Annotated in this window: 64 protein-coding genes; 8 read left to right on the forward strand and 56 right to left on the reverse strand. The window is 37.5% G+C overall.

All coding sequences use genetic code 11. The features are described 5' to 3' along the window. Nucleotides 1–108: 108 nt before the first annotated feature. Nucleotides 109–1,335 carry a 3-phosphoshikimate 1-carboxyvinyltransferase gene (locus E1140_RS18345; RefSeq protein WP_185153669.1) on the forward strand — a complete coding sequence of 409 codons (1,227 nt, stop codon included), beginning with the start codon at nt 109–111 and terminating at the stop codon, nt 1,333–1,335. On the opposite strand, the gene E1140_RS18350 is transcribed toward E1140_RS18345, so the two are convergent. From E1140_RS18350 to E1140_RS18385, 8 genes are all read right to left on the reverse strand, one after another. Next, nucleotides 1,287–2,099, reverse strand: coding sequence for an ABC transporter substrate-binding protein (locus E1140_RS18350; protein ID WP_155187498.1), 813 nt, complete (start codon nt 2,097–2,099; stop codon nt 1,287–1,289). The two genes, E1140_RS18345 and E1140_RS18350, sit on opposite strands and share 49 nt — an antisense overlap. A 37-nt stretch (nt 2,100–2,136) precedes the next feature. Continuing rightward, nucleotides 2,137–3,282 (reverse strand): PAS domain-containing sensor histidine kinase, encoded by a 1,146-nt coding sequence (locus E1140_RS18355; protein ID WP_185153670.1) that lies wholly within the window; start codon nt 3,280–3,282, stop codon nt 2,137–2,139. Between the two features lie 41 nt (nt 3,283–3,323). Beyond that, on the reverse strand, nt 3,324–3,839 hold the full coding sequence (locus E1140_RS18360) for a YfiR family protein (protein ID WP_246203028.1): 516 nt from the start codon (nt 3,837–3,839) through the stop codon (nt 3,324–3,326). A gap of 182 nt (nt 3,840–4,021) precedes the next feature. Then, on the reverse strand, nt 4,022–7,312 hold the full coding sequence (locus E1140_RS18365) for a sigma 54-interacting transcriptional regulator (RefSeq protein ID WP_155187505.1): 3,291 nt from the start codon (nt 7,310–7,312) through the stop codon (nt 4,022–4,024). 131 nt (nt 7,313–7,443) lie between these two features. Beyond that, the gene (locus tag E1140_RS18370; RefSeq protein ID WP_246203030.1) at nt 7,444–7,965 is read right to left on the reverse strand and encodes a YfiR family protein; all 522 of its coding nucleotides are present in this window, start codon (nt 7,963–7,965) and stop codon (nt 7,444–7,446) included. A gap of 117 nt (nt 7,966–8,082) precedes the next feature. Further along, the gene (locus E1140_RS18375; RefSeq protein WP_155187508.1) at nt 8,083–9,153 is read right to left on the reverse strand and encodes a M42 family metallopeptidase; all 1,071 of its coding nucleotides are present in this window, start codon (nt 9,151–9,153) and stop codon (nt 8,083–8,085) included. Nucleotides 9,154–9,157: 4 nt separating this feature from the next. Next, nucleotides 9,158–9,856 carry an SDR family oxidoreductase gene (locus E1140_RS18380; protein ID WP_155187511.1) on the reverse strand — a complete coding sequence of 233 codons (699 nt, stop codon included), beginning with the start codon at nt 9,854–9,856 and terminating at the stop codon, nt 9,158–9,160. Then, complete coding sequence (locus E1140_RS18385; RefSeq protein ID WP_155187674.1) at nt 9,856–11,442, reverse strand: acyl-CoA carboxylase subunit beta; 1,587 nt, start codon at nt 11,440–11,442, stop codon at nt 9,856–9,858. The genes E1140_RS18380 and E1140_RS18385 overlap by 1 nt, the downstream gene beginning before the upstream one ends. 106 nt (nt 11,443–11,548) lie before the next feature. Here E1140_RS18385 and E1140_RS18390 point away from each other — a divergent pair, with 106 nt between their 5' ends. Both E1140_RS18390 and E1140_RS18395 read left to right on the forward strand, forming a co-directional pair. Continuing rightward, nucleotides 11,549–12,484, forward strand: coding sequence for a Ppx/GppA phosphatase family protein (locus E1140_RS18390; protein ID WP_155187514.1), 936 nt, complete (start codon nt 11,549–11,551; stop codon nt 12,482–12,484). Beyond that, on the forward strand, nt 12,484–13,557 hold the full coding sequence (locus tag E1140_RS18395; RefSeq protein ID WP_155187517.1) for an Ldh family oxidoreductase: 1,074 nt from the start codon (nt 12,484–12,486) through the stop codon (nt 13,555–13,557). Before E1140_RS18390 ends, E1140_RS18395 begins: the two co-directional genes overlap by 1 nt. On the opposite strand, the gene E1140_RS18400 is transcribed toward E1140_RS18395, so the two are convergent. The 37 genes from E1140_RS18400 to E1140_RS18580 form a co-directional block, all read right to left on the reverse strand. Next, complete coding sequence (locus tag E1140_RS18400) at nt 13,554–14,093, reverse strand: hypothetical protein (protein WP_155187520.1); 540 nt, start codon at nt 14,091–14,093, stop codon at nt 13,554–13,556. The genes E1140_RS18395 and E1140_RS18400 overlap by 4 nt on opposite strands. Then, nucleotides 14,090–14,377, reverse strand: coding sequence for a septum formation initiator family protein (locus E1140_RS18405; protein ID WP_155187523.1), 288 nt, complete (start codon nt 14,375–14,377; stop codon nt 14,090–14,092). The genes E1140_RS18400 and E1140_RS18405 overlap by 4 nt, the downstream gene beginning before the upstream one ends. A gap of 80 nt (nt 14,378–14,457) precedes the next feature. Beyond that, nucleotides 14,458–15,741 carry a phosphopyruvate hydratase gene (eno, locus tag E1140_RS18410; protein ID WP_155187526.1) on the reverse strand — a complete coding sequence of 428 codons (1,284 nt, stop codon included), beginning with the start codon at nt 15,739–15,741 and terminating at the stop codon, nt 14,458–14,460. A 3-nt stretch (nt 15,742–15,744) separates the two neighbouring features. Next, the gene (gene carA, locus E1140_RS18415) at nt 15,745–16,851 is read right to left on the reverse strand and encodes a glutamine-hydrolyzing carbamoyl-phosphate synthase small subunit (protein WP_155187529.1); all 1,107 of its coding nucleotides are present in this window, start codon (nt 16,849–16,851) and stop codon (nt 15,745–15,747) included. A gap of 79 nt (nt 16,852–16,930) precedes the next feature. After that, nucleotides 16,931–17,548, reverse strand: coding sequence for a 50S ribosomal protein L17 (gene rplQ / locus E1140_RS18420; protein ID WP_155187532.1), 618 nt, complete (start codon nt 17,546–17,548; stop codon nt 16,931–16,933). Nucleotides 17,549–17,553: 5 nt separating this feature from the next. Then, on the reverse strand, nt 17,554–18,543 hold the full coding sequence (locus tag E1140_RS18425; RefSeq protein ID WP_155187535.1) for a DNA-directed RNA polymerase subunit alpha: 990 nt from the start codon (nt 18,541–18,543) through the stop codon (nt 17,554–17,556). A 63-nt stretch (nt 18,544–18,606) separates the two neighbouring features. Beyond that, nucleotides 18,607–19,212: a 30S ribosomal protein S4 gene (rpsD, locus tag E1140_RS18430; RefSeq protein WP_155187538.1), complete on the reverse strand. Its 606-nt coding sequence runs from the start codon at nt 19,210–19,212 to the stop codon at nt 18,607–18,609. A gap of 24 nt (nt 19,213–19,236) precedes the next feature. Next, a complete protein-coding gene (gene rpsK, locus E1140_RS18435) occupies nt 19,237–19,629 on the reverse strand; it encodes a 30S ribosomal protein S11 (protein ID WP_155187541.1) in 393 nt (130 codons plus the stop codon). A gap of 14 nt (nt 19,630–19,643) precedes the next feature. Further along, nucleotides 19,644–20,021, reverse strand: coding sequence for a 30S ribosomal protein S13 (gene rpsM / locus E1140_RS18440; RefSeq protein ID WP_155187544.1), 378 nt, complete (start codon nt 20,019–20,021; stop codon nt 19,644–19,646). 3 nt (nt 20,022–20,024) lie between these two features. Next, a complete protein-coding gene (gene ykgO, locus E1140_RS18445; protein ID WP_155187547.1) occupies nt 20,025–20,141 on the reverse strand; it encodes a type B 50S ribosomal protein L36 in 117 nt (38 codons plus the stop codon). A 5-nt stretch (nt 20,142–20,146) separates the two neighbouring features. Next, nucleotides 20,147–20,365 (reverse strand): translation initiation factor IF-1, encoded by a 219-nt coding sequence (infA, locus tag E1140_RS18450; protein ID WP_155187550.1) that lies wholly within the window; start codon nt 20,363–20,365, stop codon nt 20,147–20,149. 1 nt (nt 20,366) lies between these two features. Beyond that, nucleotides 20,367–21,140, reverse strand: a complete 774-nt coding sequence (gene map, locus E1140_RS18455; protein ID WP_155187553.1) for a type I methionyl aminopeptidase — start codon at nt 21,138–21,140, stop codon at nt 20,367–20,369. Nucleotides 21,141–21,147: 7 nt separating this feature from the next. Continuing rightward, nucleotides 21,148–22,461 (reverse strand): preprotein translocase subunit SecY, encoded by a 1,314-nt coding sequence (gene secY / locus E1140_RS18460; protein ID WP_155187556.1) that lies wholly within the window; start codon nt 22,459–22,461, stop codon nt 21,148–21,150. A gap of 2 nt (nt 22,462–22,463) precedes the next feature. Next, nucleotides 22,464–22,910, reverse strand: coding sequence for a 50S ribosomal protein L15 (gene rplO, locus E1140_RS18465; protein ID WP_155187559.1), 447 nt, complete (start codon nt 22,908–22,910; stop codon nt 22,464–22,466). A gap of 2 nt (nt 22,911–22,912) precedes the next feature. After that, a complete protein-coding gene (gene rpmD, locus E1140_RS18470) occupies nt 22,913–23,092 on the reverse strand; it encodes a 50S ribosomal protein L30 (protein ID WP_155187563.1) in 180 nt (59 codons plus the stop codon). Between the two features lie 4 nt (nt 23,093–23,096). Further along, nucleotides 23,097–23,615, reverse strand: coding sequence for a 30S ribosomal protein S5 (gene rpsE, locus E1140_RS18475; protein ID WP_155187566.1), 519 nt, complete (start codon nt 23,613–23,615; stop codon nt 23,097–23,099). A 6-nt stretch (nt 23,616–23,621) separates the two neighbouring features. Next, nucleotides 23,622–23,966 (reverse strand): 50S ribosomal protein L18, encoded by a 345-nt coding sequence (gene rplR, locus E1140_RS18480; protein ID WP_155187569.1) that lies wholly within the window; start codon nt 23,964–23,966, stop codon nt 23,622–23,624. An 8-nt stretch (nt 23,967–23,974) separates the two neighbouring features. Then, nucleotides 23,975–24,532, reverse strand: a complete 558-nt coding sequence (gene rplF / locus E1140_RS18485; RefSeq protein ID WP_155187572.1) for a 50S ribosomal protein L6 — start codon at nt 24,530–24,532, stop codon at nt 23,975–23,977. 13 nt (nt 24,533–24,545) lie between these two features. Beyond that, complete coding sequence (gene rpsH / locus E1140_RS18490; RefSeq protein WP_155187574.1) at nt 24,546–24,944, reverse strand: 30S ribosomal protein S8; 399 nt, start codon at nt 24,942–24,944, stop codon at nt 24,546–24,548. A 93-nt stretch (nt 24,945–25,037) separates the two neighbouring features. After that, nucleotides 25,038–25,307, reverse strand: coding sequence for a 30S ribosomal protein S14 (gene rpsN / locus E1140_RS18495; RefSeq protein WP_155187576.1), 270 nt, complete (start codon nt 25,305–25,307; stop codon nt 25,038–25,040). Between the two features lie 5 nt (nt 25,308–25,312). Continuing rightward, nucleotides 25,313–25,864, reverse strand: coding sequence for a 50S ribosomal protein L5 (gene rplE / locus E1140_RS18500; RefSeq protein WP_155187578.1), 552 nt, complete (start codon nt 25,862–25,864; stop codon nt 25,313–25,315). Next, nucleotides 25,857–26,195 carry a 50S ribosomal protein L24 gene (gene rplX / locus E1140_RS18505; protein ID WP_155187580.1) on the reverse strand — a complete coding sequence of 113 codons (339 nt, stop codon included), beginning with the start codon at nt 26,193–26,195 and terminating at the stop codon, nt 25,857–25,859. Before rplX ends, rplE begins: the two co-directional genes overlap by 8 nt. A 2-nt stretch (nt 26,196–26,197) precedes the next feature. Beyond that, on the reverse strand, nt 26,198–26,566 hold the full coding sequence (gene rplN / locus E1140_RS18510; protein WP_155187582.1) for a 50S ribosomal protein L14: 369 nt from the start codon (nt 26,564–26,566) through the stop codon (nt 26,198–26,200). A gap of 1 nt (nt 26,567) precedes the next feature. After that, complete coding sequence (gene rpsQ / locus E1140_RS18515; RefSeq protein WP_155187584.1) at nt 26,568–26,825, reverse strand: 30S ribosomal protein S17; 258 nt, start codon at nt 26,823–26,825, stop codon at nt 26,568–26,570. 7 nt (nt 26,826–26,832) lie between these two features. Beyond that, complete coding sequence (rpmC, locus tag E1140_RS18520; protein ID WP_155187587.1) at nt 26,833–27,027, reverse strand: 50S ribosomal protein L29; 195 nt, start codon at nt 27,025–27,027, stop codon at nt 26,833–26,835. Between the two features lie 5 nt (nt 27,028–27,032). Then, on the reverse strand, nt 27,033–27,455 hold the full coding sequence (gene rplP, locus E1140_RS18525; protein WP_155187591.1) for a 50S ribosomal protein L16: 423 nt from the start codon (nt 27,453–27,455) through the stop codon (nt 27,033–27,035). Nucleotides 27,456–27,506: 51 nt separating this feature from the next. Then, complete coding sequence (rpsC, locus tag E1140_RS18530) at nt 27,507–28,235, reverse strand: 30S ribosomal protein S3 (RefSeq protein ID WP_155187594.1); 729 nt, start codon at nt 28,233–28,235, stop codon at nt 27,507–27,509. Further along, nucleotides 28,235–28,624, reverse strand: coding sequence for a 50S ribosomal protein L22 (gene rplV / locus E1140_RS18535; protein WP_155187597.1), 390 nt, complete (start codon nt 28,622–28,624; stop codon nt 28,235–28,237). The genes rpsC and rplV overlap by 1 nt, the downstream gene beginning before the upstream one ends. A gap of 2 nt (nt 28,625–28,626) precedes the next feature. Further along, the gene (gene rpsS / locus E1140_RS18540; protein WP_155187601.1) at nt 28,627–28,905 is read right to left on the reverse strand and encodes a 30S ribosomal protein S19; all 279 of its coding nucleotides are present in this window, start codon (nt 28,903–28,905) and stop codon (nt 28,627–28,629) included. Then, on the reverse strand, nt 28,905–29,729 hold the full coding sequence (gene rplB, locus E1140_RS18545) for a 50S ribosomal protein L2 (RefSeq protein ID WP_155187604.1): 825 nt from the start codon (nt 29,727–29,729) through the stop codon (nt 28,905–28,907). Before rplB ends, rpsS begins: the two co-directional genes overlap by 1 nt. A gap of 11 nt (nt 29,730–29,740) precedes the next feature. Then, nucleotides 29,741–30,028: a 50S ribosomal protein L23 gene (gene rplW, locus E1140_RS18550; protein WP_155187607.1), complete on the reverse strand. Its 288-nt coding sequence runs from the start codon at nt 30,026–30,028 to the stop codon at nt 29,741–29,743. Between the two features lie 4 nt (nt 30,029–30,032). Beyond that, a complete protein-coding gene (gene rplD, locus E1140_RS18555; RefSeq protein ID WP_155187610.1) occupies nt 30,033–30,662 on the reverse strand; it encodes a 50S ribosomal protein L4 in 630 nt (209 codons plus the stop codon). Next, nucleotides 30,662–31,294, reverse strand: a complete 633-nt coding sequence (rplC, locus tag E1140_RS18560) for a 50S ribosomal protein L3 (protein WP_155187613.1) — start codon at nt 31,292–31,294, stop codon at nt 30,662–30,664. Before rplC ends, rplD begins: the two co-directional genes overlap by 1 nt. 195 nt (nt 31,295–31,489) lie before the next feature. Next, nucleotides 31,490–32,164: a DNA repair protein RecO gene (gene recO, locus E1140_RS18565; protein ID WP_155187617.1), complete on the reverse strand. Its 675-nt coding sequence runs from the start codon at nt 32,162–32,164 to the stop codon at nt 31,490–31,492. Further along, nucleotides 32,164–34,392, reverse strand: coding sequence for a type IX secretion system anionic LPS delivery protein PorZ (porZ, locus tag E1140_RS18570; protein WP_155187620.1), 2,229 nt, complete (start codon nt 34,390–34,392; stop codon nt 32,164–32,166). Before porZ ends, recO begins: the two co-directional genes overlap by 1 nt. After that, nucleotides 34,389–34,979, reverse strand: coding sequence for a thymidine kinase (locus E1140_RS18575; RefSeq protein ID WP_155187623.1), 591 nt, complete (start codon nt 34,977–34,979; stop codon nt 34,389–34,391). Before E1140_RS18575 ends, porZ begins: the two co-directional genes overlap by 4 nt. A 39-nt stretch (nt 34,980–35,018) precedes the next feature. After that, the gene (locus E1140_RS18580; RefSeq protein WP_246203032.1) at nt 35,019–35,357 is read right to left on the reverse strand and encodes a 2Fe-2S iron-sulfur cluster-binding protein; all 339 of its coding nucleotides are present in this window, start codon (nt 35,355–35,357) and stop codon (nt 35,019–35,021) included. Between the two features lie 29 nt (nt 35,358–35,386). On the opposite strand from E1140_RS18580, the gene E1140_RS18585 reads away from it, so the two are divergent. Then, nucleotides 35,387–36,439, forward strand: a complete 1,053-nt coding sequence (locus tag E1140_RS18585; RefSeq protein ID WP_155187626.1) for a hypothetical protein — start codon at nt 35,387–35,389, stop codon at nt 36,437–36,439. A gap of 1 nt (nt 36,440) precedes the next feature. On the opposite strand, the gene rodA is transcribed toward E1140_RS18585, so the two are convergent. The 9 genes from rodA to E1140_RS18630 all read right to left on the reverse strand — a co-directional run bounded on the left by rodA (nt 36,441) and on the right by E1140_RS18630 (nt 47,547). Beyond that, complete coding sequence (rodA, locus tag E1140_RS18590) at nt 36,441–37,670, reverse strand: rod shape-determining protein RodA (RefSeq protein ID WP_343034269.1); 1,230 nt, start codon at nt 37,668–37,670, stop codon at nt 36,441–36,443. 41 nt (nt 37,671–37,711) lie between these two features. Next, a complete protein-coding gene (gene mrdA / locus E1140_RS18595; protein WP_185153671.1) occupies nt 37,712–39,517 on the reverse strand; it encodes a penicillin-binding protein 2 in 1,806 nt (601 codons plus the stop codon). Beyond that, entirely contained in the window at nt 39,517–39,972 is a 456-nt protein-coding gene (locus tag E1140_RS18600) for a Rod shape-determining protein MreD (protein WP_246203036.1), read from the reverse strand. Before E1140_RS18600 ends, mrdA begins: the two co-directional genes overlap by 1 nt. A 62-nt stretch (nt 39,973–40,034) precedes the next feature. Then, nucleotides 40,035–40,865, reverse strand: a complete 831-nt coding sequence (gene mreC, locus E1140_RS18605; protein ID WP_155187632.1) for a rod shape-determining protein MreC — start codon at nt 40,863–40,865, stop codon at nt 40,035–40,037. 41 nt (nt 40,866–40,906) lie between these two features. Further along, nucleotides 40,907–41,932, reverse strand: a complete 1,026-nt coding sequence (locus tag E1140_RS18610; RefSeq protein WP_155187635.1) for a rod shape-determining protein — start codon at nt 41,930–41,932, stop codon at nt 40,907–40,909. Nucleotides 41,933–42,016: 84 nt separating this feature from the next. Then, nucleotides 42,017–43,540, reverse strand: a complete 1,524-nt coding sequence (purH, locus tag E1140_RS18615) for a bifunctional phosphoribosylaminoimidazolecarboxamide formyltransferase/IMP cyclohydrolase (protein ID WP_155187638.1) — start codon at nt 43,538–43,540, stop codon at nt 42,017–42,019. 52 nt (nt 43,541–43,592) lie between these two features. Continuing rightward, complete coding sequence (gene purN, locus E1140_RS18620; protein ID WP_155187641.1) at nt 43,593–44,174, reverse strand: phosphoribosylglycinamide formyltransferase; 582 nt, start codon at nt 44,172–44,174, stop codon at nt 43,593–43,595. Between the two features lie 10 nt (nt 44,175–44,184). After that, complete coding sequence (locus E1140_RS18625; RefSeq protein WP_155187644.1) at nt 44,185–45,051, reverse strand: geranylgeranylglycerol-phosphate geranylgeranyltransferase; 867 nt, start codon at nt 45,049–45,051, stop codon at nt 44,185–44,187. 51 nt (nt 45,052–45,102) lie between these two features. Next, nucleotides 45,103–47,547 (reverse strand): TonB-dependent receptor, encoded by a 2,445-nt coding sequence (locus E1140_RS18630; protein WP_155187647.1) that lies wholly within the window; start codon nt 47,545–47,547, stop codon nt 45,103–45,105. A gap of 267 nt (nt 47,548–47,814) precedes the next feature. Here E1140_RS18630 and E1140_RS18635 point away from each other — a divergent pair, with 267 nt between their 5' ends. The 4 genes from E1140_RS18635 to E1140_RS18650 are packed head-to-tail and all read left to right on the forward strand — an operon-like array spanning nt 47,815 to nt 49,905. After that, on the forward strand, nt 47,815–48,309 hold the full coding sequence (locus E1140_RS18635; protein ID WP_155187650.1) for an acyl-CoA carboxylase biotin carboxyl carrier protein subunit: 495 nt from the start codon (nt 47,815–47,817) through the stop codon (nt 48,307–48,309). Between the two features lie 58 nt (nt 48,310–48,367). Then, complete coding sequence (gene pyrH / locus E1140_RS18640) at nt 48,368–49,072, forward strand: UMP kinase (RefSeq protein WP_155187653.1); 705 nt, start codon at nt 48,368–48,370, stop codon at nt 49,070–49,072. 23 nt (nt 49,073–49,095) lie between these two features. Continuing rightward, complete coding sequence (gene frr / locus E1140_RS18645) at nt 49,096–49,656, forward strand: ribosome recycling factor (RefSeq protein ID WP_155187656.1); 561 nt, start codon at nt 49,096–49,098, stop codon at nt 49,654–49,656. Between the two features lie 9 nt (nt 49,657–49,665). Further along, complete coding sequence (locus E1140_RS18650) at nt 49,666–49,905, forward strand: CBU_0592 family membrane protein (RefSeq protein ID WP_155187659.1); 240 nt, start codon at nt 49,666–49,668, stop codon at nt 49,903–49,905. A 43-nt stretch (nt 49,906–49,948) separates the two neighbouring features. Here E1140_RS18650 and E1140_RS18655 read toward each other — a convergent pair whose 3' ends face one another. Together E1140_RS18655 and E1140_RS18660 are read right to left on the reverse strand one after the other, a co-directional pair. Further along, nucleotides 49,949–50,863 carry a PorP/SprF family type IX secretion system membrane protein gene (locus E1140_RS18655; RefSeq protein WP_185153673.1) on the reverse strand — a complete coding sequence of 305 codons (915 nt, stop codon included), beginning with the start codon at nt 50,861–50,863 and terminating at the stop codon, nt 49,949–49,951. 34 nt (nt 50,864–50,897) lie between these two features. Next, nucleotides 50,898–56,702 (reverse strand): BspA family leucine-rich repeat surface protein, encoded by a 5,805-nt coding sequence (locus E1140_RS18660; RefSeq protein WP_221412723.1) that lies wholly within the window; start codon nt 56,700–56,702, stop codon nt 50,898–50,900. Between the last annotated feature and the right edge of the window lie 47 nt (nt 56,703–56,749).

Raw genomic sequence — 56,749 nt, forward strand, 5'->3', positions numbered from 1 at the left:
TTTCATCTTTTAATTTTCTATTGCTAACTATAAACACAAATTGTACCAACGTAATATATATACGATATTTGAGCCATTATAGTTTACATAGATGCTAAAAAAATATAAGTGAATAGTACAATATTTATAAAAAAACAGTCCGACTTTAACAAAGTTCAACTAAGCTTACCTGCATCTAAGAGTATTTCTAACAGAGCTCTTATTATAGACGCATTGGCCGGTGGAAATTCTGCAATAGATAACCTCTCAGAGGCCCGTGATACCCAGACGATGATAAGGCTATTGGCTAGTGATGAAGATATTTTGGATGTCTTAGATGCTGGTACAACCATGAGATTCTTAACGGCATATCTGTCTGTCACAAATCGGAAGAATATATTAACCGGTTCTGATCGAATGCAGAATCGCCCAATTGGAATTCTTGTAAACGCGCTAAGAGAACTAGGCGCTGAAATAGAATACCAAAAGAAAGATGGCTACCCTCCTATCAAACTCAATGGTTTTAAGGATAGTGAAAAGAAACAGTTGGATATACCTGGTGATATAAGTAGTCAGTATATATCTGCACTTTTGATGATAGCCCCATTATTAAAAAATGGACTTGAACTAAACCTAACCGGAAAAATTGGAAGTCGTCCTTACATTACAATGACACTGGCTGTAATGAAATCATATGGGGTTAACGCTAATTTTGAAGGTAGTACCGTAAAGGTTAGTCCACAAAAATATACAGTAGCAAATTACAGCGTAGAACCAGATTGGTCAGCCGCAAGCTATTGGTACAGTATGGTAGCATTAAGTAGCAACTCAAGTGTGGAGATTAAAGGCATAAAATTACCCGCCCTACAAGGTGATAGTATCTTGACTAAAATGATGACAAGCCTTGGAGTAGAAACAGTTTTTAATCAATCAGGTGCGACCTTAAAAAAGATTAATCATCAAAATGAATTTAGTTTCGACTTTACTGACTGCCCAGATTTAGCGCAAACTGTAGCCGTTATTTGTGCTGCTAAAGGTATTAAAGGTAATTTCACAGGACTCGAAAGTTTAAGAATAAAAGAAACAGACAGAATACTTGCACTACAAACAGAATTAAATAAAATAGGCGCTGTCCTTGGTGAAAGTGAAAACACCTGGACATTGACCCCCAGCTCAGTGCTTCCTGCAAAACAAGTTACTTTTGATACCTATGAAGATCACAGAATGGCCATGGCTTTTGCACCACTATGCATGCTAATGGATATTGCTATTGAAGATCCTGAAGTAGTGAATAAATCATACCCTAGCTATTGGGAAGATTTTGAAAAAGTTGGAATTAACCTTTCTCGAAGTTGAATTAAATAATCAGGAGTTGATAAAAGCCTGCTGCCATACCAGGAAAACATTTCTCCGTCTACAATAAGAATCTGAGACTTAGGAAATATTTCTTCAAACTGCTCAATATGCTTTTCTGCAAATGGAAATGGTTCGCTTGAAAGTAAAATAACTTCAGGACTCAGGCATTTTAAGTCATCATCATTCAGAATTGGGTACCGATCTACTGAAATCATATTTTCAAAACCTCCAAGATTCATTATTTCATTGATGAATGTGCCTGAACCTGCAACCATCTTAGGATTGTTCCAGATGAAATATAAAGCACTCAATGATTTGAATTTTGGGAGCAAATTAAAATTAACTCGAATCGAATCAGCTAAAATATTAGCTCTATCTTCTTTACCAAAAATAGCGCCTATCTGTTGAATCATATCCAATGATGAGCCTAGCGAATCAATATCGCTCATCCAAACAGGATATTGCCTTTTCAGTTGCTCAATGCCCTCTTGGTAGTTCTCTTCCTTGTTACCAATAATCAAGTCGGGGTTGAGGCTTTCTATAATGTCAAAATTAAAATGTTTTGTTCCTCCTACTTTTGTTTTGCCTTTAACACCATCATCAGGATGTATGCAAAACTTGGTTATTCCCACAATAGAGTCCTGAAGACCCAAATGGTAAAGTAGTTCTGTTTGAGAAGGGACTAGTGAGATGACCCTCGTGGGTATATGAGGCACCCCTACCTCATATCCCATCTGGTCAATAAAAATACTTCCTGCACCCATCTGCACAAATCTAGAACACGCAGGAAGATTTAAAAAATTAGCTTTTAGTGACTAGGCTTAAATTACCGGGAGCCACATTCAAAAAATTAGGTACGGATATGGTAAAGGTTGTCCCTTTACCATATTCAGAAAATACCTGGACATGTCCACCAAGTTTATCAATCGTATCTTTTACTATATACAAACCCAAACCAGAACCTTTCGCGTTCTCATCCGCCCTGTAAAAGATATCGAAGATATTGCCCATGTATTGCTGCCTGATTCCGATACCATTATCTTCAACTTTTATCAAACACTCATCTGGTGTCACTTGAATGTTTATATTGATAAAAGATTCATCTTTACCTTTATCACTATACTTCAATGCGTTTGAAATCACATTAGTAAGTATTGTTCTTATTCTCACAGAATCAGAGTATAAATCTGATATCCTGTTAAGGTTATAATTGACCTTAACATTATCTGTATTATAGAAATTGGTCAGTTGATTCAATTCATCCTTCACAATTTCATCAAAATTTATCCTTTCATTTCTGATAGCCAGCTTCTCATTACGATAGAAACTATTAATATCTTCAATGAAATTATCGAGCTTATTAAGGCTCATTTTAATCATCCGCAGATAATTATGGCTCTCCTTTTCAGGATCTCTTTCTGCCAACTCCACTAGTCCAAGAGCAGATAGTAATGGGGCCCTTAAGTCATGTGAAGTTTTGTAGATAAATTGATCTAACTCGTGATTAGCCTTTTGAAGCTTTTCTTCAGCAAGCTTTCTGGCAGTGATATCATGAAGGTTAATTACAAGCCCTTCAATTTTGTTATGATCCAATAAGTTGGATATTGTTACATCAAAAAAGACAGTTTTTCCTTTCTTAGCCTGAAGGCAAACTTCTGTAAGTTTATCTTTTAAGCTGTCATTATTAGATTTTACAAATTCCTTTAATGATGTTTCCTTTGCAGGATCAATGAAATCAAATAGACTTTTTCCCTGTACCTCTTCAGGCTCCATGCCTAACAACATTTTAACAGAAGGGGTGATATACTTTATGAGATAATCACCCCCTGTTATTATGATAATGTCATTAGATCTTTCAATTATAGATCTGAACATTTTTTCCTCCTCATTCAACGCAATTCCTTCTTCTCCTGTGGCTGAAAACTTGATTAGATCAAATTCAGTCATATTTTCAATCATTGCGATTGATGATAGCTAAACAAGATACCTTATATCATTATAGCCATTGCTGCTAACTGACCGCTAACTTTCAAATTAGCCTTATCAATTGCTTTTTGGTTCAATTCAAAAGCAAGTTTATCATCTACCGTTTTGAAATTGATTGAGCTACCTTTAACTCCTAATCCTGGAGTATCAGTGATAGTTAATGTAGGGTAACCTGTAACTTTTCTGTTGATTGCATCAAATGCATTACCTTGTTTTTTACCTACATATATAATGTGGCAACCTGTAATATCATTTGCTGAATTGAATTTCTTAACTAAGAATTTTTTGTCTCCTCTAACTTTTCCATTATACCAAGTATTTAAGGTATTGAAAACATCATCTTCTCCGATAACTCCGATAACAAAGTCTTGAGAAGAGTCATAACCTGGCCACTGGATGTATTTGATGAAGTTATAAATCATCATAGAGTGGATTTCGTGAATGGGTCTGTCACTTCCAGCATTGATTGATGTGAAAAGTAACATTGAAAGAGCGAAAGTCGAAATTAATTTTTTCATTTTAAATTGTTTTTAATAAACTAGTTGGACAATGCTCTCCACATTACAAATGCAGTGCCAAAAATAATATACAGGCTAAAAACGTCATTTAAAGCTGATAAATGCCGCTTTATCGATAAATCACAAGTTAACAGAAATGAAATTAATTCACGAAATATCGTGAATTCACGAAATATCGTGAATTAAGGCTTGGTAATTCCTAGCTTTTTAATTCGGCTCTCAAGTGTGGTGGGTTTCAAGTCTAAAATCTCAGCGGCACCGCCTGGTCCGCTAATTTTCCAGTTAGTTTTAGACAATACTTTAGTAATATACGCCTTTTCCGTTTTTTCAAGACTTTCAAATTTATCTGAATTTGTTGTGCTGCTTGATTTGGCATTAGACAAGAACCAATCTCCCAATTTGAGTTGGGAAGAAGGACTAATAATAACGGCTCGTTCTATTATGTTTTCGAGCTCCCTGACGTTGCCAGGCCAGTTGTATTTTTCAAGTTGACTAATGATGTTCTGAGGTATCTTGTTAATCTGCTTGCCAAGCTTAGCATTGTATTTCTGAACAAAATGATTCACCAATAACCTAATATCATCCTTTCGATCTCTTAGAGGTGGAATGTTTATAGGAAACACATTCAATCTGTAAAATAAGTCAGACCTAAAGGTTCCGTCTTCTACCCCTTTTTCTAAATCTTTATTGGTAGCTGCAATCAATCTTACGTCTACCTTTATTGTTTTCGTACCTCCCAGCCTCTCTATTTCTCCTTCTTGAAGTGCCCTTAGTAGTTTTGGCTGCAATTCAATTGGCATTTCACCTACTTCATCTAAAAATAAAGTTCCTCCACTGGCTAGTTCAAATCTTCCTTGTTTAACATTTGCAGCACCTGTAAAAGCTCCCTTTTCATGACCAAAAAGCTCGCTCTCTATTAATGTTGCTGGCAACGCTGCACAATTAATCTTTATGAGAGGTTTATCTTTTCTGTCGCTTAAGTTGTGTAGTGCCTTTGAAATAACTTCCTTCCCTGTCCCTGTTTCTCCTAAAATAAGAACGGTAGAAGTCGTCTTAGCCACATACTCCATTTCTAACAAGACCTTTTTAAAGTCCTTATCCTGACTTATGATATTTTCAAAATTATTGCCTGATTCAATTTCCTCTTTCAGGTAAATATTTTCAGCCTCAAGCTTATCTCTAAGGTCCTTAACCTCATTTAAAGCACTTTCAAGTTCCTCATTGGCATTGGATAATTCCTGAGTTCTGTCTTTAACTTCTTGCTCAAGGGTGTCATTCATCTTCTTCAGACTCTCCTCAAAAGTTACTCTCTCAATAGTGTTTACAATAACTTCAGCGACAAGCTTCAGCAGTACAATATCATTAATAGACCAATTTTTTATTTCTTCAGAGTCAAAGCCGAGAAAACCGTAAATCTTATTTTGAACTACCATAGGCACGTTAAGCATAGACTTTATACCATACTGATGAAATACCTCTTTAAAAGCTCCAAGGTCTTCTCCTGTATCATCAATGTCTTGAATTAGTAAAAGCCTCTTACTTTCCAGCAACTCAAATGGCCAGGGGTAGTCTACCTTTTTCACCAATTGAAATTCCTTTTTCAGTGATTTGATATCACTTCTTACCCACTCATTTGTCGTTGAAGCCGATTGTTTATCATCACTAAGTTTAAATATGTAGCTTCTATCTACTTTAACATATTCTCCAATCTCCTTTAGTGCCCAGCTAATACTTTCTGAAAGTTTGCTTGATGTGGTATTTATGAATCGGGTAGAAATTTCCGAAACCAGGCCTTCCAACTCTACTCTTTCCTTTAGCTCATCTTCTACTTTCTTTCTTTCTATTTCCAACCCCATGCGATTAGCCCCAATTTTCAATAATGACTCTACCCATGGTTTTCTTTCCAGAGGCTTGTCATCAATCATAAAAAAGTGGCCAATAATTCTTTTTGACGAATCAAAAACGGGAACAGCCAGATAGCCTTCTGCATTCATTTGAGTTAAAAAAACATCTTTAGGAAAGGATTTGGACACGCCATCACGAAAGTAGGTCAAACCGTCCTCAAAGACCTTTTGAACAGGTGCTCCGCTAATTCCGTAACGATACGGTTTTTCAAATTTATCCTTATTCCATAAGCTCACGACTTGTAACTCACTGGTATTTTGGTCTACAACCTGAGAAATACCCACACATCTGACCCCAACTACTGCAGCAGTTTTTTCAATAAAGTTTGGAACAAAGTCCATCCTCGTTTTGGACAGGGCTTCTTCAACTATCTGATTCAAAATGCTTTCAATGTGTTTCTCGTCAGACACGGGCTGAATTACAGCAAGAATGCCTTTCTCATTATCTAATGATAGATAAGACGCTGAAACCTCAGCAGCTACATTCTCCCCATTGAAGTCGCGTAAAACGAACTGCTCAGAATGACCAATTCTAGTTGCTATAACTTGATCTAAAAAAGAATTAATAGCTGATTCCTGCTTTGGTAGAAATTCAGATATTTTTCTTCCAGAGAAATCACTTTTCTCTATTCCGAAAAGTTGAGACGCTTTGGGATTAGCTTCGGCTATAGTCTGGTTTTCAGCTTCCAGTATTAGAATTGCATCATTTGAATAATTAAGAATGTTTTGAAATTTGCTTTGACTCTCGGCTAAAGCCTGCTGAGAAAGTTCTTTAAATTCCTGGTGACTAAGCTTTTCGCTTTTTTCCGCATCTATTCTTTCAGTTACATCCAGGCTACTACCAATCATTCTTATCGCTCGGCCATTGGCATCTCTTTTAATAACCATTCCTCTATCCTTAAACCATCTATACTCCCCCGTTTGGGTTTTTAGTCGATGTTCGGACTCATAGCGATCAGTTAAGCCCTTTAGGTGATCAATAAGACGAATTTTATACTTCTGCTTATCATCAGGGTGGATGATATCATTCCAAATCTTGATGAAGTTTATTATCTGATTTTTTTTATATCCCAAATTCTCAGCAAACTGCCTCGAAAAAAAGACTTTCTCTGCACTTAGATCCCAATCCCATACACCTTCATTTAATATTTCAAGCCCAACTTTCCACCTCTCCTCATTTTCCAGCATTTCATGCTCCATTCTTTTTCTGGCAGCAATATCAGTAATGAAGGAACATGCATACTTTCGATCTTCGAATTCAACCAGATTAGTAACAATCTCAACCTCTATCTCCTTTCCCTCTTTGGTCAGCTGGGTCGATTCAAAATGTATTTTATTTGTTTGAATCAGTTCTAAAAAATGTTCTCGGAAACTTTTAATCGAAAATTCAGGATTGATATCAGGCACCTTTGCACCTATCAACTCAGACCTATCATAACCAAGCATCTGGCAAGCTGCTTCATTAACATTGGCTATAATTCCATTCTCAGTCACCCAATAAATTGCCATAGGCGCACTTTCCACACTAAAGTGTGCAAGACTTTCAATATTTGCCTTAGCTACTTCCATCAAGGTTAAAATGGTATTTAATAAAAATAATGGATAAAATATGAACTAGCTACTATATTAAATAGCAACTGAAGAATTTAAACAAAAAAAGGTCGGCATTAGCCGACCTTTTACTTTAAATTATCTTTTCTCTATATCAATATTGCCATTGCTGAAAGCTGACTAGATGTCTTTAAGCTAGCTTTGTCCATAGCGGCTTGATTCAATTCAAATTTTAAGCGTCCGTCTAATACTTTAAAGTTGATACAGCTTCCCTTCTCACCTAAACCTCTCCTGTTAGAAACTGTTAATGTGGCTTCTGATCCCAATTTGGCTAAAACATCATCGAATTGGTTACTAGCACCTGAACCTACATATAACAACTGGCAGTTTGAAATCTCAGCTGCAGAATTAAAGCTTTTAATTATAAATTTCTTTCCACCTCTTTCTTTATTACCGTACCATGTATTTAGAGTATTATATACATTGTCATCTCTCAATACACCAATAACAAATTCACCAGAGTTTTTATCTCCTGGCCACTGGATATATTTCAAGAAATTATAGATCATCATTGCATGCAGTTCGTGCTCTGGACGATCTTGGGCTGTCGCATTACTAAATGAAAAAATTGCACAAATACTAAGTAAAAAAATTGTTCTGATGGTTTTCATAACTATTAGACTTTTAAAGAAGTAATAACAAAAGTACGAAACACAACCATGATTAGAAACATTCTAGTGTTCTCAAACTGTTGAATGTAAGTTAATTACAGAAATAACTCCGTACCATTACTTCAAGTAACTAAAATCGTGCCCGTTTTGAAGCGCTAATAGAAACGAATGAATTAGTTTTATAACATTATCAACATCTGATTTGTGTACTGTTTCAACTGTGGTGTGCATATATTTCAAAGGAAGGCTAATTAATGCCGATGCCACTCCCTTGTTTGAATAAGCAAAAGCGTCCGTATCTGTCCCCGTAGCCCTTGACGCAGCTGCTCTTTGAAAAGGAATCTTATTTTTTTCAGCAACATCAATAATCATATCCAGCACATTATTATGTACTGCAGGGCCATAAGTTAAAACTGGTCCATTACCTGCTTTTTGATATCCACTTTCAATTTTATTGTACATTGGCGATGTAGTTTCATGACACACATCCGTCACGAGTGCCAAATTGGGACAAATAGTCTCAGCAATCATCTGAGCCCCTCTCAATCCAACTTCTTCTTGAACTGCATTTACAACATACAAACCGAAATCAAGTTTGTTCTTTTTCTCCTTGAGCAATCGGGCAACTTCAGCGATCATATAACCACCAATTCTATTATCTAAAGCCCTGCCAACGAGGAAATTTTTGTTAAGGTCAATTAGCTCGTCATCAAAAGTCATGACACAGCCAACGTGCACCCCTAATTTTTCAACTTCTTCTTTTGAGCTACAGCCTATATCAACAAATATATTTTTGAGAGAAGGCTGCTCTTCCGTTTTATCTCGTCTAACATGGATTGCTGGCCAGCCAAATACACCTTTAACAATTCCTTTCTTAGTATAAATATTGACTCTTTTAGAGGGGGCAATTTGATGATCAGAGCCACCATTTCTTCTCACATAAATATATCCTTCCTCTGTAATATAATTAACGAACCACGAGATCTCATCTGCATGAGCCTCTATGACTACTTTATACTTAGCATCAGGATTTATTACTCCTACCGCTGTGCCGTAAGTGTCCGTAAAATGAGTGTCAACATAGGGTTTTATATAATCAAGCCAAATTTGCTGGCCCGACTTTTCAAAACCTGTTGGCGATGAATTATTTAAATACTTATCTAAAAATGCTCTACTCTGTTTATCCATATCTTTATACTGATCGTGTTATTCCTCCATCAACTCTAATGTTTTGCCCTGTAATATATCCAGCACCTTCTGAAAGTAAAAAAGCGGCTGTTACAGCAACTTCTTCCACTTTGCCTGATCTTCCCATTGGTATATTCTTTAAAGTATCATCAGACACATCATAACTATCAATGAATCCAGGAAGTAAATTGTTCATTCTAATATTATCCTTAGCGTATTCATCAGCAAACAACTTGGTGTAACTACCCAGGGCTGCTCGTAATACTGATGAAATTGGAAACGCCTTGTTTGGTTCAAACGCTGCAAAAGTTGAAATATTAACTATGCTTCCTCCATCATTTTTCTTCATTATAGGAGTGACCAGCTTAGCCATGTTAGCTACATTCAACAAAATTAAATCAAGCGCACTATGCCAATCTTCAGAGCTCAACTCTAATAAAGGTCCTTTGGCAGGATGACCGGTATTATTAATTACAGCATCTATCTTACCATATTTGCCTAAGGTAATATCTACTAGCTTTGACAAATCTTCAGGGTTCGTGACATCTCCACAAACTGAAATTCCATTTAATTCTGAGGCCAAGTCATTGATTTTTACCGACCGAGACATCAAAGCCAATTGATAACCTTCCTGAGCCAGTTTTCTAGCACAAGCCTCACCCATGCCCTGACTTGCAGCGGTAACTATGGCTACTTTTTGCATTACAATGGTATATTCCCGTGTTTCTTTTTAGGTAAAGTGGCCACTTTATTTTCAAGCATTTTGAATGCCCTTATCAATTTAGCTCTGGTATCTTCAGGCATAATTACCTCATCAATGTAACCTCTATGTGCCGCACGGTAGGGGTTTGCAAATTTATCTGTGTATTCATCTACCTTCTCCTGAAGCTTGGCCTCTGAATCCTCAGCTTCTGAAATCTCCTTCTTGAAAATAATTTCAGAAGCACCTTTGGCACCCATTACGGCTATTTCTGCGGTTGGCCACGCGTAATTCATATCCGCACCAATGTGCTTAGAATTCATTACATCATATGCTCCCCCGTAAGCCTTTCTGGTAATTACCGTTATTCTTGGAACTGTTGCTTCGCTAAAAGCATAAAGTAACTTAGCTCCATTTGTTATGATCGCATTCCATTCCTGATCTGTTCCTGGTAAAAATCCTGGAACATCCTCTAAAACTAGAAGTGGAATATTAAAGCAGTCACAGAATCTTACAAATCGGGCACCTTTAGTACTGGCATCAATATCTAGTACTCCGGCCAAAGAAGCTGGTTGATTCCCAACAATCCCAATGCTTCTGCCACCAATACGAGCAAATCCTACAACAATATTATCAGCGAAATTTTTATGAACTTCCATGAAGGTATCAGCATCTACAATGCCTTCTATAACCTCCCTCATGTCATATGGTTGATTAGGATTATCTGGAATTATATCATTTAAAGACTCTACCTTTTCTTCGCCATTCAATTCATAATCTAAAACCGGAGCATCTTCCTCGCAATTCTGGGGCATGTAGCTTAACAATGCCTTTATGTTATTGATACACTCAACTTCATTTGCGCATGAGAAATGTGTAACACCACTTTTGGTGCTATGCGTGCTTGCTCCACCTAATTCTTCAGCGGTTACATTCTCTTGAGTTACCGTTTTAACCACGTTTGGTCCGGTAACAAACATGTAAGATGTGTTTTCAACCATGAGAATAAAATCTGTAATTGCTGGTGAGTAAACTGCTCCACCAGCACATGGTCCCATTATAGCCGAAATTTGAGGTATTACCCCAGAGGCCAAGGTATTTCTATAAAAAATATCTGCATAGCCACCAAGAGAAACTACTCCCTCCTGAATTCTGGCTCCGCCTGAATCATTTAATCCAATTAGTGGTGCCCCATTTTGCATGGCCAATTCCATGATTTTCACAATCTTTTCCGCGTGCGTTTCTGAAAGTGATCCTCCAAAAACGGTGAAGTCTTGTGAAAAGACGTAAATAAGTCTTCCGTTGACAGTTCCGTAACCTGTAACTACTCCATCACCTAAATAATACTGTTTATCAAGACCAAAATCTTTGCAGCGATGCATCACAAATTTTCCTATCTCCTCAAAAGAACCTTCATCCAATAAAAGATGAACCCTTTCTCTTGCGCTGAGCTTACCCTTTTTGTGCTGAGCTGCAATTCTATCCGCTCCACCACCAAGTAGCGCCTCTTCGTTTTTCTCTTCTAGTAACTTAAATTTTTCTTCTTTTGTTGGAAGGGTATATACCCTTTTTGTTGGCTTATCCGGCATGTTTAAAAATGTTGCTAAAGTGTCAAAGATAAATAAAATAGAATGCATTTAGCTTGATACCAATTTTAAAAATCGAATTGGTATATTGCGCAAAATTTTAACCACAATGACCGAAAAATTAGCAATAATTGATTGTGGAACTAACACCTTCCATCTACTAATCGTTGAGTTTGTCAATGATCAAACCCGTATTCTTTTTAAAGAAAAAGTAGCTGTAAAAATTGGTGAGGGTGGAATTAATAACAATATCATTATCCCTGAGGCTTTTGAAAGAGCTTTAAATGCGCTCGATTACTTTGCCTCAGAAATTAAAAATCAAAGCGTCAAGTTTGTTCATGCTTTTGCCACAAGCGCTTTTCGTAATGCTGCCAATGGCACTGAACTTCGCGATCTAATTAAAAAAAGAACTGGTATAAGCATCGAAATAATTCCCGGAGAAGCAGAGGCAGATTTGATATTTAAAGGAGTAGATGCTGCTGTTAATGTTGGGACTAGCCCTGCATTAGTCATGGATATTGGAGGTGGTAGTGTAGAATTTATTATTGGAAGTCATCAAAACATCCTGTGGCGAAGAAGTTTTGAAATTGGGGCACAAAGACTAGTGGACCTATTTCACAAATCTGATCCGATTTTGCCTTCAGAAATAATAGAATTAAATACATATTTTGAAGATAAATTAACTCCATTGTTTAAAGCTTTAAACAAGTGGCAGCCTAGTGAACTGATTGGGTCATCAGGTACTTTTGATACGCTTAGTGATATTTATTGCTTACAAGCTGGATTACAAAAAAGAGTTGAAGACAAAGAAACCCCACTAACATTAGATGCTTTTAGCAAAATCCATCATGATCTAATTAAAAAAGATAGAGCGTCAAGAATGAAAATCCCCGGCATGATAGAATTAAGGGTTGATATGATTGTGGTTGCATCAAGTTTGCTCAACTTTATACTTAATAAATATACGTTTGATAACATAAGAGTTTCAACACATGCTTTAAAAGAAGGTGTGTTAGCGGAATTGTTAAAAGGTGAATTGAAATAATGGATCAGGTTTTTTCAGTAGAAAAGTTAAAAACATTTACTCAATCAATATTTAAAAGCATCGGTTGTTCAGATGATGATGCCAAATTAGCTACGCAAGTGCTTCTTCAGGCTGATTTGAGAGGAATAGATTCTCATGGTGTGGCTAGGTTAATTGGCTACGTCAGGCTATGGGAAAATGACAGGGTAAATCCAACACCTGACATCAAAGTAGTACATGAAACTCCAAGTACAGCTGTTGTTGATGGAGATTCGGGTTTGGGTCTGGTTGTAGCGCCAAAAGCAATGGAGATAGCTATGAAAAAAGCCAATGAAGTTGGTACCGGCTGGGTGAGTGTGAAGAATTCCAATCACTTTGGTATTGCCGGCTATCATGCCATGATGGGCTTAGAAAAAGACATGATTGGTATTGCAATGACAAATGCAAGTCCTTTAGTGGCACCTACCTTTGCTACTGAAAGAATGCTGGGTACAAATCCGATTGCCGTTTCAATTCCAACAAAAAATCAACCTCCATTTGTGGCAGACCTTGCAACAACAACTGCAGCTAACGGAAAGCTAGAGATACTCCAGAGAAAAAATAAGGATGCCCCTTTAGGCTGGGTTCAGAAGAAAGACGGCACATCATCAACCAACGCCAATGAAATAAAACAAGGTGGTGCATTGCTACCCCTAGGTGGTGATAGAGAACATGGTAGTCATAAAGGTTATGCACTTGGGTCAATTGTAGATATTTTTTCCGCTGTATTTTCTGGTGCCAACTATGGTCCCTGGGCTCCACCATTTGTCAGCTTCTTACCCTTGTCTGACAATCCTGTTGGTGAAGGGTTAGGTCATTTTCTAGGAGCTATGAGAATAGACGCTTGGAGGCCTGCCGATGAGTTTAAGAGCCACATGGACAATTGGATAAGTAGATTTAGGGAAACAAAGGCTGTTGAAGGCAAAAAGGTTTTAATACCTGGTGATCCTGAAAGAGAATTTGAAGCCGAAAGAAGTAAGAACGGGATTCCTTTGAATGAGAATGTGGTGAAAGATCTTAAGGAACTCGCTGAGAAGTTCAAATTAGATTTCTAAAAGCCAGCGGTTATACCAATCCTAAAAACCCAAGGACTGTTGTAAGGTGATCGTAAGTCATCATGAAGTACATTGTACAACACTGCAATATTAAAGCCTGCATTTCTGCCTATTGGTTGAAAATAACCGCCACCGACAAATGCACCTGGAACCCATTCTCGTCTAATTGAGCCATCATTGAAATTATAGAACTCAAGACTCAGGTTTTCATATTCGGCAGTTGCATAAAACTGCTCAGTGATACTGTACCTGCCGAATAAGCGGTAACCATAAATATTGGTTTCGAAGTCGGGATAATTATTATAATTTGTTTTGAAGTAAATGTAAGTGATACCTACCCCTACAGAAAAATCATTAGTAAGTCTATAACCAACAAGTGGAGAGACTTCTATATTGGTAATGGTTCCAAATTGCAGCCCTAGATTTCCTCCAAAATAGATTCTATCTTTTAGACTATTGCCTTCAATCTCTTCGGACCCCTGTGCGAAGGTTAGGGAAGGAATAATAAATGTTAAGAATAAGGTTAATCTTTTCATTCTTCTTCAACCACAATAAACAAATCTTCGGTTTCCTTTTTCATCAGGTACTTCTCTCTCGCATATTTCTCTAGCAGCTCATCACTACTAAACAACTCATCACGATCTTCTTTTACTTCAGAGATTTTCTCTAGATAGTACTCTTTTAGATCTTCTAAGTTCTTGCGTTTCTGATTGAGTTTGTATTGGGTATAAAAGTCATTGGTGTCAATAAACAGCATCCAAATGACAAAAAAGAAACTGAACAAAAAATAAAAGTTCCGCGTGAATTTGGGCAGTTTCATAATTTCAGTTTAAAAAATATGTAGTGAATATAAGAAGAAAAACCAGATTGTTAAAATCTGGCTTTTCAATTTATGTTCTCTTAGGCCTTATTAGAAGGAAAAAAAGCAGTCTCTCCAAGCTCTTCTTCAATCCTTAGCAATTGGTTATACTTAGCCATTCTATCAGAACGAGAAGCAGAACCAGTCTTTATTTGACCAGCATTAGTTGCCACTGCAATGTCAGCAATAGTTGCATCTTCAGTCTCTCCAGATCTGTGTGAAATAACTGCAGTAAACCCTGCTTTATGCGCCATTTCAATAGCATCTAAAGTTTCAGTTAATGTTCCGATCTGATTTACTTTAATCAAAATTGAGTTCGCACTTTTTTCTTCAATTCCTCTTTTTAAGAACTTAACGTTAGTCACAAACAAATCATCTCCTACCAACTGGCACTTGTGACCAATTTTAGCAGTAAGCATCTGCCAACCTTCCCAGTCATTCTCATCACAACCATCTTCAATTGAATCAATTGGGTAGTTATCAACTAGCGATGCTAAATAGTCAACTTGCTCTTCTTTAGATCTTACAGCTCCGTTAGAACCTTCAAATTTTGCATAGTTATACTTGCCATCATTGTAAAATTCAGATGAAGCACAATCTAGCGCGATAGTAATATCTTTACCTGGCTCGTAACCAGCCTTCTTTATTGCATTAAGTACGCTTTCTAGCGCCTCTTCAGTACCTCCAGCAAAATTAGGCGCAAATCCACCTTCATCGCCAACAGCAGTACTCAATCCTTTTTCTTTAATAATAGCTTTTAGATTATGGAATACTTCAGTACCCATTCTAAGTGCTTCGCTGAAAGTAGGAGCACCTACAGGGCGAATCATAAACTCCTGAAATGCAATAGGGGCATCAGAATGTGACCCACCGTTAATAATATTCATCATTGGCACAGGCAGTGTTGACGCATTAGTACCACCTATGTATCGGTACAAAGGCATTTCCAACTCTGCTGCAGCAGCTTTAGCCACCGCTAGAGAAACACCCAAAATAGCGTTTGCACCAAATTTAGCTTTATTAGGAGTACCGTCAGCCTCAATCATAATTTTGTCAATTAATTTCTGATCAAAAACAGAAAAACCAATTAACTCATCAGCAAGGTCCGTATTAACATTTTCAACCGCTTTCAATACACCTTTACCCATGTATTTAGACTTATCCTCATCTCTAAGTTCTACAGCTTCGTGCTCACCAGTAGATGCACCTGAAGGCACAGCAGCTCTTCCTAGCACACCATTTTCAGTAATTACATCAACTTCAATTGTAGGATTACCTCTTGAATCAAGGATTTGTCTTGCGTATATACTCTCTATTAAGCTCATAATTTATTTTTTAGAATCTTTAATTAACTGAATAAAATCATCAAACAGATACCTACTGTCGTGAGGCCCTGGTGATGATTCAGGGTGATATTGAACTGAAAAAGCCTTCTTGCCTTTCACTTTAATACCTGCAATAGTTTTATCATTCAAGTGTGTATGTGTAGCTTCTACTTTGTCTGATTTCTCAACATCTTCAGCAGAGACCACAAAGCCATGGTTTTGAGAGGTAATCTCACTCAAACCAGTTTGTAAATTCAATATTGGATGATTTAAACCTCGATGTCCATGATGCATTTTATAAGTACCAACACCACAAGCACGAGCTATAATTTGGTGCCCCAGACAAATACCGAAAATTGGCTTATCCTCGGCTAGCATTTTAGAAACAGTATCCACAGCATAATCCATAACTGCTGGATCACCAGGACCATTTGATATAAAATAACCATCAGGATTGAAAGACTTCAATTCTTCAAATGAAGATTTAGCTGGGAAAATCTCACAATAAACACCGCGAGCAGCGAGATTCTTTAAAATGCTGTTCTTTATACCTAGATCCAGTACTGCAACCTTAAATTCAGCATCGGGCTCTCCAAAGTGCTTTCTCTCCTTCGTGCAAACAACTGAAGAAAGTTCTAAACCATCCATTGATGGAACTTCTTTGAGTTTTACTTTCATTTCATCTACTGAAAGCTCAGATGAAATGATGGCATTCATAGCACCTTTACTTCTTAAGTGCCTAACTAGCATTCTGGTGTCAACATCGGCTATACCTACTACATTATTCTTCTCCAGGTATTGTTGAAGAGATTCATCAGCTGTATACCGACTATGAATATTTGAATAGTCATTAACTACCAATCCACTAATTTTGGGTGTTTCAGACTCTTGTTCAACATCCACCACACCATAATTACCTATATGTGGGGTAGTGTTTACAATTATTTGTCCGAAATAAGAAGGATCGGTATAAATTTCCTGATATCCCGTCATGCCAGTATTGAAACATATTTCTCCACCAGATGTACCTAACTTTCCGATAGCTGTACCTTCAAGTACGAAACCATCCTCTAATAATAGATGTGCCTTTTGCTTTAAGCTTAACTTCATGAATTTTAGTTTGATGCAAAAATAAAAAAAGGGATTAGATATAAATCTAATCCCTTTTATTTTTTAAGATATCTCAAAATTACTTTTCAGTATCTTCTCCTTTATTTTCTTTCTCAGCCTTAGGCTCTTCTACTTTCTCAACTTCAGTTTTCTCTTCAGTCTTAGCTTCTACTTCCTCTACAACTTCAGCTTCTTCTACAGCAGCCTCAGCTTTTGGTTCAGCTTTTTTAGTCTCTTTCTTCTCTGCAGCAGGAGCAGCTTCAGCACTGGCTGATTTACCACCTCTTCTACTTCTTCTAGTCTTAGACTTCTTAGCATCTGACTCACCAAGCATTAATTCATTGTAATCAACCAACTCGATGATACACATATCTGCGTTATCTCCTAGTCTGTTTCCAGTTTTCAATATTCTTGTATATCCTCCTGGTCTGTCAGCGATTTTAGTTGCAACCTCATCAAAAAGGATTTTAACAGAATCCTTATCATTAAGATAAGAGAAAGCTACCCTTCTAGAGTGAGTTGTATCGTCTTTTGCTTTTGTAAGAATAGGCTCAACAAATTTTCTAAGTTCTTTAGCCTTAGCAACAGTTGTAGTAATTCTTTTTTCAGTGATCAATGAAGACGCCATGTTAGAAAGCATTGCACTTCTGTGTGATGCAGTTCTACCTAAGTGATTATTTTTTTTACCGTGTCTCATTTCAATTATTCTTCATCAAGTTTGTACTTAGATAAGTCCATACCGAAAGTAAGATTCTTGTCTTGTACTAGCTGCTCTAATTCAGCTAAAGACTTCTTACCAAAGTTTCTGAACTTCATCATATCAGATATCTCTAGTCTTACTAAGTCACCTAAAGTTTTAACGTCAGCCGCCTTTAAGCAATTGTAAGCTCTAACAGAAAGATCAAGATCATTAAGCTGTGTTTTCAACAACTTACGCATGTGTAGCATTTCTTCATCCACCTGCTCTATTTCACCAGCTCTTTCAGTTTCTAACTCGATAGACTTGTCAGAGAACAACATGAAATGCTGAATCAAAATGTGTGCTGCACCTTCTAAAGCTTTTTCTGGGTGTATAGAACCATCAGTTTCGATATCAATTACTAATTGCTCGTAATCTGTTTTTTGTTCAACCCTAGTATTTTCAACACTGTATTTCACATTCTTGATAGGTGTGAAAATGGCATCAATAGGAATATATCCAAAAACTTGATCAGCAGGCTTATTTTCGTCCGCAGGAATATATCCTCTTCCTTTATCTATGTTCAATTCGATTTCAAAATCAATTGACTCATCAAGATTACAGATAACCAAGTCAGGGTTCAACACTTCAAAAGCAGAAGTAAACTTAGCGATATCGCCAGCTTTAAACTCTTTCTGATTTTTGAAAGAAACTGTGATCTTGTTGTCAAAAGATTCTCCGATTTTCTTAAATCTTACCATTTTAAGATTCAAGATAATTTCAGAAACATCCTCAACAACTCCTTCAATTGTAGAAAACTCATGAAGAACACCAGGCACTTTAATACCAGTGATTGCATATCCTTCTAAAGAAGATAGCAATATTCTTCTAAGAGCATTACCGATAGTAACACCGTATCCTTTTTCTAAAGGTTTGAAAGTAAATAAACCGTGAAAGTCATCGGCTTTTTCCATCGCGACTTTATCCGGCATTTGAAATGCTAAAATTGACATAGTTGTTATTAGCTTTAATGTTATAGTCTCGGCCAAGACCGAGACTAATAAATATTTTATAGATTACTTAGAGTAAAGTTCAACAATCAGCTGCTCGTTGATGTTCTCAGGAATCTCATCTCTCTGAGGTACTGCAACCAACTTACCTGAAAATTCAGAACCATCCCACTCTAACCAAGGGAATCTTTTAGCTCCATTTGTTGCTAAACTGTCAGTAATAGCTTCAAGAGATTTAGATCTCTCTCTAACTGCTATAACGTCTCCAATTTTCAACGCATATGAAGGAATGTTAGCCACCTCTCCATTTACAGTGATATGTTTGTGCAAAACAAGCTGACGAGCCGCTCTTCTAGTAGGAGCAATTCCCAATCTGAATACTGTATTATCTAATCTGCCCTCTAATAACTGGAGTAAAATCTCACCAGTAATACCAGACCTTCTAGATGCTTTGTCGAAAAGATTAGCAAACTGCTTTTCTAATACACCGTAAGTGTACTTAGCCTTTTGCTTCTCCATCAACTGGATTGCATATTCAGACTGCTTTCTTCTTCTGCTTCTACCATGTTGGCCAGGAGGGTAACTTTTTTTAGCTACTGCCTTACTTGGACCAAATATTGGCTCATTAAATCTTCTAGCAATCTTCGCTTTCGGACCTCTGTATCTTGCCATTTCTTAAATATTTCTTTAAATAAATTATACTCTACGTCTTTTTGGAGGTCTGCAACCATTGTGTGGTAGTGGCGTCACGTCCTTAATAGTGGTAACTTCAATACCAGTGTTTTGAATGGTTCGGATCGCAGACTCACGACCAGCACCAGGCCCCTTAACAAAAACTTCAACTTTTCTCAAGCCAAGGTCAAACGCCTTTTGAGAACAGTCCTGTGCTGCCATTTGAGCAGCATATGGAGTATTTTTCTTTGAACCTTTAAAGCCCATTTTACCCGCTGATGCCCAAGATATTACCTGACCAGTTGTATTAGTCATTGAAATGATAATATTATTGAACGAAGCCTTAATATGCGCCTGTCCAATAGCTTCAACAGCTACTACACGCTTTTTTGCTTTATCTTTTCTTTTTTGTGCCATCGTTACACTAATTATTATTTAGTAGCCTTCTTTTTGTTAGCCACAGTCTTTCTCTTTCCTTTTCTGGTTCTTGCGTTGTTCTTAGTATGCTGACCACGTACCGGTAAACCTTTACGATGTCTCAAACCTCTGTAACAACCAATATCCATAAGTCTCTTAATACTAAGCTGAACTTCTGACTTCAGTACACCCTCTACCTTATGATTCTCAGTAATGATAGTTCTAATAGCATTAGACTCTTCATCAGTCCAGTCTTGAGCCTTTTTATTAGGATCAATTCCGGCCTTAGCCAAAATACTTTGAGATGTACTTTTTCCTATACCAAAAATATAGGTTAGGGCGATTTCGCCTCTTTTGTTATCTGGAATATCTACTCCTGCAATACGTGCCATAGTTTAGCCTTGTCTTTGTTTAAACCTAGGATTCTTTTTGTTAATAACGTAGACCTTTCCATTTCTTCTGATTATTTTACAATCAGCGCTACGCTTCTTTACTGACGCTTTAACTTTCATGTCTTTTATTTATATCGATAAACAATCCGTCCCTTTGATAAATCATAAGGTGACATTTCTAATTTAACCTTGTCACCCGGTAAAATCTTAATATAATTCATTCTCATTTTCCCAGAGATATGAGCAATTACCTCATGTCCATTTTCAAGCTCCACTCTAAACATGGCGTTTGAAAGTGCTTCGGTTATTGTACCATCCTGTTCAATTGACTGCTGTTTAGCCATATTAAAATTTAAAATTCTCTTCTATATACTTATGAGTCGTTAAGACTTCTGTTCCTTCTTTAAATATTGCCACCGTATGCTCAAAATGAGCTGATGGTCTTCTGTCAGCTGTTCTTATCGTCCATCCATCTGCTTCCTGCACTACGTTCCTTGTACCTAAATTCACCATTGGTTCTATTGCTATTACCAATCCATCATTTAGTTTAGGACCCTTTCCTGATTTCCCATAATTAGGAACTTCAGGTGCTTCATGCAAATCAGTTCCGATTCCATGCCCCACTAACTCTCTAACTATCGTATAACCGTATTGTTCTACGTGACTTTGAATCGCATTTGCCAAGTCACCGATACGATTACCGTAAACAGCCTTCTCAATACCTTTATATAGTGACTCTTTTGTCACTTTTAATAAACTCATCACTTCATCATCAACTTTACCTACAGGGTAAGTGTAAGCTGAATCACTGTGATAATTTTTAAACAATACACCACAATCAACAGAAATGATATCACCTTCTTTTAGTTCATATTCACTAGGGAAACCGTGAACTACATTTTCATTAAGTGATATGCACAATGAAGCTGGAAATCCATTAAAGTTTTTAAAAGATGGCACTCCACCATTGTCTCTTATAAACTCCTCTGCTATTCTGTCTAACTCCTGAGTTTTTACTCCAGGTTTAACATGCTTAGCAACTTCACCATGAGCCTTTCCCAGTATCTGAGCGCTCTCTTTTATTAACTCTACTTGTTCTCTAGACTTATAATGAATCATTACTAATCTAGGCAGCAGCAGTTTGAGAACGTCCTTTTACTTTTCCGGACTTCATCATTCCTTCATAATGTCTCATCAACAAATAACTTTCTATTTGTTGCAAAGTATCTAATATAACGCCTACCATAATAATCAAAGAAGTTCCTCCAAAAAACTGAGCAAAACTTTGACTAACTCCAGCTTTCACAGCAAAGGCAGGAAGAATCGCAACCAATGCCAAGAAGATAGATCCTGGTAATGTTATTTTAGTTAAAATCTGATCTATAAATTCAGAAGTTTGTTTTCCGGGCTTAATACCTGGAATAAAACCACCATTTCTCTTTAAGTTATCAGCGATATCATTTGGATTCACTGTTATAGCTGTATAAAAGAACGTAAAGATCAAAATCAAAAGACCAAACGTCAAGTTATACTGCCAGCTATATGGATCAGAGAAAGTACTTCCTATGTAAGCTCCAATATCACTGTCTCTCCATAGACCTGCAACCATTGAAGGTATGAACATTAACGCCTGAGCGAAAATGATAGGCATTACTCCTGATGCATTCACTTTCAATGGAATATAATCTCTCTTACCACCGTAAAGCTTATTACCAATTACTTGCTTAGCATATTGAATAGGAATTCTTCTAGCAGCCTGCGTTAACATTACTGTGGCCATTACCACAAAGAATAAGGCAACAATTTCTAACACGAACATCAAGGCTCCACTCATTCCTCTGGAAACCGCTTCTCCAACAATGGATCCTGGAAATCTAGAAATGATACCGATCATAATAAGCATTGAGATACCATTACCTATACCTTTATCAGTAATTCTCTCTCCAAGCCACATGCAGAACATAGTACCTGAAACAAGAATAATCATTGAAGCCACCTGAAAGAATGCAGGCGAATACATGATTGCTTCTGGTGGTATAGTAACTGCTAAGTAACTTCCGCCTTGTGCCGCAGTTATAGCTATAGTCAATACTCTAGTAATTTGAGTAAGTCTCTTTCTACCAGACTCTCCTTCTTTTTGTAATTTCTGAAAGTAAGGCACTGCCACAGTCAACAATTGTATCACAATTGAAGCTGATATATAAGGCATAATACCTAAGGCGAATATTGAAGCTCTACTAAAAGATCCTCCTAAAAATGTATTAAGCAGATCAAAGATTCCACCAGATGCTCCTCCACCTAATGCATCTGGATCAACACCAGGAAGCACTATGAATGAACCTAATCTGAAAACCATTAGAAAACCAATAGTGTTCAGGATTCTGATTCTTAAATCCTCAATCGAAAAAATATTCTTTATAGTAGTAAAAAACTTCTTCATAATTACAGCTGAATCGCTTTACCCCCTGCTGCTTCTATAGCCTTTGATGCGCTAGCTGAAAAAGCATGAGCTGTTACCTCTACTTTTGATTTAAACTCTCCGTTACCTAATATTTTGACGATATCATTTTTACCAGCCAAACCATTATCAACTAAAAGCTGCATATCAACAGCCTTAGCTTTAGTTTTAGCAATTAATACCTCCAAAGCATCAAGGTTGATAGCTTTATATTCTATTCTATTAGGGCTAGTGAAACCATATTTAGGTACACGTCTTTGAAGTGGCATCTGTCCTCCTTCAAAACCCTTCTTAGTTTTATAACCAGATCTAGATTTAGCCCCTTTGTGTCCTCTAGTAGAAGTACCACCTTTACCAGAACCTTGTCCGCGACCTATTCTCTTCTTAGATTTTACTGAGCCTTCTGCAGGCTTTAATGTATTCAGTTTCATAATTATATCTCAGTTACGGATACCAAATGGCTCACCTTTTTTACCATACCATCGATTTGAGGTGTTAGCTCTACCTCAACTGATCTATTGATCTTACCTAAACCCAAAGCTTTGATTGTAAGCTTTTGTCTTTCTGGTCTACCAATAACGCTTCTTACTTGTGAAATTCTAACTTTTGACATAACCTTATCCGTTAAAAACTTTAGACATTGTTACTCCTCTGTCCTTAGCAACAGTGTAAGGATCTCTCATATTAGTTAAAGCATCAAAAGTTGCTTTTACCACGTTGTGAGGATTTGATGATCCTTTAGACTTAGCTAGTACATTGTGAACACCAGCACTCTCTAATACAGCACGCATAGCACCACCTGCTATTACTCCAGTACCTGGAGAAGCCGGCTTAAGAAGTACGAAACCTCCGCTATATTTACCTAATGCTTCGTGAGGAACAGTTCCCTTAATAACAGGAACTTTCACAAGGTTCTTTTTGGCATCATCTATTCCTTTAGTGATAGCATCTGTCACCTCATTGGCTTTACCAAGTCCGTAACCTACTACACCATTTCCATCTCCTACAACCACGATAGCAGAAAAACTAAATCTTCTACCACCTTTAACAACCTTAGCTACCCTTTTAATGGCTACAACCTTTTCTTTAAGGTCTATTTCGCTAGCTTTTACTGATCTTATATTACTTTGAGACATAATGCTTTAAAATTTTAGACCTCCCTCTCTGGCTCCTTCAGCCAAAGCCTTCACTTTGCCATGATATAAGTAACCATTTCTATCAAATACAACCTGTGAAATACCAGCAGCAGAGGCCTTTTCAGCAACCTTCTTACCTACTTCCTTACAAGAACCGATATTCAATTTAGCGCCTTCTTCTAGAGACGAAGCTGAAGTCAAAGTATGACCATTGCTATCATCAATAATTTGAGCGTATATTCCTTTATTACTCTTAAATATAGAGAGTCTTGGTTTCTCCTGAGTACCTGCAATTTTGTTACGGATACCTCTCTTAATTCTGAGTCTTCTACTTATCTTATTAAATGCCATCTTATTTATTATTTAGCAGCTTGCTTACCAGCTTTACGTCTGACATATTGACCAACAAACTTGATACCTTTTCCTTTGTAAGGTTCAACTTCTCTCAACGACTTGATTTTAGCCGCTACCTGTCCAATAAGTTGTTTGTCATAACTTTCTAAAGTAACAATTGGATTTTGTCCTTTAGCAGTTTCGGCACTTACTGAAATTTCTTTTGGTACAGCTAACCATATGTTGTGAGAGTATCCTAAGCTAAGTTCTAACACGTTATTTTGTGCAGATGCCTTATACCCTACCCCTACTAGTTCAAGCTGCTTTTTATAACCTACACTTACACCTTCAACCATATTAGCAATTAAAGATCTATAAAGGCCGTGAAGCGCTTTATGTCTTTTTTGCTCAGTAGGTCTTTCTACTGTAAGCGTGCCTTCATTTTCAACCAATTTGAAAGCCGGGTCTAATTTCTGAGTGAGCTCACCCTTAGGTCCTTTCACCACCAATTGACCAGCCTTCTGATCAAAGGTGTATGATACACCTGAAGTAATCTCGATCGGTTTTTTCCCTATTCTTGACATTGATGTCTATATTTTAATATACGTAACACAAAACTTCTCCACCTACCTGCATATCTCTGGCTTCCTTATCAGTAACCACTCCTTTTGAGGTAGACAAAATGGCAACACCTAAGCCATTCAATACTCTCGGAAGAGCATCAGACTTAGCGTACTTTCTTAAACCTGGCTTACTAATTCTTTCCAAATTAAAAATGGCCGGTTTGTTATCATCAGCACTATATTTCAAGGCTATTTTGATATTTCCCTGATTATTTGAAGTCTCTTCAAACTTGTAATTCAGGATATAACCCTTATCATGAAGCACTTTCGTAACCTCTTTTTTGATATTTGAGGCAGGGATATCAACAACCTTATGCTTGGCTTTGATAGCATTCCTCAATCGGGTCAAATAATCTGCTATTGGATCTGTCATTTTCTTTATTTTTCTACAGTATTTCTGCTACCCGTTGAAACGGCCTGCAAAGATACAAACTATTTTTTTGAATAAAAATAAAAGAAGTAATATTTACCAGCTTGCTTTAGTAACTCCAGGGATCTTACCATCAGAGGCCATTTCTCTGAATGTTACCCTTGAAATACCAAACTTTCTCATGTAACCTTTGGGTCTTCCGGTAAGCTTACATCTGTTATGTAATCTAACAGGCGAAGCGTTTCTTGGAAGCTTGTCAAGTCCTTGGTAATCACCAGCTTCTTTTAGGGCTTGTCTTTTAGCAGCAAACTTAGCTACCATTTTCTCCCTTTTTAATTCTCTTGCTTTAACAGCTGCTCTTGCCATAATATTTAGTTTTTGCTTGTGAATGGCATACCGAATGCCTTCAACAATTCGTAACTTTCTTCGTCAGTATTGGCAGTAGTCACAAATGTGATGTCCATACCATTGATTTTATTCACTTTATCGATACTGATTTCAGGGAAAATGATTTGCTCCTTAACACCCAAAGTGTAGTTTCCTCTTCCGTCAAAACCTTTATCACTGATACCTCTAAAATCTCTTACCCTTGGAAGTGCAATTGCCATAAGTCTATCTAAAAACTCATACATTTTATCACCTCTCAAAGTAACTTTTGCACCAATTGGCATTTCTTCTCTTAACTTAAAGTTAGAGATAGACTTTTTAGACATTGTAGCTACTGCTTTCTGTCCAGTGATTGAAGTTAATTCTTCAACACCTACATCTACCAATTTTTTATCAGCTACTGCCGCACCAATACCTTTATTAAGGCAAATCTTAGTCACCTTAGGCACTTGCATTACAGAGCTATACTGAAATTTTTCCTTTAAAGCAGGAATGATTTCACTTTGATATTTTTCTTTTAATCTAGGACTAGCCATTTTTAACAATTTCTCCGGTTTTCTTAGAATATCTTTGAAGCTTGCCATTCTCATCTAGTTTTCTACCAGTACGAGTTGGCTCACCTTTAGCAGGATCGACTAACATCAAATTGCTAATGTGTATTGCAGCCTCACTCTTGTTGATGCCGCCTTCTGGATTAGTTGCTGATGGCTTAACGTGTTTGGTAACAACATTAACACCTTCAACCACCGCTCTATCTTTTGCAGGAATAACCTCAAGTACTACTCCTGTTTTACCTTTAGAGTTACCAGCGATAACCTTTACAGTATCACCTTTTCTAACGTGTAATTTTTTCATTTTCTTCTCCATGATTATAGTACTTCTGGGGCCAATGAAACAATCTTCATGAATTGCTTCTCGCGTAATTCTCTTGCTACTGGTCCGAAAATACGAGTACCTCTTGGCTCATCATTAGCAGTCAATAAAACTGCTGCGTTATCTTCAAACCTTATATAAGATCCGTCTTTTCTTCTTACTTCTTTAGTAGTTCTCACTACAACAGCTCTTGAAACTGTACCTTTTTTAAGGTTACTTGAAGAAAGGGCTGACTTTACTGATACAACGATCTTGTCACCCACTGATGCATACTTCTTACCAGTTCCGCCTAAAACACGGATACAAAGAACTTGCTTTGCTCCACTGTTATCTGCTACGTTTAATCTTGACTCTTGCTGTATCATCTTATTTAGCCTTTTCTATGATTTCAACTAATCTCCATCTTTTGCTTTTACTCAAAGGACGAGTTTCCATGATACGCACTGTATCACCAATACCACATTCACCATTTTCGTCATGGGCCATAAACTTGGTAGATTTCTTAACAAATTTACCATAGATAGGGTGCTTTTCTTTACGGTTTACAACAATAGTGATAGACTTATCCATCTTGTTGCTAACAACCTGCCCTACTCTTTCTTTTCTTAATTTTCTCGACTCCATTCTAATATTATTTAGCAAGTTCTTTAGCCCTTAACTCAGTTTGTAATCTTGCGATAAGTTTACGGGTCTCTCTCACTTTCATTGGGTTCTCAATAGGTGAGATTTCATGAGCAAACTTCAATTTTCTATAAGCTTCTTGTTCGCTTACAAGCTTTTGCTTCAATTCATCGAAGGTCAAGGCTTTTATTTCTGAATTCTTCATAACTTTTATGATTCAACGTAATCTCTACGTACTACAAACTTAGTTTTGATAGGGAGTTTTTGTTGAGCCAATCTTAAAGCTTCTTTTGCTAACTCAGTTTTAACTCCACCAGCTTCGAAAAGAATAGTACCAGGCTTAACAACAGCTACCCAATATTCAGGAGCTCCCTTACCTTTACCCATCCTTACCTCTGCAGGCTTTTTAGTAATAGGTTTGTCAGGAAATATTCTAATCCATACCTGACCTTCTCTTTTCATAGCTCTAGTCATGGCAATCCTTGACGCTTCAATTTGTCTTGAAGTGATCCATCCTGCCTCCATTGACTTGATACCAAAAGCACCAAAAGCAATAGTATGTCCTCGCTGAGCAATTCCCTTTATTCTGCCTTTTTGCTGTTTCCTGAACTTTGTTCTTTTTGGCTGTAACATATTTTTATGTCTTTACATCACGTATAATCGTGACTCAACGCTAATTAAAAATTACTTTTTTCTACTTCTTTTCGGACCATCAGGTCTTTTACGTCCACCTCCTGAACCACCAGGTCCAGAGTTAGAAGCACCTATGTTTGGAGAAAGGTCTCTTTTACCGTAAACCTCTCCTTTAAAAATCCATACCTTGATACCGATTTTTCCATATACTGTGTTTGCTTCGCAAATAGCATAATCAATATCAGCTCTTAGTGTATGCAAAGGAATTCTACCTTCTTTGTACTGCTCAGACCTTGCCATTTCAGCTCCACCTAAACGACCAGAAACTTTTACCTTAATACCTTGAGCTCCCACTCTCATTGAAGAAGCAATAGCTTGTTTCATCGCTCTTCTGAAAGAGATTCTTGCTTGTAACTGTTGAGCGATAGAATCACCAACCAATTTAGCATCAAGCTCAGGTCTTTTGATTTCAAAGATGTTAATCTGAACATCCTTGTTAGTCAGTTGCTTAAGTTCCTCTTTAATTTTATCTACTTCAGAACCTCCTTTACCTATAACAACGCCCGGACGAGCAGTATGAACAGTAAGGGTAATTCTTTTAAGAGTTCTTTCGATTATAACTTTAGAGATACCACCTTTAGGGATACGAGCACTCACATATTTTCTAATCTTGTGATCCTCAACTAACTTATCCGCAAAAGTATCACCTCCGTACCAGGCTGAATCCCAACCTCTTACGATACCAAGTCTGAAAGCAATAGGGTTAACTTTTTGTCCCATTATTTATCTTCTTTTTTGTCTTTAGTCTCTACAGTTTGGTCAAGAACAGCTGCACTATCTAAAACCATTGTTACGTGGTTAGATCTTTTTCTGATTCTGTGCGCTCTTCCCTGAGGTGCTGGTCTCAATCTTTTCAAGACTCTACCACTATCCACCTTTATAGATTTCACATAAAGATCTGCATCTTCAAGATCAATCTCTTCGTTCTTTTGTTGCCAATTAGAAATTGCTGACAACAATAGTTTCTCTAATCTGGCTGCACCTTGTTTAGGCTCGAACTTTAAGATGTTCAACGCCTTGTTTACTTTCTCTCCTCTAATAAGATCTGCTACCAGTCTCATTTTTCGAGGGGATGTAGGTACATTATTAAGTTTAGCTACTGCCTCCATAATTATCTTTTGCCTTTGTCTTTTTTACCAACGTGACCTCTGAAATTTCTAGTAGGAGCAAACTCACCTAGTTTGTGACCTACCATGTTTTCAGTTACATATACAGGTATGAATTTATTGCCATTGTGAACAGCAAATGTATGACCCACAAAATCCGGAGATATCATCGATCTTCTTGACCAGGTTTTGATCACACTCTTTTTACCTGCGTCATTCATTGTGTCTACTTTTTTCTCCAGCCTAAAATCAATGTAAGGCCCTTTTTTTAGTGATCTTGCCATTATTTCTTACCTCTACTAATGATTAGATTATTTGAATACTTCTTAGGAGTTCTAGTCTTTTTACCTTTAGCGTAAAGACCATTTCTAGATCTTGGGTGACCACCTGATGACTTACCTTCACCACCGCCCATTGGGTGATCTACAGGGTTCATAGCAACACCTCTTGTTCTAGGTCTTCTTCCTAACCATCTTTTTCTTCCGGCTTTACCAAGATTCACATTCATGTGATCTGAGTTAGAAACCGCACCTATAGTAGCAAGACAAGTAACTAATACTTTTCTAGTCTCACCTGATGGTAATTTAACTGTAGCGTATTTACCTTCTCTAGCCAAAAGCTGAACATAAGAACCAGCACTTCTAGCCATTGCGCCACCTCTACCAGGTTTCAATTCAATATTATGAATGATAGTACCCAATGGAATTTTTGCTAATGGAAGTGTATTACCTACTTCAGGAGCAACATTTTCGCCTGACATTACTGTCTGACCAACTGTTATACCTTCTGGAGCGATAATGTATGTTTTCTCACCATCTGCATAGTAAAGAAGAGCTATTCGAGCAGTTCTTGTTGGATCATACTCAACAGACTTCACTGTAGCAGGGATGTCAAATTTATTTCTTTTGAAGTCTATAATTCTGGACTTCTTCTTATGACCACCACCTAAGTAGCGCATAGTCATCTTTCCAGTATTATTTCTACCTCCAGATCTTTTCTTAGTAACTACCAAAGACTTTTCAGGAGTTGATTTAGTAATCTCCGTGAAGGCTGGTGCTACTCTGTATCTCTGTCCGGGTGTAACCGGGTTCATTTTTTTAATCGCCATCTTATGCTAAATTATATCTCGCTGTAAAAATCGATTATATCACCGTCTGCTACCGTAACAATAGCTTTCTTAAAAGAAGATGCTCTTCCTGATATCATTCTTGACTTAGAAAATCTAGACTTAGCTTTGCCGAGGTAGTTCATCGTGTTCACACCCTCTACAGTAACACCGTACATTTTTTCTACAGCCTTCTTTATTTCCACTTTATTGGCTTTTCGATTTACTACGAAACCATATTTGCCTTTTTCGTTTAAAGCGGACACCTTTTCTGTAACCAATGGCTTTATTAAAACGCTCATTATATTATTTCTTCAATAGGTTATCAATCTTCTCAATTGATCCTTCACTAAGGATCAAGTTGTCAGCGTTAAGCACATCATAAGTAGTTAGCATGTTAGCCATCACTACTTTGGTATTCTGAATGTTTCTTCCAGAAAGTGCAACACTCTTATTTGCTTCAGGAAGCACCAAAAGAGTCTTTTTGTCAGAAAGCGCAAGTGCACTTAACATGTTCAAATATTCTTTCGTCTTAGGAGCTTCGAAGTTAAAATCTTCTACAATTGCTATGCTTTTATCCAAAGCCTTATAAGTAAGTGCAGATTTTCTAGCTACCTCTTTCAACTTCTTATTCAATTTGAAAGAGTAATTTCTTGGCTGAGGACCGAATACACGACCTCCACCTCTGAAAATAGGAGACTTAATGCTACCAGCTCTGGCAGTACCAGTTCCCTTTTGCTTCTTAATCTTTTTTGTAGATCCTACTATCTCTGCTCTTTGCTTAGACTTATGCGTACCTTGTCTTTGATTCGCTAAGAATTGCTTAACATCAAGATAGATTGCATGATCATTAGGTTTGACACCAAACACTTCACTAGAAAGTGTTACTTTTCTACCGGTATCTTCACCTGTATATTTTACTACTGAGATACTCATTATTTCTCAAGAATTACAGTTGAATTATTAGCACCAGGTACTGAACCACTCACAAGGATGAGGTTCTTTTCTGGTATTATTTGCATTACTCTTAGGTTCATTAGCTTTACTCTATCGCCACCTGTTCTTCCAGCCATTCTCATGCCTTTAAAAACTCTTGCAGGGTAAGAAGCACCACCAATAGAACCAGGAGCTCTAAGTCTGTTGTGCTGACCGTGTGTACTTTGACCTACACCACCAAAATTGTGTCTTTTAACAACACCTTGGAATCCTTTACCTTTTGAAGTACCAACGGCATCAACAAAGTCACCTTCAACAAATACGTCAGCTACATTAATAACCTGACCTAATTGTATTGGGCCTGTAAACTCCTCACGGAAATCTCTGAATTCGATCACTTCCTTTTTAGGAGTAGTGTTAGCTTTCGCGAAATGTCCTTTCAAAGCATTTGGAGTGTTTTTTTCTTTACGCTCTCCAAAGCTCAATTGAATAGCTGTGTAGCCATCCTTTTCCTCATTTTTTACTTGCGTTACCACGCAAGGACCAGCTTCTATTACTGTGCATGCGACATTTCGTCCATCGGCACCAAAAATGCTAGTCATTCCGATTTTCTTTCCTATAATACCAGACATTTTCTAATCTTTAATAAGCGCAATTATGCTTTATCTCCCACGGTTTTTCCGCAAAAGGACTGCAAAGATAGCAACTAAAAAGAAGTTACCAAATACTACGTGTTAAATTTTTTCTTTAAGTGCAGGGTCGCACTGGCGTAGAATTGAATGGTGTGAAGATATGTCAAAATTCGATAAAATAGAACCTTTTTAGGGCTATTGAATGTCTTCCAGTACCTCGCGCAAAATTTTTATCGACTTAACTTCACCCATATTATCTATATGCACCTTATAAAAAGCAATTAAATGTTCTAAAAGCATCCTTCTTTCTGAGTTCTTAATGCCGACTTCTGATGTAAAAGATTCATTTAATAATAAATGAGTTATTTCGCTAAGGTGATCATCAGAAAGTAATAAAAAGAATTGATCGCTAGAGGTAATGCCAAAACCCAAATACTTAGTGAGCTTCAATAAAAATTGGAGATGGAAATTCAGGTAGTTTTCTTCCATGTGATCCAGTATTTCAATACTATGATGCACGAACTCGTATAAATCTGCTACCTCACCCTCTTCTTTAATAGACTTATATAACAACTCTGCCATAAACACCCCTAATGAAGACTTGACTATATCATAAGGTATGGTCTTTAAAGGGGAAGAACATTTTATTTCTGAAATCCGATTAATGTCAGAAGAAGGTTTGTGATAGACAACGAGATCGAGCAAAGTAAGTGGCTGGTATAACGCGATACGTCCTTTAGACTTTGAGGAGCGTACGCCATTTACAACATATGTCTGAAGACCAAAGGCCTCGGTAAAGATTTTTACGATTATGGACGTGTCTCTGTACTTAAAATATTTAAAAACAACTCCTCTGGTCTTGTGAAGCATCAGTCTATAACAGCTATTTTACCAACAAAGCTCTCCTCACCATCATCAGTGGCACTAAAAACGAAGTAAACACCTGTAGTTGCACGTCTGCCATTATAATCTTGAGCATTCCAGGTAGCGGTCCCTCCCTCAGACCTAGTATCCCAAACCAGCTTACCACTCGAATCAGTAATTTTGACCTTTGCATTATCAACCAGCCCACTAATTCCTATGGTTCCTAAAAAATCTGAAGTAACAGGATTGGGAAATATTTTTACTCCAGTATGCTCTGGTAAAGCCTCCGTGGCATCCGCGCGGTAAGATATTATTCCTTCAGGAGTTGCAAAAAACACCTCCCCGGATTTTTCATTAACTTCAATATCTAGAATTTGGTTTGTTGGCAGTGGGCTATTCTCAATATTAAAATTCAATAACTGCCTGTCAGCTTCCTCATCAAATAGCCAAACACCACTATTAGTTCCAATCCACTTTCTATTACCAGGATCAACTTCTATCGAGGTTATAACTTCATCTCTTAATAATTGTCGGTTGTCAAAAATAGGGAGAATTGCATCTACTGATCCATTTATGACATTGCTAGGATTTGTAAAAACTGCAACACCTTCGTTAGTACCCACCCATATAAAGCCATCTTTATCAACTGCAAGAGCATTTACTATTTCATTCGGCAGCCCTCCATTACCCGCCTGATCGGTTAAATATCGCATTTGTTGAGCTTGCTTCTCAAAAACTAATATTCCTCCTCCTGCCAAAGGATCAACAATCATCCATAAATAATCATTTGTATTTTCTATTGATAAAAGTGAAGAAGTAAGTGTTAAGTAGGAACTCCACTCACCATCGCTGAAAAGGTGAAGTCCAAAAGGCTCGGCATAGTTGATGGCCCATAGCCCTTCTGCTGTTGCTTTAACTGATGTAACAGGCACACCCTTTCCTCCAATATTAGATAAGGTGCTATTTGTATTGTCAATCAGCGTCATATTACCTGCATCAGTCACTTTTAAAATGCCGCCACCAAAAAGGGCGTAGTAATAGGCCGAAGTTTTTTGATCATAGGTTACATCTACAACGTCTTTAAATTCAGGAGCTGTGTTTGAATTAGACGTAGTATTATTCCATACACCATCTGAATATTGATAAAAGCCATTTTCCCGATTCAGAGCCAAACGGCTAGAAGAGTAACCTCCAGACACACCTGTAATGACATTTGAGCGATAGTGAAACTTTAAAATATTGTTGCTTGATGGACCTGACGGCTTAATGCTTTCAAACTGGCCTGAAATGTTCGTGATCAAACCATTTTCATTGTCAGCTATATAAACCGTGCTTCCTGAAACAATGCCATCATTGATTTTTGACGCCAGATCATTTGAAATATTAGTTGCTGTAGAAGAACCTTCTATTTTATATAAAGCTGTCTCTGTCAAAATTGTGGCCTGTTCACCATTTGAAGATGCCTTCTGAAAATTTGAACCGATTTCAGATATTGCCAAAATCCATTTTCCATTTTCATACTCGTAGATACCTTCATCATTAAAAGCAGAAAACACCTTATTATTTAGAGTAAATATCAAAGCTGCTGATCCTAGCGGCAACCCATTGTCAGAAGAATACCTTTTCCAATTAGCTGGGTCTAACAAATTAACACCGTTCTTAAAATTTGAAGCTATCACACCTTCTTCAGAAGCAAGGAAAAGGCTATCCCCTAAAAATGTTGATTGAAAAATTTCAATCTGCTGAGCACCTTCTCCTAGTTGCCTATAGGTCTCCTTGACCTCAAGTTTGTTTAAATCAAAATTAAGCAGACCATAGGCTGTGCTGATAAAGGCATTATTTTCATTGGAACTTATGCTATTAATTGACTTATCTCCCAAAACCTGTGAGTTCGTAGTGAGGTCATAGTTGATCAACTCATTTTTATGAATCAAATCCAGATTGCCTGACTGATACCCTATTAATAGAATGTCTTTATTTAAGTTATAATGAAGAGCTGCAATATTATCCTCTTGTAGTCCATCAATCTTAGAGATTGTAGTCAGGCTGTTATCTTCATTATCGAAAATAAATAATCCATTATCGCTTGCGACATAGGTTTTATTATTTCCTAAGGCAATAAGTTGAGCAGCATTATAAGAAAAATGTGTTCGCCATGTTCCTAATGGAATGTCGTTTTGTGCTAATAGTAATGATGAGACGAGTAGAAATCCTAAAACAAACCTGATTCTCATTTTTTCTTTCGTTGAGCCATTCCTTCCATAAAACTTCTTCTCCCTCGCGCCTCATACTCCTGTTTTTCTCCCAAAAGCACTTTTTGATCATCTTCTGACAGTCTGTATGAAAAGGAGGCAAGCTCCCCAGACTCAGCACAAATGGCATGCACCTTTGTCACAAACTCAGCGACCGCCAATAAATTAGGCATAGGGCCAAAAGGCTTTCCTTCAAAATCCATATCCAATCCCGCTACTATCACACGCTTACCACTATTGGCTAGTTTATTACAAACTTCAACGATGTCATTATCAAAGAATTGTGCTTCATCAATACCTACAACATCACAATTGCCAGCTAATAATAAAATATCATTTGCAAAATTAACTGGTGTTGACCGAATAGAAGTTTCGTTATGAGAGACTACATCCTCTTTATGATATCGAGTATCAACTTTTGGCTTAAATATCTCTACCTTTTGCTTGGCAATGATGGCTCTATTCAATCTTCTGATCAGCTCTTCAGTTTTACCTGAAAACATGCAGCCACAAACTACCTCAATCCAGCCTGTTTTCTTCGATCTGCCAAAATTTGGTTCAATAAACATCGTGTAAAAATAAGTTATTTAGTTGTTAGCAGCCATGCACTAATAAGAATAGTCCATATGCGGAAGCTTTGAAGATTCAGGCACTTCAATTTCTACTTCACCTTCTAAGATCCTGGTTTGGCATGTCAATCGCTCGTTATCACTAAGACGGCCCATGTTTTTAAAATTAATTTCTGACTGAGTGAGACCTCCAAAATGCTCAATCCCACTCTTTATTATGCATTTACAAGTTGTACAACGCCCCTTAGCACCGCAAGCATGCATCCAGTCAATATAATTTTCCTGAAGAATTGTCAATAGTGTTTTACTATTATCGTTATTTTGGATAGTGAGGTCATTTAGATTTGCGATTTTTATATGCACCATTTGATCTTTCATTAATCGACAAATTAAAAGATTTAAAAAATATGTCTTCTGAAAATATGGATAATAATCTTAACAGAGCTGGAATAAAGGATTACAGTACGCGATACTCTAAAAAGTTAATAGATACATATTTTAAAAGTAATAAGAGCATTACTGGGGGTGACATTAAATCTTTAGCTGATATATCGCAGATCAACCTTTTTGTTATCAAAAATCTATTTGAAGAATGGCAAAAGGAGACTGATAACCTTAAGAGCAACTACTTTGATTATCAATCTGAAGGGGTGAAAAGTGCACTGACCGAATTTATGAATGTGCTCTCACGAAACATTTCTATCAAGAAAGATCATTTTGAGCCTCTATTAATCAGGGCCGTTGAAGAAAGTGTGCTGCTTATATTTTCTCCTTATGACTTTTATACGCACTTAGCTGAGCATTCTAATGGAGAAATGACATTGGAAAATTTGAAACGCACATTAAAATATGTTCGCGTGAATAAGAATCTGCTTGAAAACTTGGTTCAAACCATGGAAGAGCGAAAATTGGACAAAGTGAATGATTCAACCTATGCTGACCTGATTAATGAGGTGTTTCAGAACATTCAGGCTAGTCCAGATGACATAGGCGTTTACTTCGATAACTTTTCAAAAATAGAACCACTACAAGAAAGTGATATTTATGGTGTGTTAATGGATGAAAAACCAGCAGTAGAGCCTGCACCTATTGAAGCGGAAGCAGAAGAAAAAGAAGAAGGCCCATCGATCTCAAAAGTTGAGCCTACAGAAGATGAAGACCTGAAAACTATCAATGATATTCATGCATCTGAAGCTGAAGAACCTACAATAGCAGAAATTCATCAAACCAAGGGTATTGACAATTTAAATGCTGCCATGAGCATAAACCAAAGGTTTATGTTCAAGAATGCCCTATTTAACGGAGATGATAAGGCGTTTGAAGATACCATAGCTCATATCGAAAACTGCAGGAGTAAGGAAGAGGCAATGAAATACATTTATAAAGAATTTCCTCAATGGAATATTGAAAGCGAGGAATTTGAAGAATTTGTAGAACTGATAGAAAAAAGGCTAAAGTAACCTAGCGTACCAATACCTGCATCCTGTGCGAATCTAATTTCAACAGGATAAACACAAGGATAGCAAAACCCCAAAGGGATGATCCACCATAAGAAAAGAGCGGGAGTGGAATACCTATAACAGGAAAAAGGCCGATAGTCATCCCGATATTTACCGCAAAGTGAAAAAAGATTATGCACGCCACGCTATATCCATAGACTCTGGCAAATCGCCATTTTTGCCGTTCTGATATATATATTATCCTCAAAATTAATGTAACAAAAAGGGAGATTGTAAGCAAACTACCAAACCAGCCATGCTCTTCTCCAATAGTGCAGAAAATAAAATCTGTACTCTGTTCTGGCACAAAGTCAAATTTCGTTTGAGTTCCTTTCAAAAATCCTTTTCCGGCAAACCCACCACTGCCAATTGCAATTTTTGATTGGGTGACATTCCAACCATAACCTAATGGATCAGCATCAGGATTTATAAGCGCTTTTATTCTATTCTGCTGGTGAGGTCTAAGAACATCCGAAATCACGTAGTCAACACTTCTTATAACTCCTGCAATAATCAGCGCTCCGGCCAAAACAAGGCCTATTTTCTTAAATGTTCGCTTCTTAATAAACAAAATAATTACAGCAGCAGTAGCTGCAATACCTATATACAAATACAAATGGTTAGGCACCAGTAAGGTTAGTACAAATATTATAGCTGCTGCTACACCAAGAATCAACAGCATTGGAGACATCCCTTCTCTAAAAAAAACAAGAACAAATACACTATAAACCAATGCAGTTCCTGTATCTCCTTGGGCAATAATTAAAATGGCCGGCAAGCCAATTATAATGAACAACACTATCTGCTTACTTAAACGATCCATTCTAAAGCCTGCACTGTCCATGTACTTGGCCACTGCCAATGCGGTGGCAAATTTCGCAAACTCAGATGGCTGCAATCTTAAAGGCCCTATTTCCAGCCAGGAGTTTGCTCCTGAAATTTCCCTAGCAACAAATACCACCAGAATTAATAAAAATATCACCACTCCGTAGATGATGTAAGCAAAAGTGTCATAAAACTTAAAATCCACCACCATTATGGCGATAATCAAGATTATTGAAGAAGCCATGAAAAATAGCTGACGACCGCTATTCAGGGTCATGTCAAAAATACTTTGATTGGCAGATTCATCGTAGACAGCAGCAAAGATGTTGAGCCACCCGAGAAAAGCTATAGACATGAACAGGATCACTGTTAGCCAATCTATATTATTTGTTATATTATCTCTTCCGCTCAATATAGAAACTCCCCTTTTTTAACATATTCTTCGATATGAGGCCTTTCCGTTCCTCCTAACAGATATTTCTCTATCATCAAACTAGCGATAGAAGCTGCTGCCCTTGCCCCCTGTCCCGCATCTTCTACATACACTGATACAGCTATTTTAGGATTGTCTTTTGGTGCAAAAGCTATAAAAACTGAATGGTCAGGCATAGGGTCATTTTGCACCGTTCCTGTCTTGCCACAAACTTCAATATCTTTAAGCTTTGCTCTATACTGGCCGGTACCAGATTCAACCACATTAGCCATAGCTTCAACTGCTATGTCAAAATATTTTGAATCTACTGTTGTGAAGTGCTTTTCGGTATATTGGGGCAATGGTTGACCAGAGTCACCAATTGATTTCACCAAATGTGGAATGTAATAATAACCTCTATTTGCCACTATAGCAGCAAAGTTTGCCATTTGAATAGGCACGACAAGGTTTTCTCCTTCACCAATAGCAATTGAATATATGTTAGAATATTTCCAAGGGCGATTGTCATAGGCCCGATCGTAATAGGCAACACTAGGCACTAAGCCAGTTTTCTCATTGGGCAAGTCTATTCCCAATGGACTTCCTAACCCAAAACTTTTAACATGCTGATTCCATCCCTCAAGACCAAGCCTTGTGTCTTCAAATGGACTTTCTGAGATACCTCGATTTACCACCCTTTTCATTACATTATAAAAATATGGGTTACAAGAATTTGTGATTGCGCCAATAAGTGTTTCTCCCGGACCATGATAATGACATTTCATGGGCACCATTATGCAGGGTATATAGGTTTGTCTAGTAATTACGCCTTCCTGAAGGGCTACCAGCGCCTGAATAATTTTAAATATAGATCCTGGACGATACTGAGCCATCAATGGTCTATTAAATAAAGGTTTTGCAGTGTCTGCACTAATAAGAGAGAAGTTCTGGCTGTAGTCCTTACCTGTTAACAGATTTGGATCATATGACGGACCCGATACGAGCGAAAGTATTTCTCCTGAAGATGGTTCTATGGCTACAATACTACCCGACTTGCCAGCCATCAATGATTCTCCATATTCCTGAAGGGTAAGATCAATTGTTGAAACTAGATTTTGACCAGGAACTGAAAGTGTATCGTATTTCCCTTCATCAAAAACACCCTTTTCTACACCTCTAACATTTTTAATAACATAATGCACGCCCCTCTTTCCACGGAGTTGCTTTTCGTAAAATGACTCAAGTCCACTTTGTCCGATATAGTCACCTTGTCTATAGTAGTCAATGGTGTCACGCTCGAGCTGTCGCTTGCTCACTTCACTTACATAGCCTAAGGCATTGGCTAAAACCGGACTGGCATACGACCGCGTTGTTCTTGCCTGGATATCAAACCCTTGAAAATCAACCAGATAGTCCTGTACTTTTGCCAAGTCCTTATTTGACAGCTGCTTGATAAAAATAGATGGCTGTACGTAAGAAAATTTCTTAGCCATTTCTAATTTCTCAACAAACTCCTGTCTTGTTATTTGAAAGAGCTCACAAAATTTGGTGGTATCTATTTTCTTAACATCCTTAGGAATGACGGTAAGGTTATACTGAGGAGTATTGAATACTATTAAATCGCCATTACGATCATATATAAGGCCTCGATATGGATATTCTATAACCTCATGAATGATGTTGCTATTTGCAGCTTGTGCATATTTTGAGTCAAGAACCTGAATCGAAAATAGCTTTATCAGGAATGTGGCTGCCACCACAATTACAATTAACTGAATTATATTTTTCCTGGTATCGTCCACTATGAACGCTTTCTTTTATAAAATATAAATTGAACTATTAAAATTACGACCATTGTGAAAATGGTACTTAGCATGGACTTCCACAAGGTAAAGCCAAACAGCCCAAACCCAAATGCCTCAACAAAAAACAGAATTAAATGATGAACGAGCACAAGTGGCAATGCATATCCAAAAAACCACTGCCATCCATTTAATTCAATGCTAGGCATTGCTCCTGAATCATACCCCCCCTGAGGTGTGATAAGATTCAACCAGTAGTTTCTTACGAACATTATAAACACACAAGCGGATGCATGAATTCCCAAACTGTTGTAAAATATATCAACAGTAAAGCCCGTAACGAAACCCATCACCATCAAGGCCAGCACGCTCATGTCTACTGGTAGCAGAAGAATGAAAGCAACATATAAAAAGCAAAAAGCACTGTCAAAAAGAACCACGTTCTGCAAAATCATGCTCTGTAGCAAGATGTATGCAAAAAATGAAATGACGTATATTATAATTTTGGAACTGCCCATTAATCTATTGTAATGCTCTCTACAGAGTCCTGTTCTATTTTGCTATTATTTTTTATTAAGTACACATATGATAAACTATTAAGATCGGTTGCAAGTTTAATCTTAACCTCATGAAAAAGTGCCTCATCACTAATCTCAAATGACTCAATAATACCTACAGGAATATCTTCAGGAAATACTGCATTGTAACCCGATGTTACCACGGTATCACCAACCTGCATTTCAACATGACGAGGAAGATAAAGTAAAGTGGCGAATTGAGGATCTACACCGTCCCATGAAGCAGTACAAAGATCACCAGTACGTTTTAGCTTTGATGAAATCAGAGCATTACCATGTAGTACAGAAGTAATAACACTAAAATTAGCCGATACATTTTTCACTTTTCCAACTACTCCATTCCCATCAACAACGGCCATTCCCGGTTCGATACCATATTTAGCACCTTTGTTGACGGTGATGTAATTATCGAATCTGCGGGTAGAGTTATTAATGACTTTTGCACTAATAAACTCATAGCGATTCATTAAATCCGAATCTCTGTTTTGCCTTACATTGAGATTGTAGAGGCTTTGATTGAATTGCTCAATCTGCTCTTTGAGTAATGCATTTTCTGCGGATAGCTTTTGATTAACCTCCGCAAGATTAAAGTAATCGCTTATTCCTCCTGAAGTAGAAAGTAAATTGGCAGATATACGATTTGAAGAGTTAAAATATTTAGCTGACTGATAAGTATTATTCTGAACTATTAACCAAATGCATAGAATTTCCAAAAAAAGGAATGTCAATAACGCACGGTATTTATATAAAAACAGAAATAATCTTTGCATCCACCGAAGTTGATTTAAAGGTTAAAAAATGGCAAAAGCAACTATATCATCAAGACGGCCTTGTAAGCATTGAGATTTTTCAATGCAAAGCCTGTACCTCTAACCACTGCTCTCAATGGATCTTCAGCAATGTGTATTGGGAGTTTCGTTTTAAGTGCTAGTCTTTTGTCCAAGCCTCTAAGCAAAGCACCACCGCCAGTTAAATGTATACCATTATCATAAATATCTGCCGACAATTCGGGAGGTGATATCTCCAATGCTTTTAATACAGCTTCTTCAATTTTAGAAACTGATTTATCAAGTGCAAAAGCAATTTCTGAGTATGAAATCTTGATTACTTTAGGAATACCTGTCATCAAATCACGGCCTCTGATCTCATAATCTTCAGGTCCATCATCCAATTCCGTTAAAGCAGACCCGACTTCAATTTTTACTTTTTCAGCAGAACGCTCACCTATCAATAGGTTATGCTGTCTTCTCATGTAATCAAGAATATCCCTGTTAAAGGTATCTCCGGCAACTCTTATTGACTGATCGCAAACAATACCTGATAGTGCTATAACTGCAATTTCCGTTGTTCCTCCACCTATGTCAACAATCATAGATCCGATAGGCTGCTCAATGTCAATTCCGATACCAATAGCTGCTGCAATTGGTTCATGAATCATATAAACCTCTTTAGCGCCAGCGTGCTCTGCAGAGTCACGCACCGCTCTTTTTTCAACCTCAGTAATACCAGAAGGGATACAGATTACCATTCTATGGGATGAAGGGAAAAATCTTTTGCCGGTATCGATCATTTTAATCATACCTCTGATCATATGCTCAGCTGCATGGAAATCAGCAATCACACCATCTTTTAGTGGTCTGATAGTTTTTATATTATCATGGGTTTTCTCATGCATCTGCATTGCCTCCCTGCCAATAGCCAACACCTTGTTGGTGTTTTTATCGATAGCAATAATGGACGGCTCGTCCACCACTATTTTATCTTTGTTAATAATAAGTGTGTTGGCAGTACCGAGGTCAATTGCAATATCACTTGAAAAAAAATCGAACAATCCCATGTTATCCCTTAATCTAATTTGATGTAATCAATGAACGGAAATTTACAAAGAACTTTCCGTTTAGAACCACAAATAAAAACAATTTTAGTGTTTAAAATGGCGTACTCCTGTAAATACCATAGCCATGTTATTTTTATCGCAAAAATCAACCGAATCCTGATCCTTAATTGACCCTCCCGGCTGAACCACTGCTTCAATACCTTCTTCACTTGCTATCTCTACACAATCAGGAAAAGGGAAGAAAGCATCAGAAGCCATGACAGCTCCATTAAGATCAAACCCAAAGGCCTTAGCTTTGTGAATGGCCTGCTTTAAGGCGTCAACTCTTGAAGTCTGACCAACACCACTAGAAAGCAACTGACCTTCCTTAGCTAGCACAATTGTATTTGATTTTGTGTGTTTGGCGATTTTACTAGCAAAAACTAGTGCTCTTTTCTCACTATCAGTAGGTTGACGTTTAGTCACTGGCTTTAAGTCTTCAAAACTATCTGTCTTCAAGTCTCTATCCTGTTCAATAACACCATTCAAAAGGTTCTTAAACATTTTAGTTGAAGTCAACTTATGGTTTTGCTTCAATAAAATTCTGTTCTTCTTACCTTTTAGAAGATCCAAGGCATCCTGATCAAACTCAGGAGCTATCAATACTTCAAAGAATAAGCTGTGCATCTCCTCTGCAGCAGCAAGGTCAACTTTCTTGTTAGTGATTAATACACCTCCAAATGCTGAAACAGTATCAGCAGCAAATGCTTTTTGATAAGCTTCTTTTACTGAAGCTCCCGTAGCCACACCGCAAGCATTCGTATGCTTTAAAATCGCAAAGGCTGTTTCGTCAAACTCTTCGATAATAGAAACAGCAGCGTCTATATCAACAAGGTTGTTGTATGACATTTCCTTTCCATTCAACTGCTCTAGCATTTCAGATAGGTTGCCATAGAATGTGCCTTGCTGATGAGGGTTTTCACCATATCGCAAGGTATTGCCTTGTCTTACACTCTGTTTGAATGAAGTAATATTTTCAGTTTGGTTGAAATAATTGAAAATTGCTGTGTCATAGTTTGAGCTAATGTCAAACGCTTTGGTAGCAAAATTTCTTCTATCATTAATATCAGTTGCTCCATTTTTATCAGCAAGAAGTTGCTCAACGTCAGCATACTGCTCTCTTGATGAAACTATTAGAACATCTTTAAAATTTTTAGCAGCAGCTCTTATCAATGAAATACCACCAATGTCTATTTTCTCAATAATATCAGCTTCGCTTGCACCAGATGCTACAGTTTCCTCGAAAGGGTAGAGATCAACAATAACAAGGTCAATGCTTGGGATATTATATTGAGCAGCAGTCTTCACATCATCTTCAAGCTCTCTTCTATGCAAAATTCCTCCAAAAATAGCCGGGTGAAGAGTTTTAACTCTTCCTCCAAAAATTGAAGGGTAAGTTGTCATTTCTTCAACAGGTGTAACTGCTACACCAAGGTCTTCAATAAACTTTTGAGTACCTCCAGTAGAGAATATTTGAACATTGTTTTTAGCCAATAACTTAACAATTGGCTCAAGGTTGTCCTTATAATAAACAGATATAAGGGCTGACTTAATTTTAACTTCAGACATTGTAGTGGTATTATGTTTGACCTGCTGGTCGGAATTTTTTAAAGCCGCAAAGCTAGGAATTTTTGAGTGACTTTAGTATCACCTCTTCAATTACATTTGGGTAGTGTTGGTACTCCAGCGCATGCACTTTTTCAGCAATCGTTTGAGGAGTATCATTTTCGACTACTTCGCACTTACTCTGAAAAATAATATTACCCTCATCGTAATGTTCATTTACATAATGAATGGTAATTCCAGTTTCTTTTACACCAGCTTGCTTCACGGCATTATGCACATGATCACCATACATACCTTTGCCACCAAATTTTGGTAATAAGGCCGGATGAATATTCACAATCTTATTAGGATAAGCTTCAACCAAATATCCGGGAACCAGCCACATAAACCCTGCTAAAACAACAAAGTCAATATTGTTATTCTTCAGCACATCGACAACATCTGTAGATTTATAAAAAGTCTCTCTGTTAAAGATATGAGAAGGTATATCGAGTTTCTCTGCTCTTTCTAAAACAAAAGCTGTAGGGTTGTTAGTCAAAATAAGAGATACTCTTATGTCTGACGATCCTTGAAAATGCTCTGCTATTTTTTGTGCATTAGAACCGCTACCGGAAGCAAATATTGCTATGTTGATCAAACTGTTTTTATTAAAAGAAAACCATTGTACAAATGCCAAAAAGCATCACAAACTTACAGTAATTGCTTAAGAAATTGTATTCTGATATTTTATCAGCCCGGTATAACTTCAAGGTTAAGTAGCCAATCGGTATTATCAGACCGAGACATAAGTAGGTCATTGCAACTCCAACTAGCAAATAGGCCAAAGTGCATAAGCCAATTAAAAAAAGATAAGATAGCACGTAAATAAAATTCTTGGTCTTTCTCACACCATATACAACTGGCAATGTCTTACAGCCAAAAGTGGAGTCGCCTTTAAGATCTTCAATGTCTTTTATTATTTCTCTAATGAGTGTAAATACAAAGGCAAACAGAGAGTAAGCCATAATAAGAATATTATCAGGCTCAAAAAATAGACCTATAATTAGAATAGATAAACCTGTAAGTAGCGCCACCGATAGATTGCCAAGGAAGGCAATTCTTTTAAGCTGATTAGAATAAAGCCATAGCACAAAGGCACAAAGGAAATTTAGGGCAGCTAGTTTCCAAGATAGGTATAATCCAATGCCTATACCAACAAAATTCAGTATGGTATGAGCAATCATTGCCACTCTACGTTTCAAAATCCTGCCCACAACTACCCTTTTGGGCTTATTAATTAGATCAATTTTAACATCATAATAGTCATTGATAATATAGCCTGCTGCTGCAATAATGATAGTGGAGAATGAAAGAAGTGCCATCTCTTTCGAGAAAACCAACGATCTATTGCTTAGTAGAAAATAAGCAGTAAAATACTGCGCCAAGGCAATGATCAGGAGATTCCAAAATCTGGTAAGTTGGATAAATCCTGATATAGAAAAGTTGGCAGGTTTGGAATGAGTTTCTGAAACCATCAGGATCTAATTTTTTTCAAAATTAAACCCTGATGTTAACTAATACAACTATTAAAATTTAAGTGTCACAGTAGCTAGAAAGTTCGTTGGGGCCTGAGGGTAATAGTAGTTTTCTCTCACTACATAATCAGGGCCACCCTGGTAACCAAAAGTATAACCATTTGACACATACTCTTCATCAAGGATATTATTAATCAACAATGAAAATCTGAGCTCTCTAAGTTTTTCAGAGTAAATGCTGTAATCCAACCTAATGTCATTTACAAAATAAGCATCAATCTTTCTTTTCTCATTAGAAGTATTGTCCAGATATTGCTTGCCTACATATTTTGATAAGAGCGCGACTTCGAAATTTCTGAAAGGTGAATAGGCCAGTTGAGAACCAGCTATTACGTTTGGAGAAAATGCGATGTCAGTATCCGAATATTCATTGGAAATGATATTATACTCGTCAAATGCAGGACCGTAATCATAAATTATCTCTGTAAATTTCTCAATCTTATTTCTGCTCAATGTGAGGTTAGCTGACCAGTTTAAATTATCTGATAGTTTAACACCACCTTCAAATTCAAGTCCGGCTCTATAGCTGGCAGGTACATTTGTACGTACTGAAGATCCCACATCATTTACTTCTCCAGTCAATATAAGCTGATCCTTATATCCCATATAGTAGAAGTTGACACCAATACTCTTGTTGGAATTGGTCATTCTATATCCTAGTTCCAAATTGTTTAATCGCTCAGCTTTCGGCTTAACATTAGAATCAATGAAGTCACTTCTTACCGGTTCTCGATTTCCCACTGCAAAAGAAGCATAGAGTGCATCATTTCCTGACAACTGGTAAAATGCTCCTAATTTAGGATTGAAGAAGTCAAAGTCCGCATTAATATCAATTGGCTGTAGGTCACTATCGACCCCCTGAGATTTGTACCCTATCTTTCTGTATTGAAGATCAAGAAAGACGTTCAATGGATCCGATATTTGATAGTAAGCCTTTATATAACTATTGAAATCATCTTTCACACCATTGCTTTCATAATAACGATCACCAGCATCGAAACTAAAGGCAAAATCAGCCCAGATCAATTCACCAAAGTGATCACCATCATATCTGTTGGCAGCACCACCAAATATTAGTTTCAATGGACCTTCTTCATAGTTAAATGAATATGTAACTCCATAAAAATCGTTATCCAACCACCTCTTTCTAATCAAGTCAGTTGAAAAAACAGTATCCGCTCCTACAATTACATTGTCCAAACCATAATCTTCAAAATCATCGTCATATCTATACTGTTCATAAAAACCTCTTCCATAAGTATAGTGGGTCGATACATTGAATGAAAACTTATCATTTACCTGGTGAGAAAGATGAAGTTGGTAATGATCTTGCTTATAATCATCTACTTCATTATCGTATAAATACCAATTAAAAGTACGGCCAGAATTACGCATGTTTTGCGCTTGTGCAGCATTTAGGCCATTGTTAGCTATTACAGCTTCAATACCTTCGGCATCATTTTCTAACACCGCTTCAGGTGTGCCATACCATGACTGATAAGTAACTTCAGCTCCTCCAAAGACCAAGGCTTTGAGCATAGTTTTTTTACCATAATAGCCTCCAGCAAAATAATAAGAAGTCAAATCTGATGACGCTCTATCTATATATCCATCAGACTTGATTTTAGAAATTCTACCATCAATAGTCCAAAGGTTATTCAGTAAACCGGTACCAAAACCAATAGAGTGCCTTCTTGTATTGTAAGACCCAAATGTGTTAGTAACTACTCCGTGGGCTGCAGTTTCACGCCCATTAGTCTGAAGGTTGATTGAACCCCCAAAGGCACCGGCTCCATTGGTAGAAGTGCCTACACCACGCTGAATTTGGATATTATTGGTTGATGATGCTATATCAGGAATGTTAACCCAAAAAACTCCTTGTGATTCACTATCATTAAGTGGAACACCATTGATAGTAACATTAACTCTTGTGGCATCACTGCCACGGATTCTAAGACCAGTATAACCAATGCCAGCACCAGCATCTGATGTAGAAACTACAGAAGGAGTAAAGTTTAGAATAAACGGCAAATCCTGTCCTGAATTTTGTTTCTCTATTTTCTCTTTATTCAAAGAAGAAAAGGTTACCGGAGTTTCTGCACTGGCTCTGGTAGAAGAAACAATCACTTCATCGGTCATTAACGTGCCCGGTATTAGCTCAAGTACATCAGTCCTGCTTTCATTAATTTTAACATTCATGGCCAGGTCATCATAGCCAACAAAAGTTACTTTAATCGGGTAAGTCCCTTTAGAAAGGGATTCGAATTGTGCATTTCCATCATTGTCGGTAACGGAAATCTGATTGTTGAAGACAATGTTAGCTCCCGGCAGCGCCTGGCCGGTTTCAACATCCTTAACAGTGATACGATAGTTGAATTGTGCCAAAACATTGGCGTGCAACAGTGTGAGTAAAACTACTCCGAGAATAATTCTCATGATTAAAAAAATTTTAAGTGTTAAAAAACAAAGGGAGAGGGGATTCCCTTTAACAATTTAACATACCTCCCTACGCCAGCATTATCTGGATCAGGTTACAGTTCCATCTCTAGAACCTTGGGTATAATCTCAGCCTTTATATTAGGCACCCCTATGGTGCAAAGGTATAAATAATGACTTACGATAATTATAAAATTTCAAATAATACAGCGCAGGAAAAGATGATAAAATGAAACCCACTATATTTGGGTATCATATTCCATAATTATGTACAAAGCACAAGTCAATAAAAACAACTACGAAGTTAAGTTCGAAAAATCAGAAGCCTTTTTAAACGACTCTCCCTTTGATTGGGACATGACTCAGATTGGTGAAAGAACTTATCACATCCTCAGTAATCATAAATCCTACAGAGCAGAAGTTATTAATGTAGATACTGCAACCAGAACCGTTGCCATGAAAATCAACGGAAAAAAAGTTGAAGTTGAGCTTAAAGACAGGTTTGATCTCCTTTTAGAGAAATTAGGGATGGATGTTTCGGCATCAGCAAAAGTAAATGATGTGAAAGCTCCTATGCCTGGTCTTATCCTTGAAATAGACATCAAGGAAGGTGATGAAGTAAAGAAAGGCGATGCCATTATGATACTTGAGGCCATGAAGATGGAGAATGTCTTAAAATCTCCTGGTGACGGGGTGGTAAAGTCGATTAAAGTTAAAAAAGGGGACAGTGTCGAAAAAAATCAGGTACTTGTTCTATTTTGATCACAGATTTTCCATTAAGCATACTATATTTGCACAATTTTAATCTTAACCAAACTCAATGAAGTACAAGCGAATCTTACTCAAACTTAGTGGTGAATCTTTGATGGGAAATGTATCCTATGGCATTGACCCTGAAAGACTAAAGCAATATGCCGAAGAAATAAAAGCTATTAAAGATTTGGGAGTAGAGGTTGCCATTGTTATTGGTGGTGGTAATATCTATAGGGGTGTACAGGCAGAGGCCGCAGGTATAGAAAGAGTTCAGGGAGATTATATGGGCATGTTGGCTACCGTTATTAACGGAATGGCCTTACAAAGTGCGCTTGAGTCTGCAGGTATGTATACCAGACTTATGTCTGGAATAAAAATGGAGCAAGTATGCGAGCCATTTATCAGAAGAAGGGCCATCAGGCACCTGGAAAAAGGAAGAATAGTAATTTTTGGTGCAGGTATTGGTAATCCATATTTTACTACTGATTCTACAGCCAGCTTAAGAGCTATCGAGATACAGGCCGATGTAGTATTGAAAGGCACCAGAGTTGATGGCGTTTATACTGCTGATCCTGAAAAAGACCCTACGGCCACAAGATATTCAGAATTATCGTTTCAGGAAGCATATGAAAAGAACCTGAATATTATGGATATGACCGCTTTTACCTTGTGTCAGGAAAATAATTTACCGATTATAGTATTTGACATGAATAAAACTGGCAATCTCATGGAAGTATTGAAAGGGGAAACTGCCGGAACCTTAATTAATTAACCTAACCCGATATAAAATAAGTCATGGAAGAAATTAAAATGTACCTCGATGAATGTCGTGAGATGATGAGTAAAGCCATCAAACATTTAACTGGTGAATTAGGAAAGATCAGAGCTGGGAAAGCTAGCCCCGCTATGGTTGAGAGCGTAATGGTTGAATACTATGGTGCTGACACTCCTTTGAACCAAGTTGCTTCTGTGAGTGCACCTGATGCACGTACTTTATTTATAAAGCCATGGGAAAAATCTGTTATTCAAAATATTGAAAAGGCTATAATTAATAGTGGTTTGGGCTTTAACCCTCAAAATGATGGCGAGCAGGTTATTATAAACATTCCGCAGCTTACTGAAGACAGAAGAGTTGGATTAGTTAAACAAGCTAAGAATGAATGTGAGAATGGCAAAATCAGTATTAGAAATACGAGAAAAGAAATTAATGACGGTTTGAAGCAGCTTCAGAAAGATGGTGCTCCAGAAGACGATATTAAAAGAGCTGAAGAAAAAGTACAGGCCTTAACTGACGAGTACTCTAAAAAAATAGATGACATCTTATCTCATAAAGAACAAGAGATAATGACGGTTTAAAAAAGATATATGAATATCATTGATTGGATAGGCGCCTCTGGCGTCTTTCTTATTTTATTGGCCTTTTTTCTTAACCTGATTGAGCAACTTGACTCAAAAGGATTACCCTATTTACTACTCAACTTGATTGGTGCACTACTAGCCTGTGCAGCCTCTGTAATGCTTAATTATTGGCCATTCATTATACTTGAGGCAGCCTGGTCTTTAGTTTCTTTTTGGGGTATTTACAAGTACCTAAAGTCGAGTTAGTTCTGCTGAATTTAGTTTGACAGAACTAAACAGTTTAAGAACGCTAAAAATACCTTTCGATATCAAAATGGTCTTTGAATAGGTTCAGCTCAACCAGAAGGGAAATCTCATGTGTGCCAAAATTACTCTGCACCAACTGATTGGTAGGCAATTCAAATGAATAACCTAATCTAAAAGCACGATTGACCTGAATTTGGGTATTGATGGCTACGCCATCAAAGTTTCTTAAGGTAAGGCCCGCCCAAATGACATTAGCAAACAATGCATTAATACTAATATCTGCAGCAACTTGTTTTTCAGTATAACGAACCAAAAAGGAAGGTTTGAGTAAAAGTGAACGTGTTGAATTAGATTTTATAATAAACCCTCCACTTAAATAATAATGTGGTAAATAACGGGTGCTACTACTCACTCCATCATTGACTTTAGCATTTAATATTCTTGGCACTGAAAGTCCAAAATAGTAAGTATCTGTCATATAAAAAGCACCTGCTCCAAAATTAGCTTTACTGAACCCAGCATTATTCATATCCAGACCTTCATCATCTACAAATGCCAGATTAAGTTTATTATAATCATACTTATAGTTTATTAAGCCTCCTTGTACCCCTAGAGCCAGGGTTTTACTTCCAGATGTAATTTTATAAGAAAAGGAGAGTTGAGCTTCAGTATTGTTATTAATTCCCAAGCGGTCATTTACAATTAACACTCCTGTACCAAACTGATCACCCACAGATGTATGGGCCGTAAACATGTTTGTAAGTGGAGAACCATCAATACCTGCCCACTGCTTTCGCGTAATCAGGTTAGCAGTAAAATTATTATACACTCCTGCATATGCAGCGTTAATCATATTCTGATTAAATGAATATAAATTATACAATGGGTCTTGTTGCGCCCTTAGACTGCTAGATGATATAAGTAATACAAGAACTAATAAACCAATGTTCTTTCTCATGCTTTTTGCTGTAATAAATATCAATCTCATACCCCTATCTTCTAAGTAAAAAGAATCCATTTTCAACTTTTTCACCGCCATTTAGCTCAATTACATAATAATAGGTACCATCCGGCAATTCATCCCCACCACTCGTATTACCAATAAAGTTGTTGTCAGTATTGTTGTATTCAGCTGTTTTGAATACTTCATTACCCCAGCGATTGTAGATAAATACTTTATTCGATTGGTAGAATTCTATATTTCTTATTTCCAGAAAGTCATGCTTCCCATTTTGCTGAGTGGTAACCACATTGAAAATTTCTAAAGGTGGCGCTTCCGAAAGTCCACTGGCATTAAGAGTAGCTATGAAATCAGCTGCAAGCTGACTACTAATGGTAATTGTAGCTGCTTTAGGACCAATGGAACTAGGGCGAAAAGAAATAGAAAGTGGGCTGCTTTCTGACGGAAGTATTGGGTCAGGGATAGCGCTGTTTAAAATAAAGTCATCACCGGCAATTACTATGGCTGATATTACTAAGGCAACTGTACCGTTGTTGGTAATAATAAGTTCACGACTATCTTCGGCACCCACAGGCACATCATCGAAGTTCACGATGCTACCATTAGTTAGCGGAGCTCCACCAACGTCAACAGAAAGCTCTCCTTGCTCTACAGTTATAGTGGTGTTAAAGACAGGACTGTCATCTTGTCCATCATTAATTACAATGGGCACTACTAAGTCGCCCACAAATTCAGAATTGGGTGTTATTTCAGCGCCATTAACTGTGAAATTAGTACCGTCATTAATTAAAAGACTAAAACCATCAGGGTAGGTATTATCAATATCCGTAACACTGAAATTGTCTAGACCGAGTGTTATGGATGTACTTTGTAAAGTAGTTAAGGTTGACTGGCCTGTAATTACCGGAGCATCATTAACCGGAACCACAGTCAAAGTAAATGTTTCACTCGCCACAGCCTGACCATCATCGACTTGGACAGTAATAATCACAGTGCCGTTGATATCACTTTCTGGGGTGACATTTATAGTTCTATTACCACCTGAGCCCGACAGAGCTATGCCTGTCGAAGCAACTAATGCTGTATTATTTGAAGATGCTGTTACAATTAGGTCATCCAGATTAGTTTCGACATCATTTATGGTAAATGGTAAATTACCAGTACTACCATCTTCATCAATGATGGCATCGGCAATTGGACTTATTGTAGGAGAACTGTTAGCAGCGGTTACTTCTCCAGTGATATTAAACTCAAAGCTTCCTTCATCTGCATCATTATTAGTAACAGTCACAGTTTCTGTGAAACTGCCAGCAGCCACTGCATCCAATACAACCTCAAAAGTTGATGAGCCGCCAGGAATTATTACAAAAGGGGTAGTTGTTGGAGAAGAAAATGTAGCACCACTAATGGTTAAATCAGAAACTATTAAATCAGCTGAACCAGTGTTATTTACAGTAAAAGTTTGAGATGTGGAAGACCCTAGCACTACATTCCCAATATCAATAGCAGCAGCCTGGCCATCTAAAATCTCAGTCCCAAGAAATACAGCTATTTCTGGAGAAGTTGGAGCGGTTATTTCTCCAGTTATCTCAAAATCGAATGTTCCTTCATCCGCATCATCACTTAGTACAGTTACCGTTTCGGTAAATACACCTATACTGTTCCCAGTTAAAAGGATATCAACTAGTTGATTGCCAGAGGCTCCAATAACAAGTGGGAAAGATATTGCAGAATTGAGTGTAAACGCTGTTCCCGAAATATTGATTGCTGATATTGTTAAATCAGCTGTACCTTGATTTTGAATGGTTAAAGTTTCATTGATGCCTGTGCCTTGAACTTCACTACCAAAATCAACTGGCGCAGGTTGGCCATCAAAAACTTCCGCACCACCACTATTGAAAAGCGCTATTTCTGGTGATCCGGAACCTATTTGTCCTGATAGTGGAAATGTAAAAGTTGGCTCATCTTCATCATCATTAGTAATGATGATAGATTCATTAAACGTACCATCCACTGCCCCACTCAATGTAATATCAAATGTTGTACGTGTTATTATTCCATCTACTTCTGCTGCAATTGAAAATGGAGTAATGGCATTTATACTAAAGGCTGACCCTGATATAGAGATGTCTGAAACATTTAATGCCAGTGGATTGAAATTAGCAATAGTTATTTGCCTTACGATATCCACGCCTTGAGGGCCAGTACCGAAGTCCAGGCTAGTAGCTTGTCCATCGAAAATTTCATCTGCTGAAGAAAAAATGTTGGTGCCTTGAAAAACAGCAATATCGGGACCAATAATCTCTCCTTCTATATCAAAATTAAAAGTGCCTTCATCGGTATCATTATTATTAATTGTAAGCGTTTCACTAAACACCCCAGCCACACTTCCATCTAAAATGATCTGAACCGTTTCCGTTGCCCCCACGGCTACAGATGCAGGTGTTATAGACGCAAAACTAAAAGCAGTACCTGTAATAGACATATTAGAAATGTCTAATGAAGTAGAACCTATATTAGTAATTGTTATGTCAGCGGTTAAATTATTACCCCTTAACTCACTTCCAAAATCATATGGACTGAGCTGATCATCTATTATCTCGGTTCCTGTGATGGAATTACCTTCATAAACAACTATCTCCGGCTCTGGAGTAGCAGTAATTTCACCCACCAGATCAAAGGAAAATGTACCACTAAAATCATCGCTGGTTATCGACACAGTTTCCGTAAAGACACCTGGCGTATTACCACTTAGCACCACGTTTATTGTTGCTGATGTGCTGGCTGTAATAGTTGCTGGCGCTGCTGGAACAATGCTAAAAACAGTTCCACTTATTGTAACATTAACGTTAGTCAAATCACTAACCGTTCGATTAAGAATGGTAATGTTTCTGGTCTTATTAGCAGGTAAAATACTAACTGATCCAAAGTCAATTGGAGTTGCCTGACCGTTAATTATTTCAGGAGCAGTAGTATCTAACCCGTCATATACTGCTATACAGCCCTGGCCTCCGTCAGAAATAGTCCAGCCCAAATTGGTTATTAAATTTGCTCTTTCCACTTCCGCAGCACAATAATAAATATTAGATGCACCTAAGGAAACATTCAGAACTCCTTGAGCTTCCCATCCAATCAAAGTAGCATCATAATTTTCAATAGAAAGTCCTGAATTATTAAACATGCTTAAAGCAAATCGAAGATCTGTAATAACCCATCCTCCTAAGTTTTGATTGAACAAAGTAGCATTTGAAAACATGAAGCGCATGTCATCAACATTACTCACATCCCACCCGCTAATATCTTGATTAAAAGAGGTAGCACCCTCAAACATACCTGACATATCCCCTACTCCTGAAACTACCCATCCGCTGATATCCTGATTGAAAGCCACGGCACCATTGAACATATCCTCCATGTCCCCCACATTATCTACATTCCATCCGCTTATGTCTTGATTGAATGCTACAGCACCGTTAAACATGGCTCTCATGTTATTAACACCATCCACCACCCATCCACTGATATCTTGATTAAATGCCGGTGCATTGCTAAAAACGGTGATCATACTAGACACATTGCTGACGTCCCATCCGCCAATATCTTGATTAAAGACAGTAGCACCGTTGAACATACCAGCAATATTGGTGACGCTAGTCATTGTCCAGCCTCCAATATTCTGGTTAAATGAAGTTGCAACAGAGAACATTTGGTTCATAGTAAGTACACTTGTTACTGTCCATCCACTGATGTCTTGATTAAAAGTTGTTGCTCCTCCAAACATGGAGCTCATATCTTCTACATTAATTACATTCCAACCACCAATATCTTGATTAAAAGCTGAGGCAAATGAAAACATTCTTCTCATATCTGTAACATTATCAGTTACCCACAAATTAAGTGGCTGATTGAATGAGGTAGCATCTCTGAAAAGACTGTTCATAATTTCGACATTACTGACGTCCCAATTATTAATATTATCATTCAATGCCTCGGCTTCATAAAACATTTCTGTCATGTCAATAACTTTCGATAGATCAGGAACATCAGCCGCATTGATTCTCAGATTTAGGCAGCCACTAAATGCTCTGGCCATTGAGGACCAGGCAATATCGCCCCATTGCTCAATGGTTAATATTTTCTCCGAATCATTGTCATCTCCAAAAAAGCCACCATTATTAAAATAGATTCTTGGGAAGGCTCCTGAAATAGAAACAGTATAGGTGCCAGCAGAAGCATAAGTATGTGTAATATTTCCGGTTACTCCAGTATCACTCATCCCATCACCCCAGTCTACGTCATAAAAATAGCCAGATCCTGTTGTTGGTATTGTGATCTGATTATCATCAGAAGACCCCGGATTATCCGTTTTCCAGGTGGTGATGAAAGAGGTGAATATAGTATTTTCATAAATCCGTGCAGAAGGATTAAAATCAAAGTTATCGACTCCTGTTATAAGTATGTCAAGGTCTCCATCATTATCAAAGTCATTCCATTCACTCCTAGCCTGCTCTGCTACTCCAACTAATCCAGCATTTATGTTGGTGAAAATTCCCCCGTCATTATTATAAATTCGTGCAGTATAGTCCCCGATTACAAAGTCTTGTCCAACTATGAGTAAATCTAAGTCGCCATCGCCATCATAATCTCCCCAACGTGCAGAACCGTCTTCAATTTCATCAGGAAGGCCTGCACCAATATCTGTAAAAACTCCACTATTATTTTGATAGATGTACGCTCCATCATTTGGCGTACTTTGACCTCCCATCATAACCAAATCCAAATCACCATCATTGTCGTAGTCACCCCAATCTGCAGAACTGTAGCCAATACCTGGCAATCCTACACCATCATCAACAAAAGTATCACTACCATCATTTCGATAGATCGTTGCAGACCTTCCGGTAACCTCGTCAAGTCCGGTAGCAAATAAATCTAAATCTCCATCATTGTCATAATCAACCCAGTCTATAGAACCAACACTAGTACCCACCAACCCTGCAGAGATATCTACAAAAGAACCTCCATCATTCCTGTAAATTATTGTAGAACTCAAATCTGAACCGATGTCATACCTTCCTGCAACTGCGAGATCTAAATCTCCATCATTGTCATAATCTCCCCAGTCAACGGAAGCATAATCAACACCTAGCAGACCAGCGCCTATGTCTGTAAATACTCCTCCATTATTTTGATAGATGGTTGTAAATAATGTGGCACTTACATCAGATCCCGCTACAATCAAATCTAAATCACCATCACCATCATAATCTCCCCATTCACAACTACTGTAAAAGACACCAGTCAAACCTGCTCCAATGTCGGTAAAAACTCCTCCGTCATTATTATAAATAATTGCTACTTCATTGTAATCAAAATCCCAGCCTATAACCGCAACATCTAAGTCACCATCATTATCATAATCACCCCAATCTGTATCGCCATAAGTGACGGGTAGTATTCCACTGGCAGATACTTCCTTAAAAGCTCCTTCAAATGGCCCACTTGCAGCAATGAAGCTAAAAGACCTTGCAATAGCCACTTCTCCTCCGGTACCCAAAACTGAAGTATTTACAACAACTGTTATTTTCTCACCTGCCTTGAAACTAATTGCAGGGTCGAATACAACAATGGAATTATCAGCACCAAAGGAAAATGTGCCTTGAAACTGACCTGTTTGACTTCCTATTATTTTAATGTTATCATCATAAACTTCATCGGCATTTGTACTATTGATATGTACAGTGATCAAATCAACATCAGTGTCAAAGTCTAGCTCAATATTAGAATTCACGACTACTTCATTAGCATTAACCTGTGGGCTAGGAGTAAAGACCATTTGTCCATTTGCATCTAATGACGCAAAAGCTAAAATGCCAAAAGTGA

Origin of the sequence: Fulvivirga lutimaris (assembly GCF_009711525.1) — a bacterium.
GTDB lineage: Bacteria > Bacteroidota > Bacteroidia > Cytophagales > Cyclobacteriaceae > Fulvivirga > Fulvivirga lutimaris.

Excerpts from the sequence above, each read along its gene's own strand:
- rplX (WP_155187580.1), bottom strand. The coding sequence starts at position 26,195 with ATGGAGAAGAAAATGAAAAAATTACACGTTAGAAAAGGTGATACTGTA.
- rpsN (WP_155187576.1), bottom strand. The coding sequence starts at position 25,307 with ATGGCAAGAGCAGCTGTTAAAGCAAGAGAATTAAAAAGGGAGAAAATG.
- pyrH (WP_155187653.1), top strand. The coding sequence starts at position 48,368 with ATGAAGTACAAGCGAATCTTACTCAAACTTAGTGGTGAATCTTTGATG.
- secY (WP_155187556.1), bottom strand. The coding sequence starts at position 22,461 with ATGAAGAAGTTTTTTACTACTATAAAGAATATTTTTTCGATTGAGGAT.
- rpsD (WP_155187538.1), bottom strand. The coding sequence starts at position 19,212 with ATGGCAAGATACAGAGGTCCGAAAGCGAAGATTGCTAGAAGATTTAAT.
- frr (WP_155187656.1), top strand. The coding sequence starts at position 49,096 with ATGGAAGAAATTAAAATGTACCTCGATGAATGTCGTGAGATGATGAGT.
- E1140_RS18405 (WP_155187523.1), bottom strand. The coding sequence starts at position 14,377 with ATGAAACTGCCCAAATTCACGCGGAACTTTTATTTTTTGTTCAGTTTC.
- E1140_RS18390 (WP_155187514.1), top strand. The coding sequence starts at position 11,549 with ATGACCGAAAAATTAGCAATAATTGATTGTGGAACTAACACCTTCCAT.
- rpsC (WP_155187594.1), bottom strand. The coding sequence starts at position 28,235 with ATGGGACAAAAAGTTAACCCTATTGCTTTCAGACTTGGTATCGTAAGA.
- E1140_RS18400 (WP_155187520.1), bottom strand. The coding sequence starts at position 14,093 with ATGAAAAGATTAACCTTATTCTTAACATTTATTATTCCTTCCCTAACC.
- E1140_RS18370 (WP_246203030.1), bottom strand. The coding sequence starts at position 7,965 with ATGAAAACCATCAGAACAATTTTTTTACTTAGTATTTGTGCAATTTTT.
- rplB (WP_155187604.1), bottom strand. The coding sequence starts at position 29,729 with ATGGCGATTAAAAAAATGAACCCGGTTACACCCGGACAGAGATACAGA.
- E1140_RS18385 (WP_155187674.1), bottom strand. The coding sequence starts at position 11,442 with ATGCCGGATAAGCCAACAAAAAGGGTATATACCCTTCCAACAAAAGAA.
- E1140_RS18380 (WP_155187511.1), bottom strand. The coding sequence starts at position 9,856 with ATGCAAAAAGTAGCCATAGTTACCGCTGCAAGTCAGGGCATGGGTGAG.
- carA (WP_155187529.1), bottom strand. The coding sequence starts at position 16,851 with ATGAAGTTAAGCTTAAAGCAAAAGGCACATCTATTATTAGAGGATGGT.
- rpsE (WP_155187566.1), bottom strand. The coding sequence starts at position 23,615 with ATGTCTCAAAGTAATATAAGATCAGTAAAAGCTAGCGAAATAGACCTT.
- E1140_RS18625 (WP_155187644.1), bottom strand. The coding sequence starts at position 45,051 with ATGGTTTCAGAAACTCATTCCAAACCTGCCAACTTTTCTATATCAGGA.
- E1140_RS18580 (WP_246203032.1), bottom strand. The coding sequence starts at position 35,357 with ATGAAAGATCAAATGGTGCATATAAAAATCGCAAATCTAAATGACCTC.
- E1140_RS18575 (WP_155187623.1), bottom strand. The coding sequence starts at position 34,979 with ATGTTTATTGAACCAAATTTTGGCAGATCGAAGAAAACAGGCTGGATT.
- recO (WP_155187617.1), bottom strand. The coding sequence starts at position 32,164 with ATGCTTCACAAGACCAGAGGAGTTGTTTTTAAATATTTTAAGTACAGA.
- rplR (WP_155187569.1), bottom strand. The coding sequence starts at position 23,966 with ATGGCATTTAATAAGATAAGTAGAAGACTCAGAATTAAGAGAGGTATC.
- E1140_RS18425 (WP_155187535.1), bottom strand. The coding sequence starts at position 18,543 with ATGTCAATTTTAGCATTTCAAATGCCGGATAAAGTCGCGATGGAAAAA.
- rplP (WP_155187591.1), bottom strand. The coding sequence starts at position 27,455 with ATGTTACAGCCAAAAAGAACAAAGTTCAGGAAACAGCAAAAAGGCAGA.
- rpsS (WP_155187601.1), bottom strand. The coding sequence starts at position 28,905 with ATGGCAAGATCACTAAAAAAAGGGCCTTACATTGATTTTAGGCTGGAG.
- E1140_RS18585 (WP_155187626.1), top strand. The coding sequence starts at position 35,387 with ATGTCTTCTGAAAATATGGATAATAATCTTAACAGAGCTGGAATAAAG.
- eno (WP_155187526.1), bottom strand. The coding sequence starts at position 15,741 with ATGAGCTTAATAGAGAGTATATACGCAAGACAAATCCTTGATTCAAGA.
- rpmD (WP_155187563.1), bottom strand. The coding sequence starts at position 23,092 with ATGTCAAAAGTTAGAATTTCACAAGTAAGAAGCGTTATTGGTAGACCA.
- mreC (WP_155187632.1), bottom strand. The coding sequence starts at position 40,865 with ATGCAAAGATTATTTCTGTTTTTATATAAATACCGTGCGTTATTGACA.
- rplQ (WP_155187532.1), bottom strand. The coding sequence starts at position 17,548 with ATGAGACACGGTAAAAAAAATAATCACTTAGGTAGAACTGCATCACAC.
- E1140_RS18655 (WP_185153673.1), bottom strand. The coding sequence starts at position 50,863 with ATGAGAAAGAACATTGGTTTATTAGTTCTTGTATTACTTATATCATCT.
- rpsM (WP_155187544.1), bottom strand. The coding sequence starts at position 20,021 with ATGGCACGTATTGCAGGAGTAGATATTCCAGATAACAAAAGAGGCGAA.
- E1140_RS18350 (WP_155187498.1), bottom strand. The coding sequence starts at position 2,099 with ATGGGTGCAGGAAGTATTTTTATTGACCAGATGGGATATGAGGTAGGG.
- purH (WP_155187638.1), bottom strand. The coding sequence starts at position 43,540 with ATGTCTGAAGTTAAAATTAAGTCAGCCCTTATATCTGTTTATTATAAG.
- rpmC (WP_155187587.1), bottom strand. The coding sequence starts at position 27,027 with ATGAAGAATTCAGAAATAAAAGCCTTGACCTTCGATGAATTGAAGCAA.
- porZ (WP_155187620.1), bottom strand. The coding sequence starts at position 34,392 with ATGAGAATCAGGTTTGTTTTAGGATTTCTACTCGTCTCATCATTACTA.
- rplO (WP_155187559.1), bottom strand. The coding sequence starts at position 22,910 with ATGAAACTGAATACATTAAAGCCTGCAGAAGGCTCAGTAAAATCTAAG.
- E1140_RS18635 (WP_155187650.1), top strand. The coding sequence starts at position 47,815 with ATGTACAAAGCACAAGTCAATAAAAACAACTACGAAGTTAAGTTCGAA.
- rplE (WP_155187578.1), bottom strand. The coding sequence starts at position 25,864 with ATGGCTAGTCCTAGATTAAAAGAAAAATATCAAAGTGAAATCATTCCT.
- E1140_RS18360 (WP_246203028.1), bottom strand. The coding sequence starts at position 3,839 with ATGAAAAAATTAATTTCGACTTTCGCTCTTTCAATGTTACTTTTCACA.
- rplC (WP_155187613.1), bottom strand. The coding sequence starts at position 31,294 with ATGTCTGGTATTATAGGAAAGAAAATCGGAATGACTAGCATTTTTGGT.
- E1140_RS18365 (WP_155187505.1), bottom strand. The coding sequence starts at position 7,312 with ATGGAAGTAGCTAAGGCAAATATTGAAAGTCTTGCACACTTTAGTGTG.
- E1140_RS18600 (WP_246203036.1), bottom strand. The coding sequence starts at position 39,972 with ATGATTTTGCAGAACGTGGTTCTTTTTGACAGTGCTTTTTGCTTTTTA.
- ykgO (WP_155187547.1), bottom strand. The coding sequence starts at position 20,141 with ATGAAAGTTAAAGCGTCAGTAAAGAAGCGTAGCGCTGATTGTAAAATA.
- rplW (WP_155187607.1), bottom strand. The coding sequence starts at position 30,028 with ATGAGCGTTTTAATAAAGCCATTGGTTACAGAAAAGGTGTCCGCTTTA.
- rplN (WP_155187582.1), bottom strand. The coding sequence starts at position 26,566 with ATGATACAGCAAGAGTCAAGATTAAACGTAGCAGATAACAGTGGAGCA.
- E1140_RS18610 (WP_155187635.1), bottom strand. The coding sequence starts at position 41,932 with ATGGGATTGTTCGATTTTTTTTCAAGTGATATTGCAATTGACCTCGGT.
- rplF (WP_155187572.1), bottom strand. The coding sequence starts at position 24,532 with ATGTCAAGAATAGGGAAAAAACCGATCGAGATTACTTCAGGTGTATCA.
- rplD (WP_155187610.1), bottom strand. The coding sequence starts at position 30,662 with ATGAGTATCTCAGTAGTAAAATATACAGGTGAAGATACCGGTAGAAAA.
- rplV (WP_155187597.1), bottom strand. The coding sequence starts at position 28,624 with ATGGAGGCAGTAGCTAAACTTAATAATGTACCTACATCCCCTCGAAAA.
- E1140_RS18355 (WP_185153670.1), bottom strand. The coding sequence starts at position 3,282 with ATGACTGAATTTGATCTAATCAAGTTTTCAGCCACAGGAGAAGAAGGA.
- E1140_RS18650 (WP_155187659.1), top strand. The coding sequence starts at position 49,666 with ATGAATATCATTGATTGGATAGGCGCCTCTGGCGTCTTTCTTATTTTA.
- infA (WP_155187550.1), bottom strand. The coding sequence starts at position 20,365 with ATGGCTAAACAGCAGTCAATTGAACAGGATGGTACAATAACCGAAGCA.
- E1140_RS18395 (WP_155187517.1), top strand. The coding sequence starts at position 12,484 with ATGGATCAGGTTTTTTCAGTAGAAAAGTTAAAAACATTTACTCAATCA.
- rpsQ (WP_155187584.1), bottom strand. The coding sequence starts at position 26,825 with ATGGAGTCGAGAAAATTAAGAAAAGAAAGAGTAGGGCAGGTTGTTAGC.
- E1140_RS18660 (WP_221412723.1), bottom strand. The coding sequence starts at position 56,702 with ATGGTCTTTACTCCTAGCCCACAGGTTAATGCTAATGAAGTAGTCGTG.
- rpsK (WP_155187541.1), bottom strand. The coding sequence starts at position 19,629 with ATGGCACAAAAAAGAAAAGATAAAGCAAAAAAGCGTGTAGTAGCTGTT.
- E1140_RS18630 (WP_155187647.1), bottom strand. The coding sequence starts at position 47,547 with ATGAGAATTATTCTCGGAGTAGTTTTACTCACACTGTTGCACGCCAAT.
- map (WP_155187553.1), bottom strand. The coding sequence starts at position 21,140 with ATGATTCATTATAAGTCTAGAGAACAAGTAGAGTTAATAAAAGAGAGC.
- rpsH (WP_155187574.1), bottom strand. The coding sequence starts at position 24,944 with ATGACAGATCCAATAGCAGATTATTTGACCCGATTGAGGAATGCTATC.
- E1140_RS18375 (WP_155187508.1), bottom strand. The coding sequence starts at position 9,153 with ATGGATAAACAGAGTAGAGCATTTTTAGATAAGTATTTAAATAATTCA.